Source organism: Gracilibacillus alcaliphilus (genome assembly GCF_016909015.1).
GTDB lineage: Bacteria > Bacillota > Bacilli > Bacillales > Amphibacillaceae > Gracilibacillus > Gracilibacillus alcaliphilus.
This window is the reverse complement of the sequence record NZ_JAFBFA010000024.1, coordinates 1-57,671: the sequence shown is the minus strand read 5'-3', so window position 1 is coordinate 57,671 and position 57,671 is coordinate 1. Positions and strand designations below refer to the sequence as shown.

Genomic DNA, 57,671 nt, shown 5'->3' with positions numbered 1-57,671 from the left:
CAAACCAAGTAATAATAAAGATAATGGCATATTAGCAACGGAAATCACACTAGATATATCTATTACTTTGGCCGGTAAAGAAAAGCCTGATATGTTTATGATACTAACAAAAAAATAGGTAAGCAGCGGGACAGATTTTGATAATTTCAGTAAAATAGACCGTGCCTCTAATGTGCCAGATCCTCCGGCATAATATCCTGCAATTATGTAAGTTAAGCCAAACACGATAAAGGCATTTCCTACATCAAACATACCAAAGTATTTTAATCCCTCGAAGCCAAACATTCCTTCCACTAATGGGTAGGCAAACAGTCCAATATTTAAGCCCGGAACCATCATACCAAAGGTTCCTTTTACATCTCGTGAGTGTTTTCTAAAGACAAATAAGGCGAGGAGCGCACAGATTAGTCCATAAACAAAGGCAATCACGATTAAATAAAATAACGACGGTGCAAAGGTAACATCATTAAAGGTTACAATAATTAAACATGGTAAGGTTAAATTAAAGACAATTCTGGCAATTGCTTCCCCATCTTTTTCTTTCAGCAATTGCACCCTTTTTAACAAATATCCAATCATGATAATCACGATGGAGATAAGAAACTGTTCATTAAATCCACTCATTCTGCAAATCCCCTTATTTTCTGTACATACTCTACTACTATAACATAATTGACAGGCTATTTACCCATCTGAATTCTTTGACATAAAAGGGTTCAGGCTGTACCATTAATAGAGGATGTTAAAAGTAGTACAACATGACCTATCCTATCATATAATAATAATTTTATCAGCGGGGTTTTTTTATAGCATATAGAGGGAGTATAAAAAGTGGACATGTATCGCTCCTAAAATAAGCTCCGCATTCAACGAGCTTGCGCTCAGACTCCTCGGAAAAGAAAACGGGGTCTTCCCACTTAAACCTTGCTGTTGCTTAGAAGCGTGATAAAGTGAGACCTGTCGGGGAATTAGCGGTCGTTATCCCTGACTTATACTTCTTTGAAACCTCACAAAACTTTGAGATGGGGCCTTACGGATGGTTGTACCGTGATAAATAATGATAAAAGGGGGATTAGTTTTCTCGATATAGCTCGAGAAACTAGTGTTTATGACAGAGACTTGGTATTTTTTAGACACCCATAAACAGACTCCTGCCTATAATATGGCAGTAGATGAATGCTTACTCCAGTGGCATAGTGAAGGCAAGATACCGCCTGTTCTGCGTTTCTATGAATGGCTGCCTGCAGGACTTTCCATTGGATATTTTCAAAAAACCAAAAATAAAATAGATCTTGAAGCAGTCAAAAAAAATGGCTTCCAACTCGTTCGCAGATTAACAGGCGGCCGTGCCGTACTGCATGATCAGGAACTTACATACAGCATCATTGTCTCGGAACAACATCCACGCATGCCGAAATCAGTAAAAGAAGCCTACCTTGTTTTATCACAAGGGCTGCTCGAAGGATTCCGCAACCTAGGCATCGCTGCTGACTTTGCTATCCCAGAAGACAAGCTGGCAACTACACAGTCTGCCGTTTGCTTTGAAGAACCTTCTTGGTATGAATTAGTTGTTGATAATAAGAAGGCAGCAGGCAGTGCACAGACTCGGAAACAAGGGGTGATTTTGCAACACGGCTCTATTCCCTTATCTGTTGACAATGATACCTTGTATGATCTGTTTGTATATCGCAACGAGCAAGTCAAACAGCGAGCTCGTGCAGCATATGACGATAAAGCCATCGATATTGATAAGGCAGCAGGGCGAAACGTATCATTAGAAGAAACGAAGCAAGCGTTTAAAGCCGGTTTTGAGCAAGGTTTGGCTATTCAGCTAGAGACATTTAAGCTTTCCGATGAACAAGAACAAGCAGTCAATGAACTTATGCATAGCAAATACTTAACAGATGAATGGAATTATTCCAGATAGGAGTCGATAATATGTCAAAACAAGAAGAACACTTACGCAAACCGGAATGGCTGAAAATTAAAATAAACACAAATAAATCTTATAACCGCTTAAAGCATTTAATGCGCGATAAGCGATTAAATACTGTTTGTGAAGAGGCGAAATGTCCAAATATTCATGAATGCTGGAGTGAACGGCAGACAGCTACCTTTATGATCCTTGGAGATACCTGTACCAGAGGGTGCCGCTTCTGCGCAGTCAAAACAGGCCTCCCGAATGAACTCGATTGGGGTGAACCTAAGCGTGTGGCAGAATCTGTTGAAATTATGGGATTAAAACACGTGGTCGTTACTGCGGTAGCACGTGACGATTTAAAAGATGGCGGTGCTGCTGTTTTTGCTGAGACTGTGCGTCAAATTCGTGAACGAGTGCCTGGCTGTACCATCGAAATTCTGCCTTCTGATATGAAGGGAGATTATGAAAGCTTACATACACTAATGGACAGTGCTCCCGATATTTTCAACCACAATATCGAGACCGTTCGGAGACTGACCAAAAGAGTTCGCGCCATTGCCATGTATGACCGTTCCCTAGAATTATTAAGAAGAGTAAAAGAAATTGCACCAAACACGCCGACAAAATCCAGTATTATGGTTGGGCTTGGAGAAACAAAAGAAGAAATTATCGAAGCAATGGATGACCTTCGTGCCAACAATGTAGATATTATGACAATCGGTCAGTATCTGCAGCCAACGAAGAAACACCTAAAAGTGGAACGTTATTACCATCCGGATGAATTTAATGAATTGAAACAAATTGCCCTAACTAAAGGATTCACACATTGTGAGGCAGGTCCTCTTGTCCGTTCTTCTTATCATGCAGATGAGCAAGTGAATCAATCAGCCGCTCAACGCCGCATTAAGTATATGAAGGGTTATGAAGAAACAAGCGGAAAAGAACTTGGTAACTATACATTTTAAGCAAGGAGTAAACCAATGAATAAATACCAAACACTTTTTTTAGACATTGATGGAACAACGCTTCGCAGCGATCACACCATTGAGCCCTCAACAAAAGAAGCGGTTAAACAGGCACAGGCGGCTGGAATAGAAGTTTTTCTTGCGACAGGGAGACCTATTCACGAGATTCAAGATATTGCCAAATCATTAAATATTAACTCTTTTATCGGCTATAACGGAGCACTTGCGATTCATGACGGTCATACAATCGTAGATGAACCAATATCAACAGAAGTGATTGATTTTTATTTACAAGTAGCGAAGGAAAACAATGATGAGCTCGTTTTTTATACGAGTCAACAAAACCTGATGACGGATGCAAACAAACCATATATGAAAGAATTTATCGATTATTTTCAGCTATATAATTTTGCAACATATCACGAAAGTTATCGAAAGCAAATTCTCGGAATTACAATTGTCAACTTACGTCCTGAAGAAATCAGCAAATATGATATCGATGGACATGATATTTATTTCTCTAAAATAAATATTGACGAAATTAAACATGGATATGATGTGATTCGAGAAAGCGTAAATAAAGGTGAAGCAGTCAAAAAAGTATTGAGCTACTTAAAGCTGCCGACAGAAGGCGCGGTTGCCTTTGGTGATGGTATGAACGATAAAGATATGCTTTCAATAGTCGGAGAAGGTTTTGCGATGGGAAATGCGGATAAGGATTTACTCCCCTATGCCAATCGCCAAACTACTTCAGTAGAAGAATCCGGTATTTATAACGGTCTTAAACAACTCGGCATAGTTAAGTAAATATACAGGACAAAAGAATGGCATTTACCAATAAGTGGTTATGTCATTCTTTTTTTAAAGAGGGAGTATATAATTATGCAGTAATTCATTCATATACAAGAAGCCTTGTCCAGCTCCAAGCACCAAACTTTAGAGATTTCGCGTCACGCCTATGATCAGCCAACACCGCTGCAGCTGACCATTGCAAACACTCTGCGAACGAGTATTGTAACAGACGCTAATTTCTGATAAGTTTGTTAACCACTGTTGTCTCAACCAAACAAGCCTAGCGCCCATTTTTAGATATTATGGGCATTTACCTTAACTTTCGGTCAAATCCAACATACATTGTATAGTGACAAAACACAAGGAGGTTTGATCAGTATGAGTTATTACGGTGGTTGCTACAACCCATGTGGCGGTTATGGCAATGGTTACGGTGGTGGCTATGGCGGCGGTTACGGCGGCGGCTTTGCCTTAATCGTTGTACTTTTCATCTTGTTAATTATTGTTGGAGCTTCTTTCTACTGCTAATTCCTGCTATTTAAAAAACTAATTTTCAACTGATAACAGAGGTTGCCTTCTTCCTTCGAAGCCACCTCTAACCAACGAAAGTCCTTTCTGTGCTGAACAACAGTTTAAAATCCTCCCCCATTGCTGAACTGCATACGTTCGTTGCATGCAGTTCAGCTTTAGTGGGGATAATTATCTATAAACGTTTTTGATTCGTAATAGCTACATAATAGACCTTGCCCGTGTTCCCATCTTTCTGTGCCTCAAAACTAACGTTTATACTTGTTTTATCTTTTAATAACCCAGCTGGAATCAGATAGCATGACTGCAACAACTCAGCTTGATCCCCAGCTTCTAATTTCACAGCGGCAAGAAGATGTTGATCTACTTTAACTTCAAATAAAACCTTGCCTACTTGATCCTCTGTCTCTGCTGCACTATATGTTACCTCCAGATACATCGTCTCTTCTGGTTTCACTCGCAAACTATAACAGAAAAAGCCCTGTCTTGCTGCTGCACGCCAACTGCTGTGTCTCGACTTATGATAGCCAGTATAGGAATTCTTTGTTTCCAAATGATGCTCGATTTCAGGCTGCTGTTCACCTGGCACCACCTCATCTATGATCGACAAACGGTCTAACTCTTGCTGTCTTTTCCGGCGGCTAAGTTTCTCTAATTGTTCCTGTGACAGCCTATTCCAATAAATCGTATATCGTTCGTGATGGATCGCATAAAAAGGCTTAAGCATGATCGCTGCTTCGGTACTAAGGACATTAGCGTCTATTTCAAACAACAGCTTTTGTTGATCTATACAACGAACCCATTGTTCCAGTGACTGTTCTGTCGTAATTACCGGTACTTCAATCAGCGGATGATTATTTAATGCCAAATGATCTTCCAAGATATCTGTTTCTGGGTAATTCTCTTGTCCTAATGCCCCTGCCAACACCAGCGGGCCATACATAATAACTTGTTTATGAGGATCATCTTTCGCATGGTATAGGTGTAATCCTATCGGCAGCTCCACCGATATAGTATCCCCCTTTTGAAAATCACCTGTCAATACGATATAGCCTTTTTCTTCTCTTGTTTGGACAGGCTCACCATTTAAGTGAATCTTTGTCTCTTTCGTTAACCAATACGGCTTTCTAATAGCTATTTCATCCAAGTCACCCGACTGTTCGATGGTTATATTAGTATAGGACTGATAGGGAAAATCTGTCGCTTGCTGTATAACCGTTTGTCCTCCGTCAAACGAAGCCTTTGATGCGATAAATAAATGGACATATAAGCAATTCCCCAGCTTCTCCATTATTCTCCGGTTGTATCTAGCTGGATTTTCCATACCTGTACCTGTACAGCACCAGAATGAGTTGTCAGGTGAATGATATACCTTAAAATGACCTGGTTCAGAGGATACAAAATAGGTTTTCATTCCCGTATCAGGATCATCTGAAGCCAGTATATGATTATATAAGGCTCGCTCATAGAAATCGTAATAGTGACTCGAGTGATCCCAGTCAAACAATACCTCTGTCAGTTTCAACATATTGTAGGTGTTACAAGTCTCTGTGGTAAGCACACCTAACTCTTCTTCATTTTCTATTCCAAAATGTTCACGGATACTGTTTCCGCCAATAGCATAACTGCGATAACGGACGACTTGTTCCCAGAAAAATGTCGCCATTGTTTTATATTTTTGCTTACCTGTAATATTGTATAATTTTGCCGCTCCAATTACCTTAGGTATTTGTGTATTGGCATGTCTTCCTTCTAATTGATCTTCTTGATCTGCAAGAGGTTCTAACACAGCTTGATGGCAAAACCGCTCTGCCAAATGTAAATAACGCGGATCATTTGTCAGCAGATAAAGATCGGCAAAAACCTCATTCATACCGCCATGTTCGCAGATTAACATACGCTGCATCTGTTTTTCTGTTAATTGGTTTAAGCCTTGATACGCCCATTCTGCCAATTTGAGCACAATTTCTAACGCCAGATTCAGCTGCATAGACTGGTAGACATCGATTAACCCGGCATAGATTTTGTGAATAGAATACCAAGGTACCCATGAATTTCCCAAACTAAAATTACTTACCTCAAAATCTCCTGTAAATACTTGATCAAAACAGTCTCTTGAAAAACCACTCACATATCCTGTTGAATCCATCTCTTGCACTTTCGCCAATTCATTTAGTGCATACTGTACCTTTTCCAGTAATTGTTGATCATGGATCACTTGATACATTTCTGCTGCTGCAGATAACCAGTGGCCTAATGAGTGGCCTGCTATCTGTTTCGACTCCCAGCCGCCATAGCGTTCTTTTTTTGCCTTATGTCCGGCGGCCTCATAACAAGGAGCAATCAGACGATCCACATCTAAATATAGTAAATACTCCTTCCCTCTTTGCTGTGATTGTCTAAATATTCCTTCGTGTAAATGAATCATATCTACGACCTCTCCCTCTTTTTTTATCTTTTATTATAGTATCTAAAATCTATAACTCCTTGTACATCCACAAGATAATAGAATTCATATCTTTTTTTCTTATTTTGTTATAATAGGTTAATCACAGATGAAAAAAGGAGGATCACCATGAAACATACCATTGCATTCACTTCCGACAGCTACCCGCTAGTACAGGAAATTGGCGTGATGGAGGATATCGAAGGCAGATTAAAACATCCTGACCGACTGCTGCCAGAATTAAATGTGTTTGTTTATGTAGTTGATGGTCAAATCCAAGTCAACGAAGAAAACCATTCCTATACGATAAGAAAAGGTGGTTATCTCTATTTGCAAAAAAATGTTCATCATTGGGGAGAACAATTTTATCACCCTGGTTCCAAGTGGTATTATATCCATTTCTACACAAGGCCGACAGAGCTTCCTGTCCAAGAATACTCTACCCTTGGTAAAACTTCCATTATTCAAAAAGAAGAATACAATATGAAGCTCACGATGCCTAAACTGGGAACAGCAGGAAATCCAAGTTATATCATGACCCGACTGCAGCAGCTGGTTGACTTATTTCAATCCGCACATCCAATGCGGCCGATATTATCCAGCATGCAGGCACACCAAATATTTGTGGAATTATACCAAGAGAGGGCTGCCTCCATTGCGAATCAAAAAACAAACCGTATCGTTTCCAAGATGATTCAGCTAATCGATAATACGACAGACCGTAAATTAACGAGTCAGGAGATTTCCGATGCTTTAGGGATGAACTATACATATTTATCTATGTTATTTAAACAACAGACCGGCAAAAACGTGATACAATATCAAAATGAGCGCATTATTGAAAAGGCAATCGAATTATTCCAAAAAGAAAATTACAATGTATCGGAAGTAAGTGAGAAACTTGACTTTGCCAACCCTTATTACTTCAGCAGAGTATTCAAAAAAGTTACCGGTATGTCACCATCTTTGTATATCAAACAGATATATCGAGCGTAGCTCAGTTTTTCAGACTGGATATCCATGCAACAAAATCGATTTAAATCAGATTCATGATTGTGAAAAGCCCCAAACAAGATGTATACTAGGTATAGCATCACCGCTTTACAGCTATCAGCTGGGGCTTACGGATGGTTGACACCGTGGTAAAGTGAGACTTCCATTTGGGGAGGGTTTTTCCACAGATGGTTAGCGAAACTTATTCAAGTGCTTACTACTTTTCCCGCTTCACTGATTCATTAGCTGAAAGCGGACTTAGAAGCAATTAGGAAAGTTACTATTTTTGGAGGTATAGCTTACTATGAAAAAAAAATTACACCTATTATTCGGAGGTAAATCTGCCGAACATAATGTATCCCTACAAACGGCCAAGGCGGTTATTAATGCAGTGGATAAAGATCAATATGATATTCAGCCTATTTTTATTAACGGCACAGGAGAGTGGATGTCAGGGGCTAAGATTGAAGGAGCAGTTACAGATATTAAGTTATTAACGGAAATCGCAGATCAGCCAGCTGACTCCCCTTTTGCTTTAACCAAAGCAGACAGCCAAGATGTACAGCAAGTGGTGTTCCCTTTACTGCATGGACCCAATGGTGAAGATGGTACCGTACAAGGCCTATTAGAAATACTTAATCTACCTTATGTAGGAAACGGTGTATTAGCTTCTTCAACCGGGATGGATAAGATTGCGATGAAGGCCCTTTTTGCACAGGCAGAACTTCCACAAGTTAAATACGTTGGTTTCCTAAAAAAAGAATGGGAAGAAAAGAAAGATGCACTAACCGGACAAATAGAAGCAGCATTCGGCTATCCTTGTTTTGTGAAACCGGCAAACTTAGGTTCAAGTGTAGGGATCAACAAATGTAAAGATCGCTCTGAATTGGATAAAGCAGTTGCAGAGGCACTCCAATTTGACCGAAAAGTTATTGTGGAAGAAGGCGTGACTGCTCGCGAAATCGAAATGGGTGTAATTGGAAATGATGAATTAGAATGCTCTGTTGCAGGAGAAATTGTTCCAAAAACAGAATTCTATGATTACCAATCTAAATACGAAGACGGAGATACTGCACTGATTATTCCGGCAGATATTGACGAACATATCTACAGAGAGATGAAAGAAATGGCTATTCAAGCCTACCGTACTCTTGATTGTGCTGGATTGGCCCGGATGGATTTCTTCCTAACAGAAGATGGGAGAATTTTAATTAATGAAGTAAATACGATGCCAGGTTTCACTCCTGTAAGTATGTTCCCATTGTTATGGAAGCACAGTGGTTTAGACTATCCGGCATTAATTAATAAACTAGTTGAGTTAGCTTTAGAGAAACACGAAGAGAAAATGAACATTCGTTACACGATGGATTGATTGGAGAGTAGCTACACATGATCAAAAGAACATTAGCACAAATTGCTGATATGGCAAATGCAGAACTATCCTCTCCAACATGGAATGAAGTCGTAATGGAGGGAGCTTCCATAGATACCCGTACACTAGAGAAAAGACAGTTATTCATTCCATTAGTTGGAGAGAATGTGGATGGTCATCGCTTTGTCAACCAAGCCTATCAAAAAGGAGCTGCTGCTTCCTTTTGGCAGAGAGATGTCCCCAATCCACCAGAGGATATACCATTACTATTTGTTGATGACGTATTACAAGCTATGCAAGACTTAGCAAAGCGTTATCGTGAACAAATAGGGGTAAAGATTATCGGGATTACAGGAAGCAATGGTAAAACGTCAACTAAGGATATCGTTGCTCAAGTCGTAAGCGGACAATTTAAAGTACAGAAAACGCTAGGAAACTATAATAGTCAGCAAGGTCTGCCCTTATCTCTATTCACTCTGAAAGAAGATACTGAGGTCATGGTATTAGAGATGGGAATGAGTGATGTCGGACAAATCGAAATTCTATCTTCTATCGCTGCTCCGGATATCGCTATTATTACTAATATCGGCGAATCTCATATGGAAACCTTAGGATCCAGAGAACGCATAGCAGAAGCTAAATTCGAAATTACCACTGGCTTAAAAAAAGATGGATTGTTTATTTATGATGGAGATGAGCCATTGTTGCAGGATAAAGTAAAAGATCCGAACATCTCCTTCACCTGTAAATCCTTTGGAAAAACAAAAACCTCTGATATCTATCCCCTTGCCATTGAACTAAAAGGGGATGGGACAGAATTTATGGTAAATTCTTATCCTGATACAAGTTTATTCTTACCTGTCCTAGGTATTCACAACGTCAAAAATGCCATGGCTGCCATCTTAGCCGCCCAGCATCTAGGTATGGAACAAAAGGTGATTAAAAAACAACTAGCCAATTTACAATTAACGGCTATGCGCATGGAAACGATTCAAGGTCAAAATCAATCATTGATTATTAATGACGCCTATAATGCTAGTCCTACCTCCATGAGGGCGGCTATCTCGCTTGTGCATTCTCTCAAAGGGTATGAAAAAAAGATACTTATTCTAGGAGATATGCTAGAATTAGGCGTAGCTGAGGCCGAACTTCATCAGGAAATAGGACATTTCATTGCAGAGCAAGAGATAGATTATGTATTTACTTATGGCACATTAGGCCGGGAGATAGCCAAAGGCATGAAAGCAAGCAAATCTAATATAGAAGTACAGTCATACGATTCAAAAACAGACATTATCGAAGTCGTGAGACCGCTGCTGGACAGACAAACGGTAGTCTTACTCAAGGCTTCTCGAGGCATGAAACTTGAAGACTTGCTGGAAGACTTAAGCCAATAATGTAAGGCACATTATAAGCCCATTTGTCTAGATAAAGAAAGGTTCTGAGCCCTTAAGCAGCCAGAACCTTTTTATATTGACAATTCTTAGTTATCTTTTATTCAGGAATGATTGTTTCGCCTTTCCATGCAAGCATGCCGCCATCGACATTGGTAGCTTGATAACCTTTTGCTTCTAAATATTGGGTCGCTCTCAAACTTCTAGCCCCAGATCGACAAATAATGTAATAATGAGTTTCGGCATCTAGTTCATCTAAACGCTCTGGCACATCGCCAAGTTTGATGTGTTGTGCATTTGGTATCATACCTTGTTCTACTTCATCATCTTCTCTTACATCAATGATACGTACTTCCTCGCCATTGGATAGTTTATCCGCTAAATCTGCAGTATATATCTCTTTCACTGTCATGCATGACCCTCCTAACAATCTTTGCTCACTCATAGTATAGCAATTTTCCATGAATTTTGTCATATATTTTTGAAATTTTATAAAAAGTGACGAAAATTAGTGAAAACTGACTAAACTTTTTCTATTCTTTCCCTTCTGTCATAAAAAGAAGCTGCAGCTTATCATTCTGCAGCTTCTTCATTATACTGACAGATTATACAATTTTAAACTTCTCCATTTCTTTGACTAAATTGTCTGAGGACTGTTCTAATTGTACGGCACTTCTTGCTATTTCTTCCATTGATTGATTGGTTTCCTCCGCAGAAGCAGCTGTTTCTTCTACGGCTGCTGCCGATTGCTCACTTACTGCGGCAATCTCGTCAACTGATTTACCCATTTCTATGCTGTTTTGTTGGACAGATTCTAACTCTTGAATCATATGAGATACTTGATCGACCATTGTCGTGATAGATGCGTTAATATGGACAAAGCTTTCGCCAGTACGTGAAATCTGATGTGTACCTTTTTCCACCTCATTAAAGCCTGTCTCTAATGAGCGGGCAACCTCACTTGACTCTGTTTGAATATTGCCAACTAAAGTTGTGATTTCTGTTACCGAATTGGTTACCTGTTCAGCCAGTTTTCTAACCTCATCTGCTACGACAGCAAAACCTTGGCCTGCTTCGCCTGCCCGTGCAGCTTCAATCGCTGCATTAAGGGCAAGTAAATTTGTTTGTTCCGCAATTTCTTTAATCACGACCACGATCTTATCAATCTCTTCTGTCCGCTTATCCAAGCCGGATACCTTTTGATAAGATTCATGAACCATTTGATAGATTACCTTCATTTGTTCGATCGTCTGGTTCAATTCTTGTTCCCCTTGTTTGCTTAACTTCATTACTTCTTGCGACTGGGTTCCGATAACTTCTCCATCCTGAGTTACTTCTTTTACCCTCAAATTATATTGTTCCACAGATGTGGCCAAGTCTGAGGCATGATTAGCCTGTGACTCGGTGCCTGACGCTAGTTCTTCCATCGTGGCAGCAATTTGTTCCGCACTTTCTCTCACTTGGTCAGAGGCTTGATTTAATACAGTTCCTTGCTGCATCACCTGCCCTGTTGCCATCATAATTTGATTAACCATTTGGTATAAATTGTGTTTCATTTGATTTAATGAAAGAGCAAGGTCAGCAAATTCATCTTTGCCTTTCACTTTGACTTTTTCACCTGACAAGTCGCCAGCTGCTAATCGGTTTAATTCCTCAATAATTTGCCTCACATTAAAATTTAATCCACGTACAAAGAAGATAATAATCACAAGACCAATAACTGTCGCAACAACTGTTGTTATAAGTGTTGTGATCAAGATATCTTGACGCATTTTTTGCGCAAGCAAGTTCATATCAAAGTCAGCTGCTATCACACCGATTATCTCGTCACCATTATCAATTGTTCTGGATAAAGATATAACAGTGTTGCCAGTCAATGAATCTATGTAAGGCTGTGACCATGTAACAGTCTCTGGTGCCTCCATTGCAGTATTATACCAGCTCGCATCTTCTGGATCAAAGTTCGATAAATCAGCCGATTGTGTATCACCAAAATATATAGCCCCATCTGTTGTCGCTATATATAAAGCGGTGATAAATGGATCATCCTTGTATTGCTCAAGCAGAAATTCTTCATAGAAACTCGTTAAGGCAGGATCATTTACTGCTGGCAAGGTAGGATACGTGTTTGTATTTCCGGTCTCCCCAGTCACCTGCTCAAAATTGATCTCCTCTAATTGTGAGATATCTGTCAAATATTTCTCATATTCTTCAAATACCTTTTGATATTTGGGCGACATTTCGACAATATCATCTTTCTGAATAATTGCCTTCTCTAACACAGCGGTTTTTTGATACGCAAAAAAACCAACGAGTATGATTGGAATAATTAATAAGACTAACATAATAATAGGTAATTTATACCTTATTTTAGACATTTTTTTCATGATGTTCTCCTTTTTTTCGCAATAAAATGACAAATAGATCATATCATATTTCATAAAAGTGTACAATAAAATTTTTATTAAGCCTTTATTAGTAGTTCTAAATAATTAGTTAAAGGATTAATTTTATCAAAAGTAGTATAACAAGTTCTAGTCTATGTTTTTCTATAGTATAAAAAAGTTGACTGGAATAAAATCATATCTTCCTTCCAGTCAACAGATTACTTTCCTGATTTAATTAGATCGAAATTAAAATACATAATTTCATCATTCATATACTATTTAACCTCATAATCCTCAATGAAAGTCGGGGTTTCTCTCTTCCATTCATTTGCGCGCCAATCATAGTCACTTACGCCCAATAGATTGACCATATGTGCCTTCTATCTTTTTCAAACCATATGCAGCAACATCTAAAGCACTCTTTCCTCTATAATTTTTAGTAAATAGTTCAAGTGATAAATAACCATTGTAACCTATTTGAGTAAGCAGCTTTGAGAATTCTTCTGTGTGAAAAATGCCATCACCAGGAAATAAACGGTCTTGATCAGTTATTTCTTCTCTTGTAGGTAACGATGGGTAATCATTCACGTGTACAATTCCGATAGAATTAGCATTTAGGTATTTCAAATCATCCAAACTACTTCCACCTGTGTACATATGGAAAGGGTCTATTAATATTTTAACATCATGTGCACCGCTTTCTAGTACAACATACATAGCTTCGCTCAGTTTCGATAGTTTTTTGGCTTTACCCCAAAATTCTAAGTAAGGTTCAATTCCTATACCACGTGCAAGCTCTGTTAACTGTGAAAAATGATGTGCCATCGTTGGAAGAGATACTTCCTTTACATTTCCAAAGGGTGGAGCTGCAATGGCCTGACAGCCTAATTCAACAAGTAATTGCATTTCTTGTTCAGCTTGGATGAATGCTTGTTTACGAATCGTTTCATCTTCGTCTGACCATTTAAAAAAGGCAATTGCATTGACGAATGATATTCCTGTATCATCGATATATTTTTTTAGTTCCTTTACCGTCCCTCCCTTCTGAATATAGTCCTCAATATCCTTTACCCACAATTCAATTCCGTCATAACCTGCTTTTTGGGCTATGTAAATTTGCTCTTTAATAGTAAGGTCAAATGGCTTTAGTGTTGATGTATTTAAGGCGATTTTATAAGAACACATATCACTCATCCTTTCTAAATTCATTAAATTTGACTTCCGATAAACTTCAAATCATTCATGACTTCTTATTTTCATTTAGTGAAATTCCCTTCGTTATTTTATCTATCCTACAGACACCTTCTCATCTTTAGGTTGAATAAGTATTTTTCCTTTCCATTTTTTACTTCTCCAACGAAAAAATAGAACCAATCCTCTCACCCATTCATCAATAATAAAAGCGGCAAAAATTCCGAATAACCCATATTCCATATGAATCCCCAAAAAATAAGTAAGAGGTACACTAAACAGCCACATAATTAAAACAGAAGAGTTCATAGCAAAGCGCGCATCGCCTGCAGCTTGAAGTGATCTTTCTAAAATGACATTAAAATTTCTTGCTGGCTCTAAGCCAAACCCAAGAAGGAGTAAAATAGAAGCGACCTTGATAATCTCAGGAGATGTCGTAAAAAGTTTAATGAGTGGTTCACGAAACAAACTCAGAAGTAAAACTGCTGCTAACGTGATAAATATACTCCTAAGCAAAGTTTGGAGCACTCTCTTATAAGCTTTCTTTTGCTCTCCGCCTCCCACTAAATGCCCGACAATAATCTGCATCCCCCTAGCCAGAGAAAGCCCCATTATCATCACAATAAGCATTAAATTCTTTGTATAGATATATGTTGTCAGCATCATGGCACCAAGCGATGAGATAAAAACTGTTATAACAAGTTGATTAGCATTGTAGGATAAAGAAACTGCAGCAGATGGAACTCCAATTTTTAGTATGTTAAAGACATGACTACGTTGCCAAAAGACTATATTTCTTAGTTCCATATGAGCACCTGCACCTTTTCGAAGGATCGGCAAAATAACAATTAGTCCTGCCATTTGACTAACAACAGTTACAATAGCTACTCCCGTTACACCAAGCTTTGGAAATCCAAACGGACCGAATATGACCAGATAATTCCCAATAATATTACATAGATTCATTCCAAGTGTTACCAACATCGTTCGTTTGGTATCACCATATGATTGGATAATCGCTACTGTTACGGTGAACAGTGCCTGTAAAACCAGTGCTCCGCCAGTGATATATAAATAGGTTTGAGCCATCTCATACAATTCGGCATCGAGATTAAAAATTCCTAAAAGAGGTTTATTGAATATGATAACAATGCTGCTTACGAATAGTCCAAATAATAAATTGAGTCCAAGAGCTGTTCCGATAATCCTTCCCGTTTTCTTTGTCCTCTTAGCTCCAAGGTACTGGGAAACAACTACTGCAGAACCCATCGCAACAAATTGGAAAGTTATGACGGCAAACATAATAATTTGATTTGCAACACCCACAGCTGCTACCGCTTCATCCGAAACTTTACTTAACATAAATATATCTGTTGTTCGCAACAGCATTTGTAGTGCCATTTCAATAAAAATGGGCCAAGTTATTGTATATAAAGACAGGTTTGCTGTATTTATTTTCTCCATGGTATGTGCTCTCCTATAGTTCTTAAATCCATGCGTTCTAATATATTTTTTAAATTTTTTACCCTACTATATAAAGAGACTGCTGAGAAATACTTAGGAGTACTCAACAGTCTCAACTTATTATTAATTACAGTGGTTACTTAGAAATCTAAGTCTCCATGTATTCGTTTCCGACTAAACAAATGATTAATTCTTAATCTCCAACGGTTGGACATTTCCTAATTTCAAATCAGGACTATTAAGAGTAGGCGACACCCAGTTTACAGCATTACAAATGACCTTCTGAATGTCTTTATGGTAATATGTTGGATATGTTTCATGACCTGGCCGGAAGTAGAAAATTCTCCCCTTTCCACGCTTATAGGTACATCCACTCCGGAATACTTCTCCTCCAGTAAACCAGCTAATAAAGAGAAGTTCTTCTGGCTGAGGTATATCAAATCGTTCTCCATACATCTCTTCCTTCTCCAGTTCAATGACTTCTGGAATTCCCTCCGTAATTGGGTGGCCAGCTTCGATCACCCACAGCCTTTCTTTATCATCAGCTTCACGCCATTTTAATTGCCCTGTTCTCGTTCCCATTAGAACTTTAAAGATTTTGGAATTATGTGCTGAATGTAAAGGGATAAATCCCATTCCATCTAGAACTCTTTCTTTCACTTTTTCAACAATCTGATCATTAACCTCCTCATGTGCCATATGTCCCCACCAGATGAGTACATCGGTATGATCTAAGATTTCATCTGTTAATCCATGTTCAGGGTCATCGAGAGTTGCTGTTCGCACCGTAAATTCTCCTTTTAAAAACGCTGCAAGTGCATTGTGTATCCCTTCAGGATAAACTTTTTGTACTTCAGGGTTTATTTTTTCATGTCTATTTTCATTCCATATTGTTATATTTATCATCTTTATCCCTCCACTTTTTAATATAAAAACATACTAGACATTGATTCGTTGTTCGCCTATGTCATTATTTCTACTAACACTTCTCTTTTATGTTCAGCTGATAGAATTACCGCATCGATTACTTGTTGAACAGAATACCCATCTTTAAAATTAGGAATGCTCGTTAAAGATACTCTTCCACTCGCTTTATTTTCTAAAATCAAATCTGTCCATTTCCATATTTCATTTCGATTGGTTAAGCGCCACGGCCTAAAGTTAGCTTCATTTGGCTCATTCGAGTCTGCCCATTTTGTTGCACACTCCAAAGGATAGTCTTTCCATGACTCTCTTCCATGAGCATATTTTAACTGTATTCCTAATCCACTCGAGAATAACTGTATTGCTCCCTTACTTCCGCTAAATGACAATTCAATTGTTTGATTTCTGTTTCCTTGAGGAGTAATCCAACTTGTGTAAAACGAACCATGTATACCGGAAGGAAAGATCCCATGAAAAGAAACGGAATCTGCTGATTGATCATGACTTTCCATTTCATGTATCGTTTTTAATTTCCCTTCATGTAAGAAAGACAATGATGATGTTACCCGACTCACTTCTTCACCTAATACATATTGAACAAGATCAATTAAGTGAGATCCTAAATCAGCAAGAACCCCGCCGATCCCTCCTTTAGATTTTGTTCCTCTCCATCCAGGAGGACCGGATAGTCCATATGCTCCTGTGTACTGAAAGTTTCCTTCATATAGCTCCCCAATAAATTCATCCTTCAAAAGTTCTTTCAGCTTTTTTACTGCAGGATTTTCGCGGTAGGTGAAATTTACGCCGTGAACAATCTCATTTTCTTCAGCAGCTTCAAGCATGGAACGGGCCTCCTCGTGATTCATTGCTAGTGGTTTTTCACAGATCACATGAATACCACGTTTACATGCCTCGATTGCAATTTCATGGTGTGAATGATTAGGCGTAACGATACAAATGCCATCCAGATGTTCTCTATCGATCATTTCATCATAAGAATCGTAGGTTGAGAGAACATCATATTTTTGTGCTAGTTTCACAGCATTTACACCACTCGGACTACAAATGGCTTGTAACTGAACCGCTGGATGCATTTTTAATATAGGTAAATACCATAGATCTGCAAATGAACCTGCTCCTACTATCCCAATATTTACTTTACTTGCTTTCATAAAATCCTCCTCTGACCTGACATAGAACTATTATTCAACTTTTACAGTTTGACCAGTTTCCGCAGACTGAATGATTCGCTCAAGCACTTTTTGATTTTGATAGCCATCATTAAAAGTTGGCATTCCTTCTTGTGGATTATTTGTAACTAAATCAGCAAAATCCTGCAGTTGCTGCCTTTTATAATTTTCAGGCACTTTATTTGTTTTAAAAACAGGTTTATGATCTGTTTCATCTTTAATACAAATGTCAATTTCATTTGGACGTTCACAATTGACATGAATCGTACCATAATCACCGTAAATTGTTACTTCATGCTGGTTTCCTGATCCTACTGCATTTCTTGTTGTGACAAAGTTTCCAATGACATTGTTTTCAAGTACTGCTTGAAAACAAGTATAATCATCAACATCAACTTCCTTCATTTCCCCACTGTTTGGATCTCTTCGTTTCTGGACAAATGTTTCCATTAGCGCTGATACGGATTGAAATTCACCAACAAAGAATCTAGCACTATCGATCATATGGGCACCTAAATCTCCTAGTGCCCCAGTACCTGTAACTGCTTTATTAAAACGCCAAGCATACGGTACTTCAAATAGAGGTGCACCAAATGATTGCAGATAACGAACATCCATATGGCGAACGGCACCAATTTTATTTTCATCTATTAGCTGCTTTGCATAACGAAATGATGGTATATAACGATAGGAGAATCCAACCATACATGGAATTGGCTGTTTTTCATATAAAGCAGCCAATTCCTCGGCTTCTGCAAAATTTAATGTAAATGGCTTCTCAGCCATAATTGCTTTTTGATACTGAATACATAATTCTAATACCTTGGCATGGATATGATTAGGGACGATGGAAATGACAACATCAACATCGGGATCTGCAATTAAAGCTTCCATATCATTAAAGCGCTTTTCTGCTCTAACCCCTTCTTCTTCTCCAATTTTATTCAAAAGATCTTCATTCACATCACAAAGAGCACCCAATTGTAGTTGTTCTAATTCAGAAATCATTCGGCGATGAGCATTTGCCATCCCCCCAAGTCCGATTAACCCAACAGTTATAACCCCATTTTTAATCATGTTTTTTCCTCCTTATTTCTTTTTCATGTAGAGCATATTCCAATATTCAAGTGAAGGGATTTCCAGAAGCACATAGTCTCCATTTTCATCTGTTCCTGTCTCCACAGGAAGTTCGATACTGCGGTTCTGATTCCTATCTGGTGAGGCAAGCCATACAGATTCAATTTCGTCATTGAAATAATATTTAACCTCATAATCCTCAATGACAGTCGGGGTTTCTTTCTTCCCTTCATTTGCACGCCAATCATTGTCACTTACGCCCAGTAGATTGATCATATGAACGATTTCATAATCTTCATCTTCTTTGGCATACGTCCAAATGCTGTCCGGATCTCCATTGGCCGAATGATTATAGTCTGCTATATCAATTACGTTCTCTATATTTTCCTGCCCGTCTCTTAGCAGATTCTCATAAATAACAATAAAATCATATAATTGATCGATTCTTACTTGAAGCTCTTCATCCATAAACAGATGTTGAGCGGGAAAATATTCATTACTTAACATATTGTTCCCATCTCCCAGTTCCATACGTGACCCACCTGCAGCATATGTGGTAACATCGGTTAACATGACAGCTGCCGTATTAAAGGCAGATCCAGAGTTTAATTCTCCATAGTCATAGCTCATATAGGCAGGAATCACTAAGGACTTACCACCGCTTTGTTCTCTGGAAACATCAATTACTTTTTTCAATGAATAATAATCATCATACAGCTCCCCATCGAGATCTCGATCCCATGGCCAGATTTCTGTATAAAGTACATCCACATCACTGACATTAACATTTTCTATTCCTTGTGCACCAACTGGATTAAAGACTAGATATTTATCTTCCGGCATCGCTGCTTTCGCTCGATTTAAAAACTCGGTATACGTATCTTTCACATATAAGGTACGTCCATCCTCTGTTTGCATTTCGCCCCATTCACCGACGGTATCAGCATGCCAGCCATCGAAATCAAACATCTCAAACACTTCATTTGTTCGAGAAAATATATAATCCTGCCATTCTTTATTACTCATATCAAAAAAGTATAAGTAAGATGTGGCAGACATACTAAATTGAAAATGACCTGTTCCCCTATCATTATCATCTGCATAGTAAAGAGCCCATTCCTGCTTAACGCCATCTTCCTCATAACCATCTACTACGGCATAGGCCATATTGTATGGCAGATTTACCATATTAGCTTCCTGAGCATCCTGAATATAATTACGAATCGATTCAGCAAAGATCGGTCTACCTGACCAGTCAAGCCATGACTCTTGCTCCCTGTCTTCTGGAATCGGTTGATGATGTTTATATTTCCAATCATAATACTCCAATGCATTGATATTTCTATTTTTTAGGATGTCAATCTTTTCTTTTGTATTAACGCCTTCTGTAAAATCCCATACATACCCATAACGCGGAAATTTTGTCCAAGTTGACGATACATCAACAGCTGTTGTCTTTGTGTCTATTGTTTCAAGTTGATTATCTACTAATTCTATATCCAGGAGATACCCTTTAAAATCCTCCTCAGGAGACTGCCACTCCATCTGAACTACTTTCTCTTCGTTTGGCTCCAAATCAAAGGTATTAGTTGTCTCACTTTCCAATGGTGTCTCTAAATGCGATGGATGTAACTGTACCGTTAGATCCTGCATAATTTTTTCCTCGTGGTTTTTCACTTTTATTTCCAGATTAACCACAGAGCCTGGATCATACATGGCTTTATCTGTTTGAACCAATTCAATTTGAATTTTTTTCATGTCTTCCCTGCTTTCTTTTTCAGAACTACATCCTAATAAGACAATAGATCCGATTAGGAAACAGCCTATACATAAAGTAAAACGTTTGATTTTGTTGTGTAACATCATTACCTCCATTATTCATATTTTTCAAACAAGTTTCGCATCATGAATGAACTAATATAAGCAATTAAAGCAAAGCCGATAAAGGTATAGAGATACAAACATAACACTAAGAAGTAGGACGAAAACAGTGCCAAAATAGCAGGCCCCAGTACAAGACAGCTAATTAATAAGGTCGGATATGGGTTAGCCAAGCTTAATTTTAAGACGTTCCCACATGCCTCTTTTATCGTGCATGTATACCTAGCCATATACGGAAAAAGGAATACGAAATAAACAGCACCAACAACAGAGAACAGGATTAATCCCATTAAAATAATCACAGACAAATGTCCTGTATACAGCGGTAATAAGATATAGTTCAACGCTAAGGTAGTACCGACAATAACTAACGTTCCCCATACGATGGTACTTTGTTTAAAATTGGCTTTAAACGCCTGCCAAAACCCATGCACAATACTTCCTTCTTCTCCTCTGGCCATCTTTAATGTGACGGTATAGAGGGCACTAATAGCTGCCCCAATCGTCAGCAGCGGAACACTGCACAGAATAAATAATATATTCAATAAGGCTAGTTCCACCCCTCTCATTAAAAAGCGGTAGACAGGCCCATCTAATCCTAGTATGCTTGCCACTCTGAACACCTCCTTGCTATTACTCTTTTACTGATCCTACAACAATACCTGTTACAAAATATTTTTGCAGAAAAGGATAAATGACCAATAACGGAATTGTAGAAACAACGATTTTAGCAGCGTTTAAGTTGCGATTAGAGACTTCTGCAATATTTTGTAGAGCGTCACTATTGGCACCTGACCTTACCAACTCCGCGATATCAATCGTAAGCGATTGAATATAGGTCATAATTGGGTAATTGCTGACCTGAGTCATATAAATCAGCCCTGTCATAAAGTCATTCCAGCCACCTACAATACTAAATAAAGCTACGGTTGCCAAAGCTGGTAAAGAAACCGGTATATACACCCTGATCAAAATTTGCAGCGGACTGGCTCCATCAATAATAGCTGCTTCTTCCAGCGATTTCGGTACCCCGACAAAAAAGTTCATAATCAAAATCACACTAAAAATCGGCACAGCTCCCGGCAAGACTAATACCCAAATCGTATCTAATAGATTGAGACTGCGAATCACAATAAAAGTTGGAATTAAACCGCCATTAAATAACATCGCAAAAATAATAATATTCATATAAACATTCCTACTCTTAAACTTTTGCTTTGTTTTAGATAATGGATAAGCCATTAACACAATCAAGATCAGGTTAAGGGCAAGCGCTAAGACCACACGCTGAACAGATATAGCGAAAGAACGCCAGAACTGAGCATCCTCCATAATCATTTCGTAAGCCCTTGTCGAGAAGTTGATCGGCTTCAGTCCAACTAAATTGGCTGCCACTGCCTCCCCGCTGCTAAAGGATATGGCAACGATATTCCACAAGGGTAATAGACATACTAACCCCAAAGAAATAACGATAAAATAGATGATAAATTTCCCGAGTTTCCCGGAAAGTGTATTTCCTTCTACCATCCTGAATCCCCTCCTAGAATAATTTTCTGTCTGTATATTTCTTGGCTATATTGTTGGCAGACAGGATGAGGATCAAGCCGATCACTGATTTAAACAAACCGACAGCTGCCCCAAAACTATAATCACGTCCAATCAATCCCACCCGATAGACATAAGTATCAATCGTATCCCCGGTTTCATAAACAACGGGCGAATAAAGGTTATACACCTGATCAAAACCGCCGTCTAAAACACTTGGCAGGCTTAAAATAGCCAATAGTAAAATGATTGGCAGCATCCCCGGCAAAGTGATATGCCAAACACGCTTCCACCAATTGGCTCCATCCATACTTGCCGCTTCATGCAGCCCTGGATCAACCGAGGCAATCGCCGCTAAATAAATAACCGAATTAAAGCCGAATTCCTTCCAGACATCGGAACCGATTAACAATGGCTGAAACCATGTATTACTTCCGAGGAAATTGATTTTATCTAGTCCTATAGAACTCATAATCTGATTAACGGTTCCATCTAGATTAAATAAATTGACAACAACCGTTGCCAAAACAACCCATGACAAAAAGTGTGGTAAATATACAATCGTCTGAACTGATTTTTTAAGAAATTTTAACCGAATTTCATTTAATAAAATCGCAAATACAATTGCCAATAATGAACCAAAAATAATTTTCCCTAATGCAATTACAATAGTATTACGAAACACCTTTCCTATATCAGGAAGGCTGAACATATACTTAAAATGATCCAATCCGACAAACTCTGAACCAAAAAAACCTCTTGCTGGTACGAAATCTTGAAAAGCCATAATAATGCCAAACATTGGCGTGAAATTAAAAATAAGCAGAAATATCATACCGGGAATTAACATAGCATGATATGTGATTTTTTCCTTTTTTACATCTTTCTTGCGTTCTCGTATCTGCTGATTATTTGCCTCCACCTTGCATACCTCCCAATCAGAAGGGCTGATAAATCAGCCCTTCTTTTACTGCCTATTCTTGTTTAGCCAATTCCTCTTCCACTTCTGCGACCTCGTCATCTCCACCTTGGCTGTGCCATTTCTCTACGAAGGTATCAAAATAATCTACCGGCTCTGCCCCAGTTATTATCTTAATAAAGTCTTCTTCTTCCATTTTTAATAAATTGGCTCCTTTTTGCTCCATCGTTGGTGTCGTACCAACATAAGCAGGCTCTATCCAATTAAATCGATCTTCCTCTGCCAATTTATTCATTAAGCCCCAGCCCAGCATCCGTGAATGGTAGGTAGACCAGTTGGCTGTTGTTGCATTCTCAGGATCTTCTAGATACTCTAAAACAGACGTCGTATTGGATCTTAATCCTGCTGAAATAATATCATCCACAGACATCTCTCCATCTATGACTGACTTCACATCTTGGTAATTTACTATTGAACTGTCAGAACGATAAACTTCAATATTCATAGGTCTGGCAGTACCATCTACCCCTAGCTGATTATATTCAGCGATTTCAGGATACTTGGTCTCCATATCGGGTTCATTGCCTAATTCACCATAGAACAGGTTCAACATTTGTATGGCCAATTCCGGATGCTCATACCCTTTCCGAATTACAACAAAAGAGCCAGTTGGATCCTCTCTAAATACATTAACCATGCCATTCTCATCACCTAATGCATATGCTGCAAATTCTGCCTCTCCATCCATTTCCCGAACGGTTGATAACCCCCAGTCCGGCAAATGCCAAGGTCCTGTTGTAATACCTGCCTGACCATTGGTAAGCAAAGTTAAAATATCATCAAACGACCTTGTGCCAAATTGCGGATCAAGGATACCCTGCTCAAACCAGTCATGTAATACAGCCAGTCCTTCTTTGGTTCCTTCTGATGTCGAACCATATGTTACACTTCCATCTTCTTCAACTAAATGTTTTCGCGGGTGGCCGTCAAACACGGCAGCAATCGAATTCATCGTAAATGCTGATCCTCCATAGTCCCCTGCATTCAAATAAGGTGCCATTGGTATACCTACTGGATTGCCAGAATCACCAGGATCATTTTCGACAAAGGCTGAGGCAACTTCTGCTAACTCATCTAATGTAATGACACCATCCTCATCTGCATCTAGCTCTATATTCAATTCCTTGAGCCAGTCCGACCGAACCCAGACAATTTGTGGTGCATTAGCTCCATTTGTGGACGGAATGGCCATTAAACGGTCATCAAAAGTTGCATCAGTTAATGGTTTATTATCATAAGTATTGTAAATTTCTCTAATGTGATCGCTTGCATTTTCCTCATATACATCTGTCAAATCTTCCACTAAATCATTATCGACTAAATCTTGTAACTCATCGCGAGAACCTACAACCATCATATCTGGTAAATCACCAGCAGAAATCGCTAAAGCAACCTGTCTTTCATAGTCCTCACCTTCTGCTTCAAAAGCATTACGAATTTCCACATCTAATTTTTCTTCTACTAAACGTGTATAGGCATTATCTTCATACGTATCACCTTCAGGAAATTTAGGATTTGCCGAGGTCATGCGTCCAATATTGATAATTGTCTTCCCATCTTCTGTGGTTGTTTCTCCATCATCTGAGGAGCTCTGTACACAACCTGCTAGAAGCCCGAATAATATAAATAATAAAAATAGCAGACTATATTTCTTAAATGAATTCGCTATCATTTTCTTTCCTCCTAATGTTTTCTTTCTCCAAATCATGGCCATTGATTGCAGATAAGTTTATTTTAATCGATAGATAAACAATCTAAAATATAAAATAATCCACTTTCATATAACTTTTTCCGGAATATTTATTAGCTGTTTCTTACATATAACACGCTTCTTACCAAGAAAAAAGCCACAAGCCAAAACTTGTGGACTCCCAACGCTAAATTTGTTCTAGTACCCTGTTGCTTACGAATCATCTTCACACATAACCGGTATAGTCAGCGTTACCTTGGTACAGCTGTTTAGCTCACTTTGATAGTTTAAACCATAGTCAGATCCATAGTAGAGCTGAATGCGGTCATGTACATTTTTGACGCCATAACCTTTTGTTTTTTTCGTAAGAATTGTCGCTAAAGTCGCAGGATCTATCCCCTTGCCATTATCGATTATCTCAAATTTTAATCGACCGTCTGCCTGTTTGGCTTTCAATTCTAGGATTCCTTTTCCTTCTGTCAATTTATGATCAATTCCATGCACAATTGCATTTTCTATTAAAGGCTGCAAAAGCAGGTTTAACATCGAATAATCGAAGATCTCTTGATCGATATCATAGATTACGTCAAAAGAATTGGAATGCATTAACCGTTGAATATCAATATAAGATTTTACGTTGTCTATCTCATTTTTCACCTTGATCGTACTCTTTCCTTTATTCAATGTCGTTCGATAAAAGGTCGATAAGTGCTGTGCCATCTGACTGATTTCCTCTTGATCAGCCATAATTGCTTTACTGTTTATGAGAGACAGACTATTATAAAAAAAATGCGGATTAATTTGTGCTTGCAGCGCCTTCATTTCATATTTTTGTTCTGCAATCTTGCTCTTATACACTTGATTAATCATATGATTTAACTGATAGACCATCTGGCCGAATTGGTGAATAAGGCTCCCAATCTCATCAGTCCCTTTATTGTGAATGGTTACTGATAGATCCCCTTTTTCGACTTGTCCCATATTCTTCGACAGCTTCTCTAATGGTCGCACCACTACTCTTGCTAATAAGAAAATAGACAAAACCATCACCACTACGGCAAGCAGAATAGCCAGAATCACTGTCAGCCTCATTGGAAACGTTGCAGAAGAAATATTAGACATAGGCCGATACAAGTAAGCTGTCCACTGATACGCAGATAATGCAGCCTGTTCACTGACAAATTGCCTGTCGAAGTCACCAGCGATTAACTCTCTAATCTGTTCTGTATTGGAAAAAGGCTCGTATAATGCCTCATTGGCAAAATTGGTATGAATATATATTGGATTATCTTCGCTATCCAAAATAATAAGGCCATAATCTCCCTCAAATAAATCTGTGAATGGAGCAAAAAATTGCTCCTTGTCAATGTTCATTTCGATAACATTATGAAATGGCCTGCTGCTGCTATCAAAAATGCGATACAGCACCTTCAGAAACTCCTCTTCAGCAGGCACCAGCATATTAACTTCCTTCGATTCCACCATTCCACTAAACCAATCACGATCCTCAATATCTGTCAGCGGCCGTAAGAATTGACCGTAAGGGTGCATCTGGTTATCCGTATAAATTGTCAATGACTGAATATCCGATTGTAAAGATAAAGTAGTAAATAACTGTGGATGAAGCGTATCGGTATAAAACTGATACATTTCAAAGTTATTATTGTAATCAGCGGTAAGCCCTGTCCTGATTTCGGCATTCCAAGCTATTTGATTAATAAAATTAAAGTAATTATCAATCTTATAATCTGCCGTCTGTATCGATTGATTCAGCGTTTCTGCCAGATTTTCCTTTTCACGTGTAATAAGAAACTCTTGCACTTGATAATACCAAATACTGCCTAGCATCATCATAGGCAGTCCACTGGCAATCACACAGATGAAAAGTATCTTTTTTCTAAATTTTAAGTTAATAAACCATTGCTTTAATCTGCTCATTTCCCTCGCTTCATCCTTTATCTTGGTTCATTTCTCGATATTTCTTGGGACTCATCCCATAATGCTCCCGAAAATTCTTGATAAAATAGGAAACACTGTTATATCCCACTGCTTTGCTAATGTCATTCACCTTCCTATTCGTATCACGCAGCAGTTCTTTCGTCTTTGTCATGCGAACATTTTTGATATACTTATTAATCCCATAGCCTGTTTCCTGCCTGAATTTATCACTTAAATAACCAGGAGACAGAAAAGCTTTCTCGGCTAAAATATCTAAACTTAAATCTTCCGAAATATGATCAGCAATATATTGTTGAACCACACGAATATTATCTTTGGATGAGTTTTTTTCCTCTTTTATTTTTTGTGCTGCCTTATGGTGTACTTGCCATATCAATTGTTGAACATCCTCAAAATGCGGCAAGGTATATACCTTTTCAATTTCCTTGTTGATTTTGCCGTCACTATACTCCGGTACTATTTTAGACAATAGTTGAAGCACCCTTGAGAATAAAAAGCGGAGATAGATATGGGAAGTACTGCCTTGCTGCTCATATTTTTGAATCAATCGCTGAACTGCCTCTGTTAGTTTGTCTTCCTCCATTTGCTGGATGGACTGTTCTATGTCTTGTATCAGCTGTTCATCTTCTGCCCCTAATTCATGGCTAGCTACCGTTGGCGAATCCACAGGATAAATATAGGTATGAGGATGGAAGAAGCGATCGTCAAGATATCTGTCCAGCTTGTTATATATGCTAAGGATATCCTCCCCTGTTTTTATCTCTTCACTTACCGAGAAGAAGCAGCCGATTCGATATACTTGATGTAATTGCTGCCAAATATCACTGGCTAATTGACGATAAGCAATTAATCGGTTGCAGTCATCCTTAAAGAGTAAGATGACTTGACTCGGATTCAAATTGATCAGGTCGTACCTGGAATTAGAAATGACCTTACTTATTTTCTCATCCAGCCTGATATTTTCTTCCTCTGATAGTGTATCCCAGAAAGACTGATCAGAATGAATAAGGATCATGCGGTTATAGTCATCCAAGAAAGAAAAATCCACATAGGCATAATCCTTTTCCAATACTTCTATTGGTGTTTGATTTAATACCTGATACAAGATATGTTTCTTCATAAAATCTTTATTGGCCTCTTTCTCTTCCAGTTCTTGTTCATACACCTTGATATGTTCTAATACTTTTTCGATTGTTTCTTTGAACTCGCCTGGTTTGACTGGTTTTAAAATATAGTTGTCAGCTCTTAATGTTAACGCTTTCTTTACATAAGTAAAATCATCATGACCGCTAAAGAAAACAATCTCTACATGTGAAGATAACGCCCTGACTCTAGCTGCTAATTCCATTCCATCAACAAAAGGCATTTTTACATCCGTAATTAGTACATCGATAGACTCCCCTTCTAATAATTCGAGAGCAGATTTTCCGTTGTCTGCCTCCATTATGTCAAAAGGAAATTGATATTTATTTAACAGAAACCGAATGACATTTCTTTCGTCTTTTTCATCATCTACAATTAAAATTCGATACATCGTTATCCCCCTTGATTACTTATCCATTAGATATGCAACTTATCCAGCCATTTAACACCCGTCCCCTCCTATAGAAGCAAGGTTACGGGCGTATGGGACTTGTATTTCCTTCCTGCCCAATCGTTAGCAAACCCTTAAGGTGTCGGATTCTATAACCTTTTCGATCATTCTTAAACGAAAGGTTAAAAGTTTTCTAGATAATTACACCATAATCAAGAAGGACTATTTCACAATTAAAACCGGACATTGTACCCGTTTGGCAACCTTGTGACTAACACTCCCTAGAATCATGGTCTGAAATTGGTTAAGCCCCCTGCTGCCAATTATCACAATGTCATATTCATGCTGATTGGCAAAACGAACAATTTCAGGGCCAGGGTCACCGTGAATGATATGCATTTGATAAGCCAGCTGATTTTCCTCTAAGATGTCAACAACTGGTGCAAGCTTTTGTTCTCTTTCTTGTTTAATCATATGGCTGTCCACATTATGCAGCACTTCCTCTTTGGATGTTTTATCATCAATAGCAAAGATTATGTCAATCTTACCGTTCGCTATTTTGGCGATTTGGACAGCATGAGAAGCTGCACGAATGGAATGATCAGACCCATCTGCAGCCAACAATACCTTTTTATACATTCGTTCCACCCCTTTTCATTCAGGTTATTCACCTGGTGTGTTGATTTACCTCATTCGCTGCTGTAATTGTTTACTTTCTTCGTTCAATCCTATATAGCTTACTTTAACATGATTTCGTGCAAATTTCGATTCCATTTTGTCCAGCGCTCCGATGGCAGAATCATCCCATAAATGAGCATGGCTTAAATCAATCACGACCTCATCTAATGGCTCATTCCAATCAAACTTATCTAGCAAATCATCTGCCGAGGCAAAAAAGATTTGTCCTTCGATCTGATATATTTTTCTTCTTTGATTATTTTCGAAACGAGTGGATACCCTGACTTTTGATATCTTGGCTGCAAAGAAGACAGCGCTCAATAGAACACCTATCAGCACACCTAATGATAAATTATGCGTAACTAAAACCGTTCCAACTGTTGTTAGCATCACAAGGGCATCTGTTTTTGGTACACGGTGCAGATTGGTGACTGAGGTCCAATCAAATGTACTGATCGCCACCATAATCATCACACCTACCAATGCCGCCATTGGAATTTGCACCACAATATCACCGAGTACAAAAATAAGAACAATAAGAAATACACCTGCTACCAGTGTAGAGAGCCTGCCGCGGCCGCCAGATTTTACATTAATAATTGATTGACCAATCATGGCGCAGCCTGCCATTCCGCCAAAAAAGCCTGTAACAATATTGGCAATTCCCTGCCCGCGGCTTTCTCTATTCTTGTCACTTTCCGTATCTGTCATATCATCCAGCACATTTGCTGTTAACAGTGATTCCAATAAACCAACAATGGCCAATGATAAAGAATAAGGAAAAATAATCGCCAGTGTCTCCCAAGTCAAAGGAATATCCGGAAATAAGAATACCGGCAGTTCAGAACTCAGATTGCCCATATCCCCTACTGATTTCATATCCACACCCAAAGCAATCACCACAATCGTCATTGTTACAATGGCAACCAATGTAGACGGTACTGCCTTGGTAAATCGCGGCAGAATATAGATAATTGCCAGTGTCAGACCGACGATAAGGTACATCAGCCAGCCTTGTCCTTGAAAATGGATAAGCTGGGCTGTAAAAATAAGGATACCTAAGGCATTCACAAAACCGCTCATTACCGATCTTGGAACAAACTTCATCAACGCCGCCAGTTTACATACTCCAAAAATAATTTGAATGATTCCTGTCAAAATCGTGGCAGCTAATAAATACTGCAAACCATGTTCAGCCACCAGAGTAATCATTAATAACGACATCGCCCCTGTCGCAGCGGAAATCATTGCAGGTCGTCCGCCCACAAACGCAATAACAACCGCCATGCTAAAGGAAGCGTACAAGCCAACCATTGGATCTACACCTGCAATAATCGAGAAGGCTATTGCCTCCGGAATCAAAGCTAATGCCACGACAATTCCCGCTAATACATCCCCTTTGATATTACCAAACCAGTCTTGTTTTATACTTGCTATGTTCATCTTGCACCTCTGTTTCTTATGTATTCATCCTCTTACTTCTCACCATCAATAGAAATTCCTATCAGCAGCGGTTTGTGTCCCTAACTGATAGACAAATAAGGAGACTGGCCTTTACCAGTCCCCTTCAACGCTGTTTTTAACCATCTATTTATATTAGCATAAACAGGTGCATAAATGAATAGTCTATCCATGTGTCTAGTCGTCTACTTATCGAAAAGACTATAGTTTCACAACAAAATCGATTAAATATCCTTGATCAATAGGAATCTAACGCTTTACAGAGAAATCGTTACTATCTAATATAGTGACACTCCCCTCTTCTTCCCATTTCTCAATAATATATTTCTTCTCTCTCAAATATTAATACGATAATTAAAATCAATATATATTTTGTTTTTTGCACTACAAATTGGGCAGTATATCCAATTGATTTTTTTCAATGATATAACCGCCTCCTTTCCTGTCTACCTCCTCATATAGATACATTTTATACATGCAAAGTTGCAAAATGTATTTTCATCGCATTTATTTTACATAAAAAAGGTGACAATCAACATTAGTAAATTCATGGAAATATGAGTAAACATATGGGCAAGCATGGCAAGTTCTAGATTGTGCTTCCAATAAATCCAACCAAAGAACAAGCCGGCAAAACCATTCAAGAAGATCATTCGAAACCAGATTAATCCGGTCATTTCTGTCACACTTGCAGTTCCGCTATAGTGACCTAATCCAAATAATAATGTGCTAACGAATATGGCAAGGATAAAGACCCAGCTCGAAGGTTTTGCTGATTTTCGATCAAATAGTTTCCAAAAAATAAAAACCAACAAGCTCATAAACCCAAAACGCATTAATAGTTCCTCCACAATCCCTCCGTAGAGTATAGCTGCTATAAATTCTAATGCATGATAAGGTTGTAATAGTTCTGTTATACCATCTGGTAAGAACGGTAATAAAAGATAATCGATTCCTCTTATAACAACTCCTGCAATCAAACCGAGTATGATAGCTAGTTTAATACCTGTTATCCACTCTGACTTTGACTTTTCTCTAGTATTCGGGTGAATAATCACAGATTTTAAACCAACTTTATGAGCAGTGAAAAATCCTATAACAAGAGCAATTATTATTAAGATATAATTGGGAATTAAAGAGAGCAAGGCTAACATTTCAGGAGATCCTGAAATCCCCATCATTTCCCTCCTTTGCTCTAATTCGGTCGGATTTGTCGATAGTGTCGATTGTGCCAGAAGATATAAGGGAAACATTGCAATGCTCCCAATCAAAAAATAAATGAATAGTCCTTTAATACTTTTTTGCTTTGTCATAAGCAGCCCCCTATATTTTGGAAGTCATTAAATGATGTATCTTTGTTTCTTTTATCCTATTACAGAAGAACATATATTAGGCGAGGTCCATTTATCTCTGCAAAAACTTCCATTTTTTCCTCACCTATCTACTTAGCAATATTGGAATACCAGCAGCTATTACAATAATTCCGATTAAAATGATCCAAGCAAGCGGATTTGCTAAATTTATTGTCCAGCCCACTCCAAAACGTTTTTCTAAGAACAAGGAGGGATCGTCTCGATTAAAATAAAATTGACCAAGTTTCCAATAGTGATCGTCCTCACGATTTACCACTGTACCGTCTGTTTGATTTACCACTGTATTATCTGTCGTTCTTACATGTTTCACACGACTTCCGCCCTGCCCAGTTGTAATGGCAAGTACAATCGCACCAATAATCATGATTGCAGAAATCATTAACGAAATCACAATCACAAGAGTTGTTAAAATCGAATAAATAAATGATAGCTGGATGACACTAAAAAGAACGGTAAGCAAGATTCCACTAGCAATTAGGAAAAACGACCATCTTCTGCGAAAAATAATGTTTTGTTCTATCGACCCATCAGGATTTTGAGCATTCAGCTGTTGTTTGGATCTTCCAATCATCCAATTAATAAACATGAATAAAGCAATCATATAGATTTGTGTCATCGGCATGATCAAAACAGATCGATATGACCTTTCTGTCCAATTGGTAATCTTGCCAGAGAAATCATATTGCATTGGAACCCGTTCAGGAATTCTCCCATACTGTGTAAAAGTAATAAATAGTGTGACAGCTACTATAGCAAAAGCGATTAAAAACCAGTAATTAGAATGAATTAATTTTTGTTGATAAAAATTGGTTTGCAGTACAACTTTTTGTTGTCTTTGTTTATTCCATTTCTCCTTCTGTTTGAGTTGCTTCATTTGTTTATGAAACGCCAAATAGATTAAAAATGAAATAATCAAAAAACCAATTGTGGTTGTTGATAATACAATCCCCATTGCTTCTTCATCGTTCGGAGCATATTTTCCTACGATAAAATAAAAAATAAATAACGTAACCAAACTAAAAATAGTCATAGACGAAGCATATTGTTTTCGCATTTTCTTTAGTTTTTCATCTTCATAGACATCAGAGGGAATGGAAACTCCAAAACTCTCTGTCCGTCGTGTCCAATACGGCATACCAATCAAAATAATAAAAACAGGTATGAATAAAATAATTGAAATCCAAATGATCTGATCCATCGGTTAGCTTTCCTCCTTATGAACATATGAAGTAAAAATCTCTTCACAAAGCTCCATAAAATCTTTTTTATTTACATCTCGACAAATGGCTTCTGCAATAAGAGGGTGCAATATTTCTTTCATTTCTTTCTGAAAAGATACATCTGCCTTTGGAACTCCGTCTGGATTAACCACAACCCCTTTTTGACGATGATTTAAAATAAATCCTTTTTGTTCTAACTCTTTATACGCTTTGTTCACCGTATGCAAATTGATTCCTATATCTGCTGCTAATGAACGAACAGATGGTAATCGTTCACCTGGAACAATCTCTTGCTTTGCAATACCCGCAATAATGCGATCGGTAAGCTGTGTATAAATTGGTGTTTTAGACTCAAAGTCTAGATGAATAATCAAAGGAATCCACACTCCTCTCTACACAATATATGTTATACTTGTAATATAACATATATTACTCATATATCAAAGTTTTTTTTCATTGTATTAGGAATCATTATTATTAAGTTCATTTAATCAAAAGCTTTTGTGTTTCATTGGCAAACGACCAACCGCGCTTCACTGCATCACGTAAGATAAATTCTAGATGGCTGTTAACGCTTCGAAATTCGTCCTTTACCAAAAAAATCACTTACCATAAATTTTTATGATTATTTGGATAAAATAAGGGTATATTCCATACCGTACATTTTTTTGTGTGTACAAGAAAGGGGGACGTATGTCTTTTTATCAAAGGGCATAGAAAAATATGAGAGAAAATAATCAAAAAGTTGGAAAGACAGGCATTGTATTTATTATTTCTGCTGTATTAGTGGCAATGTTTGTTCTATGGGGTGTCTTATCCCCAAGTTCTTTAAATAAGGCAGCTCAATCCGGGCTTAATTGGATGATCACCAATTTTGGCTGGTTTTATATGTTAATTACGGCACTGTTTGTCTTCTTTGCGATTGCGATCGCCTTGAGCCCTTATGGCAAAATTCGTTTAGGAAAGCCCGATGACAGGCCTGAATATTCATGGTTCTCATGGATCGGGATGTTGTTTGCAGCTGGTATTGGCGTAGGGTTTGTATTCTGGGGAGTGGCTGAGCCTATGCTTTACTATCTGGATCCCCCAGAAGGCTTTGAACCAGAAACACATGAAGCTGCTGTTGCTGGTTTACGTTATGGCTCTTATCACTGGGCAATGCACCCTTGGGCTATTTTTGGGATCGTCGGAATGACTTTGGCTTATGTACAATTCCGCAAAGACCGGCCGGCGCTGATTAGTTCAGCTTTCTACCCTATACTAGGTAATAGAGTGGATGGCTGGGCAGGAAAAACAATTGATACATTAGCAGTAATTGCCACATGTACTGGAGTAGCTACTACTTTCGGGTTAAGTGCTATGCAGATATCTGGCGGACTTTCCCATATTTCCCCTATTCCTAATAATCCTTGGACGCAATTGATCATTATCAGTATTATTACGGTATTGTTTATGATTTCAGCTGCACGCGGAATCGACAAAGGGATAAAGGTATTAAGTAATATTAATCTGATTGTGGCGGCTTGCCTTTTGCTGTTTGTCATTATTGTAGGACCAACACTATTTATTGCAGAGAGTTTTGTTACTACCTTAGGCGGCTATATAGCCAATGTCATTCCAATGGCATTGACATTGACACCTTTCTCTGACAGTGAATGGTTAGGAACCAATACTATTTTCTTCTGGGCATGGCATATTGCTTGGGCACCTTTTATGGGATTATTTATCGCCCGAATTTCCAAAGGACGTACGATCCGAGAATTTATGGCTGGTGTATTAGTAGTTCCTTCCTTGCTGGCGGTTATTTGGTTTACCACTTTTGGCGGGACGGGTTTAAATATTGAATTATTCGGCAATGGCGGTATCGCCCAGCTTGTTAATTCAGAGGTAGAACTTGCTTTATTTACTGTACTCGCTGAATTACCACTGAGTATGATTACCAATATACTGGCGATTATTTTAATCTGTATCTTCTTTGTGACATCTGCAGATTCTGCAGCTTATGTACTAGGCTCTATGACTTCTAAGGGTGACCTAGAGCCAAAGATGTCAATTAAACTTATTTGGGGATTTTTAATTGCGGGTACAGCGAGTGTCCTTTTGTTTAGCGGAGGAGGAGGCTTAGATGCCTTACAAACAGCTTCTTTAATTGCAGCACTTCCATTTGCCATTATTATGATCTTGATGATTGTTGCCGTCGTCATCACGTTAAGTAAAGATTGGAAATTAGATCAGCGACTCTATCGACGGAGACGTGAAGAAAAGGTGAAAAATTCCTTTAAGGATGAATTTGTGAAAGATTTCAAGGGCGAATTTACCGAAGAATTTAAAGATGAATTCAACGAAAACCTTAAAGATGAACTTGCCGAAGATGTGAAGGATGAAGTATCTGAGGGAATAAAAAGCGAAGTCAAAGATGAGTTCTCTAAGGAATGGAAAGATGAACTATCTGAAGAATTCAAGAATGAATTGACTGAAGACCTCAAGGATGAATTCAACGAAAATTTACGTGAAGACTTCAAAGATGATCTATATCAGGAAATGAAAGATGAACTTTATGAAAACTTTAAGGATGAAATTTATGATGAAATGAAAGAAGAATTATATGATGATTTTAAAGACAAGATTTATAATGAACTAAAAGAACAAATCATCGAAGACATAACGGACGATAACGATAAACCTTCTTCTAACCAATCAAAATAAGTCCTAACCTTGTTTCACTTTAACAATAGGCCTCTATTCTTTCCGAATAGCTGACTTATCAGAACACCTCACTCAGGCAAATTCCTTTCTTGACTATACTATTTATGGCAAAATAGGAATGTAACTTAAGTGAGGTGTTTCCCTATGCAAATTGAAATTTGGTCTGACTTTGTATGTCCCTTTTGTTATATTGGGACGAGACGTTTGGAACAAGCTATTGAACGATTTCCAAAGGAACTAGATATTACTATAACCTATAAAAGCTTTGAACTAGATCCTCAGGCTCCGAATTATGACGGAAAGAGTATCTATGAATCATTAGCTGAAAAATATAACATGTCGATCAATCAAGCGAAACAAACCACCCAACAAATTAAGGAACAAGCTGCTGCAGTTGGACTGAAATTTGAATTCGACACAATGAAACAAGGTAATACCTTTCATGCTCATCGTTTAAGTAAATACGCTGCTTCGATTAATAAAGGTAAAGAATATGTGGAGGCAGTGCTATATCATTACTTCACATTATCTAAAGATGTTAGTGATAAACAGACATTGATTGCTATTACCCAAGAGCTTGGATTTAACCAACAGGATGTAAAACAAATAATAGATCAGCAAGAAAGCTATGCAGAAGCAGTTCGGCAAGACCAAGCCGAAGCACAGTCACTGGGCATTACTGGTGTGCCTTTTTTTGTGATTAATCATAAATATGCCATTTCAGGGGCTCAATCTGTTGAAACCTTTATGCAGGCCATCGAGAAAGTGGCGGAAGCTGAACAGCAAACACTTAAGCCGCTTGATGCAAAACCAGGTGCCTTTTGTGATGGTGATTCTTGCAACTAAAATAATATTGTTCTGAATTTTATCCAAAAGAAATAAGGCTTTGTGTGAAAATTTGTCGAAAAAGAATGGGAGGAAGATCCATAGATGGGTCAACCTCCTATTTTTTCGCTATCCAGTCTCGTCTATACCCTTCTCCTGCTCACTTTCCTCTATTCTTCTGAACCTGATAATTTCAATTTTGAATGAACAGTAATTTCCTTCCTATCAATTGGATATTTAGAACTATTTTTATTTTTCAGTTGTAAAGTCTTATGTACCATAATATAATGAAATAGAACTATTTTTAGGTATTTTGGGTTATTTATATGAAAACATAGGAGGATAAAACTAGTACAATGAAAAAAAGAATACACTCTTTACTGCAGCAATCCAAACAAAAATTCGATCATCTTAGACAAAAATGGAGAGGCGGTATCAAACGAACTAAAAGGAAATCTGCTGTAACGCTAAATTCAAGCGTTTCCAAAAGCCGCTCTCTAAGTACAAAAATTCTCGTAAGCATCTTATCTACGGTGCTGGTAAGTGTTATAGCCGTTGGAGTCGCTTCCTACTTTATTTCCAACAATATTATTAAAGATAAGGTAACAGAAGCTCAGGAACAAACAATCATTCAATCTGGAGACAAACTTGATTATGTCATGCAGCAATACAAAGATCGTGTAACCGAAATATTGATGACAGATAATTTCAGCAGCACACTGACACAAATGAATACGTTTGATGATACCAATAATTTTGAGTATTATTCCTTGAAGTCAACAATTGATGACGCTCTCACTCAGATTACTATGATTGATAGCAATGTTAACCTCTACTTATTAAATATAGATAAGGAACAGTTAATCTCTGCAACGGAAACTGCTACAGAAGACGATATTTTTTCTTCTGACTGGTATCAAAATACGCCTGATATGGAGCAGGGAACCGTATGGTTTGGAGGAATGGAACAAGGGATTTCTAATCGCAAGGATGAACCAACGGTTGCCTTTGGCCAAAATTTAAAGGTTGGGGGCGGCAGTTATATCTTAATCGTCGAGATGCAGACAGATGTATTTGCCCATGCCTTTAAAGATATCAGTTTTGGTGATAATGGCCGCATTAGTATAGTCGATCAGAATAATGAAATCGTTTTTTCTTTTAATTCAGAAGAAATTACCAAGCCTTTTCCTTATCAAATTCCACATGATACAGAAGCAAATACAATGGAATCACAAGGACAACTCGTATTCTTCAAGCCGTCAGAAACAACCGAATGGTATGTCGTAGCTGATGTTTCCGAAGCCGAATTAACGAAGGATACTGCATTTATTTTTTACATAACGGTCGGTATTGTTATCTTATCTTTTCTTATTTCCATATTTATTGCGAAAAAAATTGTCAACAATATCGCAAAACCAATTATTAATATGTCTAATCTAATGGCATTAGCAAAAGACGGCGATTTAGCAGTACGATCTGATGAGTCGAAACGAAAAGATGAAATTGGGGAACTTTCAGCCAGCTTTAATATTATGCTGCAAAATATAGCGGTAATGATGGAACAGACAAAGACATCTGCCAATAAAGTATGGAAGGCAGCCACCGAATTGACATCGATTTCTACTACCCAATCACAAGCTGCAAAAGAAGTGGCACTTGCTTCTGAAGAAATTGCCAGCGGTGCCACAGGTCTAACAGATGAAGCAGAACGTGGCAATACCCTTGCAGCCAGCATTGATGAAGAAACCAAAAAAGTTTATCAAAATAACCTAGATATGGAGAAGCAGGCAATCGAAGTATTAGAGCATAGCCATGAAGGGCTAGAGAAACTGGATGCATTAGTGGTGCAAACGAAAGACAGTGAAAGCATGACTGGACAATTAGCTCGTAAAGTGGATACATTAAAGGAAAGTACGGAACATATCTATCAAGTAGTCGAAATGCTGACCGGCATTGCCCAGCAAACCAATCTCTTATCCTTAAATGCGGCTATTGAAGCAGCACGTGCCGGGGAAGCAGGTAAAGGTTTTGCTGTTGTTGCGGATGAAATCCGAAAGCTTTCCACGCAATCGAAAGACTCCATTGACAAAGTAGAAGAAATTACAACAGGGATTGTCAATGAAATTAATGACACCTTGCTTGTGCTGGAGGAAGCCACACCTCGCTTTATTGCACAAGTCACCCAAGCAGAAGATACACAAGCTATTTTAAATGATGTAGGGGAGAATATGGGAACCTTTGCTGGAAAAATCCAGCAGGTTACAACTTCTGTTGAACAACTAAGAGATTCCCAAGAAATACTAACGGCTACGATTCATCAAGTAAGTGCAACAGCAGAAGAATCGTCTGCTATTAGTGAAGAAGTATCTGCTACAACCGAAGAACAGTTACGAGTAAGCGAATCCTTAGTTACTACTTCGGATGAACTGAAACACTTATCAGAAGAATTACAAGAAATGATGAAACAATTTAAGTTGTAACCATACTAAACAAGACTCCCAATTTAGTACTACTTCTATCAGAATTCGTTTTTTGATAAGGTTTAGTGACTATCCGGGTGTTAGCGGCCGTAAAATCTGCTATTCTATCTGAGACAGCCGATTTTGCGGATCGTTTACACTACAGCTAAAGGATGGGAGTCTTTCTATATGTTATATTTTTCATTATTGATGAGTCATCTCTCCATCTGTGATCTGATACACTTTATCACAATCATCAATTAAACGAGTATCATGTGTTACTACAATCGTTGCTGTTTGTTTTTCTTTTGTAATTCCCTTGATCATATCCATTACTTCAAAGGCACGATCTGAATCAAGCGAAGCGGTCGGTTCATCGGCCAATATAACGCTTGGATTCGTATATAACGCCTTGGCAATTGCTACTCGCTGTCGTTCTCCGCCTGATAAATCTTTAGGAAAATGCCCCAGCAAATGTTCAATCCCTAATGATTGATATAGCTGCTGTGCCTCCTCTTGCTTCATATTGTCTTTCTTCACCTTATCTAATAACTGCATCTGCTGCTGGATATTCAGAAAAGGAACCAAATTGGAGGCTTGTAATACAAAGCCTACTTCCTTTAATCGTAATTTAGCTCGTTTTTTTTCTTTTAAGCGGGTCATTGGTGCACCATTAATCACTACTTCCCCTTCTGTCGGGGTTTGTAATCCTCCGGCAATTGTCAGGAAGGTGCTCTTTCCCGATCCGGATGGGCCAATAATAGCAATTAGTTCCCCTTTTTCCGCCCTAAAATTCGTTTGTTTCATCGCCTCTACTTGGGTTCGACCTGCGCCAAACGTTTTCCGCACCTTGTTTAATTCTAAAATAGCCATGCTGCTTCAGCCTCCTATTGCCTTTAATGGATCAATGCGTACAATCGTCTGTACCGAAATAAATGCCCCCATCATCGACACCGCCATTAAAATAACTCCATAGATCAGCATCTCAATATATTGGAAAGCTATCGGAACACTAGTTGGCAAAAAAATACTCGTTATCATCGTTAAGATAAATCCAATGAGCACACCTGCTAAAGAAAGCAGAAATGTCTGAGCAATAACTGAGCACGCAAGATAAGACGAGGAAACTCCTTGCGCTTTCATCACACCAAACATACTTACTTTTTGAATAGTCAAGACATAGAGGAATATAGCCAAAACAACAGCAGATATCACAAACAGAAAGTAAATCATCAAGGTTAAAGTGAGGTTTTGTTCGGTATAGCCGGGCAAATTTTCGATAAATGTGTTTGTGCTGACCACTTGCAATTCATCATCTACCTGAATCTGATCTAAGTGATCACCCCGGATAACGAAGGCATTGACAGCTTCACTTTCTCCTCCTGTTCCTTCTCCATATCGTAAGAGATCTAATGTATCAAAACCGGTGAACAAAACCGGTGCTGCATGAAAGCGGGCCTTATCAGTAAAACCTACAATTTGCACTGTTTCCTCTGTGGAAGATAGCGTCAGCTCATCTCCAAGAGCAAATCCTTCCTCCTTCAGGGTATCATCTGCAATCACTTCGCCTAGTTCTGTAAACACTTCCCCTTCGGTAACATTTGGCATGATAAAGGATTCATCATTTACTGCAAAAATAAAGACGTTTGCCTTTTGATCACCATTATTAGCAATGGCACTTAGCTGGGCTAAGGCTGTATAATCTGCCGCTCCTTCCCCAGCAAAATCATCCTCTGCCAGCAGCGATTGCGGCAAACGCAGATCCGATTCTTCTGTTAAAATTATTCCATCAGCTTCCCACTTATCCACCGCTTCGCGATTTAGCTGTTCCAGTCCATTGGCCAGCCCTGATAAAAAAAAGACCAAATAGGAAACAAGCATCAATACACCTATCACTAATATAAAACGCAGCTTGTTATTTTTTATTTCATTCCAAGCTAAAAACATCGCTCCACTTCCTTTATTTAATTACCTCTTATAATCTGCCTGCAGCCTCAAAATAGCAAAGCATTTCTCTCCATTATTATACGATATCCTAACCTTATTCAGCCTCCCAAAACTTTATGCCATGAAGAATATAGCCCAGTGGCCTTTCATTCCTAACCATCTATCCTTTTCCCTAGTTTTTATGCAAAATAATAGAAGACCTTTTCCAATAGTTTGATAAAACATCATAAAAAAACCTTATGATTAGAGGCCATAATCTCTAATCATAAGGGGATTCTATAAGCCAATAGACTCCCAACTTGCTGGTCTTCTGCAGCAAAGTTCTATTCTAAATCGGTTGTTAATGAGAGAACTATGTTTATCAGAATGGTTGTTCCAATCTGGCAAAGGCTGTACAAATAGAGCTTGACTAAGTATGTTTACCAAAGCAAATCTTCGTTGGCATCCAGATACATCGGCGAAATATCCATAAATAGATAGTAATGCTCATCTAATGGATAAGAGAACGTTCGAATCCGCTCACCAGTATCAATATCATTATATAGATCAGATAAGATACCGATCTGTTCCTGTTTCATGCGGATAACATTTTCAATAAAATAGGGACGCCAACTCCAGTTCTTCCCTTTGGCCGATGTGTCCCAGCTCCAGTCTGTTTTCTCATGAACCACGTTGACCGTCTGCTGGAATCCATCTTCATCTGTGACATACATTCTAAAAAAGATATCTCCCATGGTCTTTGCCAGGCTGTCTATTTGCTCATCCAGGGGCTTATTCTTCTTTATCTCTTTCCAGTTGTCACTTACTTGCTCATTCAGTCGATGAGTAAGTTTAAACTTCGCCTGTACTTTATTCCGCTCAATTTCAATAAATTGCTGAATATCGTGGCGGAAACGGTCTTTTAACATTCCTTTCTCTAAAAAGACAGGACTTACCTCTGAAAGCAAATCCCCTTGGTAGTATCTGCCATTATGCCTCCATGCATAATGAAACTGATAGTTAGAGGTAATCCCATTAAAAAGTAGTTCAGCACCAAGTTTATGGGCTAGCATCGATAAATAATGGATCATTCCATTAAAATTGGTGGATGTGGACTCACTTTGAAGTGCCTCTAAATCCACCTTTAATATATCGGGTTCTAACAGCATAATTTCTTCTACATTACTGATTCCTGTACCTAATTCATCAATGACCACTTTCACGCCAAAAGTCTGCAGATACTTCAGTGTATGGGATAGTGAATCTGTATTATTAGACGCTTCATGTCCCATAATCTCAATGACTATCTTAGACAAATCTAAGCCTTTTTCCTGATATTCCAACAGTTGATTTAAGAGACGGTCATCCGTATCCGCTGCAAAATAATTAGCGCCCACATTCAAAAAAAGATGTTGATCCATTTGCTGTTCCAAATAATAATCTATGGCCAGCCTTTGAATCTGTAAATCTATCTCTATCTTAAAATCATCTGGGACACTTAAATCGTGGAAAAAAGAACCGAGACTGACCAATTGACCACGATCTTGCAGCTTACCTAATACCTCATATCCAAGAATTTCATGACTATCCGCACTAAAAATTGCCTGAAAGTGCGGTTCTATCCTATCTCCATGCATCACTATATCTAATGGATCCATTTGACTCCCCCTTTTAACAAAAAATGGTAGATGATATTTTCTGCATTGTGTTTTACTTCTTTTTTACAGTATAACGAATCCGTAATGTACCATGTTCTAATTCCTCAACCGATTTCAATTGAAAAGCTGTCTCTTTAATGCTGGAATACGATTCTTTTGTGACAAAGAAACGGCGGCCATCTGAGTCGCCATTTGCAATAGGAGCTAAAATGACACTAACTTCATCGACTAGTCCATTTTGAATAAAAGACCAATTAATGGTTCCACCGCCCCCAACCATCATGCGCTTGATCTTAAAAAGGTGATAGAATTTATCCAGCATTATTTCATAATCAATTTGATCTTTTCCAGCAATAATATAGGATACTTTTTTTCTTTCTGAGAAAATCTTTATAAACATTGGCTGCTTGTTCCGTTAATACTTCTACATTGTGAGAAGGCACCCCGCCATAGCCAAAGGTATCTCCTTCAAAGGCTAATTCTCCCCGTGGATCTATCGATAAATAATACATAGGCGCATTGGAGTCAGCCACCTAATTCCCTTCAGGAACAAGTGGGGCGTTTTCGTCTAACTCTGGTGACTTATAATGAGTAATCACGTCTTCTGTGGTTGTCTTTCCATTTAATACTTTGATTATTGATTACATCAATTACATTGTACTATAGTGGCAATTACGAATCGATTATTTCACACTGGAATTAGACTTTATCGAATAGAAAGTACGAATGTTCACTTTACCGGTTAATTTTCATTTAACACAAGCTTTCATTCGGCAAATTCCTGTCAGTTCAATCATAATCTAAGTTACTTTCATCTTTTAACGGGGTTCTTTCCATAAGAAGTCTCTGATTTTTTGAACAGACAAACAACAGAGCTAAAACTGCTCCAATAAAAGCCACAATCCCAGACCAGAAGAATGCCTGCTGGAGGGGATTTATATTAATAAACATAATTGGTTATACAAGCATTAAATTCCACAAAGAAATATGCAGTACATTTCTTTATGGAATCTGTTTATTCCTATTAGCGCTAACTTCTATAAGTGCGTGTTCAATAAGTTCGATACAAAGGATCATCATCGGTTAATTTCGCAACGTCGTGTTGCAACAGCACGTCGTGTGCGTCGAAAGTTCAAGGCGGCGTAGCTTTGAGCAGATGGTCTTGCACGCAGAAAAAGCGACCTTCTTTTTCAAGGAGATGGTCTTGCACGCAGAAAAAGCGACCTTCTTTTTCAAGGAGATGGTCTTGCACGCAGAAAAAGTGACTTTCTTTTTCAAGGAAACTATCTTGCACGTAGGAAAAGCGATCTTCTTTTTCAAAGAACGGAGCGTATGCTTTTAATACGTGAGTAGTGGACTTGCACAGGATGTGTTGACTTCTGCGTTGGGTGACCTTTAGCAGAAGTTCCACTACCGCCAGCTCCGATATTCGATGCGACATTTTTATTGGACTTTTTGCACAACCTCTAATAGCTCTTTAATTTCCTCTTTATTTTGCTCAAATCCTGTCATGCTTTTCACTTTCTTCTTTAAACCTAACATAGAGGATTGAGAAAAAACGATGCCGGGAACCATTCGGTTTCCTGTTATCTTCTTTAACTCTTTCTCTTTCCCAGGCTGTTTTGCTAGGTCATATTGTTTATGCGGGATTTGATGTTCTTCTAAGAATTTTTTCAAGTCCTGGCAATCGGAGCAAGTCGGTCTTGTATAGATTTCCAGTTGATACATGGACATCTCTCAACTCACCTCCTTCCACTATTTATTCACTGACTTCTATGATAAATGAGTAGGTGTATACCGCATCAGCAAATTGAAATTCTGCCCATATTTTATACATTCCCGGCTTTGGAAAATGAGCATGAAAGCTGGTTGTATTGTCTGCATCCGGATGAACATGAATATACTGCTCTACTCCTTCATCAACAATGACTACATGACCTAAAGCCCCAAGGTGATGTTCAGGTTTTTCTCCGTGCATATCAAAAACTAAAGGGACTGCTTCACCAGCCACTGCTTTAACATCCTCTAAAGTAACCGTCTTTCCGTCCACTTCTTTGGTCCAATGATCGTCATGATTCAAGTCAGCTTTATCTGTTTTCTTTGCTCCAACCTGAACAGTGTTAGGAGCTACTTGATACGCCTTATCCTTCGGTGTAGTATCTACAAAAGCTTGATAGGTGCCATCATTTAAAGGCTGATTAATGGTATAGAGACCATCTTGTTCCTTCTCAGGGTGTAAATGATAATACGCCTCTAAATCATTAGAAACCATAATAAAATGCATTTCTTTTTCATGTGCTAAAACAAGTTCCGGTGCTGTACCTTTCTTACCTTCTAATGCAATGGCTATTTTTCCATCATGATAGGTTACACCTACTTTTATCTCTGATTCCACTGCGTGCTCATGATGATGGTGATCGTGATGTCTCATTGTTTATCCCTCCATTTGAATTTCTGAATTACTATGCTGATCATGCTGTTCTAACTCGCCACTTTGAAAAGGATTATTTCCAGTAATCAAACTATAACCTGCAAAAACCACAACTACATAAAGAATACCTGAGACAACCCATTTTTTAATCGACATATCTTACTGGCCTCCTTTTAGCTTCAAGCGTTGTAATCGTAATGCGTTTAATACTACGGACACGGAACTGAAGGCCATCGCCGCTCCAGCAATCCACGGAGCAAGCAATCCAACTGCTGCAATTGGGATGGAAGCAGTGTTATAGAAGAAGGCAAAGAACAGGTTTTGCTTTATATTACGCATTGTTTTTTCACTAATTTGAACACTGTCTGCCACACTGTTCAAATCGCCGCGCATAAGAGTAATATCTGCTGCTTCAATCGCTACATCTGTTCCTGTACCAATCGCCATTCCAATATCTGCTACAGCTAATGCTGGTGCGTCATTAACGCCGTCACCCACCATCGCTACTTTCTTGCCTTCTAATTGAAGGTTTTTAATCTCATCTGCTTTTTGCTCTGGAACCACTTCTGCAATCACACGGTCAATTCCGACCTGTTTTCCGATGGCATTGGCAGTCCGCTGATTATCACCCGTCAACATAATGACTTCTAAGCCTTGCTCATGCATTCTCTGAATAGCTGCTTTGGAAGTCTCTTTTACTGTATCTGCTACTGCAATGACGCCAGCTAATTGATTTTCCAAACCAATTAACATGGCAGTTTTTCCATCTGATTCAAGCTTAGCCATATTATCTTCTACAAAAGAGACATCAATATTTTCTCTCTTCATTAGTTTCCTTGTACCGACAAAAATCATTTTTCCATCTACAGAAGCTTGGATACCATATCCAGGTATTGCCTCAAAAGAATCTGTTTCTGTCATTTGCACACCCTTTGCTTTTGCACCTCTTACAATCGCTTCTGCAAGTGGGTGTTCAGAATTATTTTCAGCAGAAGCTACTAAAGCAAGTACTTCTTCTTCTGAAAAACCTTGCTCTGGGAGAACATCTGTTAATTCAGGTTCTCCTTTGGTTACCGTTCCTGTTTTATCTAAAACAATCGTGTTCAGATTACGTGTATTTTCTAAATACTCTCCACCTTTAAACAAAACTCCTAATTCTGCTGCTCGGCCTGATCCAGCCATAACCGATGTCGGTGTTGCTAAACCAAGTGCACAAGGGCAGGCAATAACCAATACCGTAATCGCAGGGACTAAGGCAGAGCGTAAATCACCAGGTGCTACAAAGAAATACCATACAAGAGAAGTCACAATCGCAATTCCTACAACAATCGGAACAAAGATCCCAGATACACGGTCAGCAACACGCTGAATATCGGCTTTACTTCCCTGTGCTTCCTCGACCACCTTCACAATTTGAGAAAGAGCTGTATCCTTACCGACCTTCGTAGCTTCAATCGTTAATAATCCATTTTTATTAATTGTTGAACCAATAGCTACATCGCCTGTTTTCTTATCAACAGGGATGCTTTCGCCAGTAATCATCGATTCATCCACTGCTGATTCACCTTTAATGATTTGACCATCTACAGGAATTTTTTCGCCAGGACGTACCATAACGGTATCTCCAACAATGACTTCCTCTATTGCAATTTCTTGTTCCTCTCCATTTCGTATCACACGGGCGGTTTTCGCCTGCATGCCAAGCAGCTTCTGTATCGCCTGACCTGTTCTTCCTTTGGCACGAACTTCAAATAGCTTCCCAAGAAGAATTAACGTGATAATAACGGCCGCAGCTTCAAAATAAAGTTCCGGCATACCTGCTTGACCTTGTACTTGCCACTCGTAACCAAGGAAAACACTGTAGAAGAAAGCAACCGATGTACCTAATGCGACAAGGACATCCATATTAGCACTGCCATTTTTCAAGGCTTTGTAAGCAGATTTATAAAATTGCGCACCCACGATAAATTGTACAGGTGCAGCTAATGCTAATTGTACCCAAGGATTCATTAACATATCCGGGGAATAGATAAACGATGTAAACTCAAAGTGTGTCACCATCGTCCACAATAACGGTAAGGTTAAAATGGCAGAAAAGATAAATTTCCCTGTTTGATGTTGTATTTCTTCCTCTTTATTATTTGCTGTTTCTTCTTTTGATGCTTGTATTTTTAGACTATATCCTAACTTCTTTACTGCTTCGATCATATCGTTGACAGTAACTTGGCCTTGATCGTAATCTACTGCTACGTTTTCTAAAGCAAAGTTAACAGAAGCACTAGAAACACCTTCCATTTTATTTAATCGTTTTTCAATTTTATTGGCACATGCTGCACATGTCATACCCGAAATATCAAATATTTGTTTATCGTGTGCAACATGATAACCTAATTTCTCAATTTTATCTTCAAAATCCTGTACACTTGTTTTTTCAGGATCATAAACTACCTTTGTTTTTTCAATTGTAAAGTTGACATTTGCATTTTCCACGCCTTCTATCTTACTGAGGCCTTTTTCAATTCTATTGGCACATGCCGCACATGTCATCCCTTGAATTTGTAAGCTTACTTCCTTTTGCGCTCCCATTACTTTTCACCTCACAACATACCCATACAGGGTATTTGAATTATTAAAAGAGAGATCGTGCTGCTGAAGCACGACCGCTCATTTTAAGCAACATCATAACCTTGTTCTTCAATCACTTCTGTAATTACTTTTACATTTATTTTGTCTGAATGGAAGGTTACATCTACTTTTCCATCTGCTAAATGTACTTTGACAGATTCAACTCCATCTAATTTTCCTACATTGCCCTCGATTGAATTAACGCAATGTCCACAAGACATTCCTTGCACATGAAGTGTTATATGTTCCATGTCAATTACCTCCTACATTTTTAATTCACCTTTATATTACCATACCCCAGGTAGGTATTGTCAAGTGAAAAATTTTTATTTTATTATTTTTGAGATGGTTGTCATAAACTCTGTGACAATTTCTGGATTTTTATTCTCTAATCTTTCAATCACACATGTGTTGAATGGCTTTCCAGAGGCAATCGTGAAACAGAATGCAATGCAGGTTGTGCCGCTGATATTTGTGTTAAAATATCATCACAATATACATTTCGGTCAATCATTCGTTTAACACCTTTAACCTGTCCTTCAATCCGGCTCATCCGATTCATTACATTTCGTTGAAGCTCATCTGATATATGTGTGATGGACTGTTCTCCTTCTTCCGCGCAACACACGTTCTTCTGCTCGATTGGTTTCATTTGTTCAGCTGTCTTACCCATATCTATTCTCCTCTCTTATCCATGGATTCGTTCAAATTCATTGGTTCTTAATCACACTATACTATACCCCTATAAGGTATGTAAAATTCGTTTCATAATATGTTTATATACACCAGATAGTATCTGAAAAATACTGCCTTCTATTCATTTTTTAGATAATATCCAACATAAAAAATCCAAAAACTCCAACACTACATTGAAGTTTTCAGACCTTTAGTTCTTCATTCTATAAATACATGTTCAAAAAGTCCGGTAAAAAGGAACATCATCGGTTAAGTTCGCAACATCGTGTTGCAACACCGATACTAGCACGCGTGTGCGTCGAAAGTTCAAGGCGACGCAGCTTTGAGCAAACGATCTTGCACGCAGAAAAAGCGACCTTCTTTTTCAAGGAGATGGTCTTGCACGCCGGAAAAATGATTTTCTTTTCCAAGGAACAGAACGTATGCTTTTTAATACGTGAGTAGCGCAAAAGCAAGTCAACGAAGAAATTCGCCGCGTCATTTTTATTGGGCTTTTTGAACAACCTCTAAAAAAATCAAGAAGTTCAATCAAGTTAACTATGGCAAGCATGATGTATCATTTGTTCCAAAATCTGCATCACATGTTCATCATCATGGGAATAGTAAAGCGTTGTTCCTGCACGACGATATTTTACCAGCCGTAAATTCTTTAAAAAGCGTAATTGATGAGAAACCGTTGATTGCCGGATATCCAATGTTTCTGCAATCTCATTTACAGAGCATTCTTTTTTAAAAAGTAAATGAAGAATTCTGACTCTAGTTGGATCGCCCAGTGCTTTGAATGTTTGTGTGACGATAAATAATGTTTCCTCATCAATTTCCTCTGAAGGAAGTTTATCTACTTCAAATTCTTCCAATGTTTTCTCTACCTCCCTCATGTATATTTATCTAACTTTATATGAATACGTTATCATATACACATTTATCTTGCAACAAAATATAGGACTGATTATGATATTAAGCTAGATAACTAATTAATTATACAGATGATATAATTACCAACTTCATTTGTCAAACATGTTCATGGAGATGCTCTTATATTAACACTTGATTTTATGCAATTTTATCATTAAGCTAAAAATACTTGTAATATCTGTTAACGAAAAAAGTTGATTATTTATTGATGACATAATCCAGTTTTCTTTAAATTTAATTCCCTCTCACCCTTACCAATTAATGTATAAACTCAAGAGCACATTAAATATCTGACAGGGAAAGATATACTAAAGCCTAGGGATCAGTCGAAATACTATTCAAGCAAGGAGAAGTGCGATGAAAAAGATAACGGAGCTGACAACATTAAACATGGTAGAAGATTTTCTTGATAAAAATGAGTTAAGTTTTCTATATGTATCCACACCGAATTGTAGTACCTGTCATGCTATATTACCCAAATTAAGAGAGTTATTAGACGATTACCCCCTCATTTCTTTAGGTCATATTGAGATTACTGAAGTAAAGGAAATTGCAGAGAAATTTTCCATCTTTACAGCACCTATCATGATTTTAATGATAAAGGATAAAGAGTATATTCGGGAAGATCGTTTTGTTCGCTTTGAGTTACTCAAGGATAAATTAGATCGGATTTATGATATGTATACTCACTAGATTTACCACCTCTAGCTTTGATAATTGATTCATATGTTTCTAATAATTTTTCATTTAGTTTGTTACTTGAACTCAAAAAACGCCATTTGTCGGTGATTACCGCTCAAATGAAGTGTATGATTATAAATATACTTGTTTAACTTTTCATTTTTTAAAGCCTAATATCCTGGATCGCTCGAACAAAGAGTGAATAACTTCAATAATTATTTGTAACGTCCAGTTTACCTTTACTCTTCTCCTTCTTTATTCGGTGTAAGTGTCAAGCCTAATAACTTTCGTTCCTTATTGGCATCTTTATAGAAGACGTATATAAAAATGTGGTTAAGTAATCCCCAGTCGCACTTGTAACCATATTAAGGATAAGTAACTTCGGCCCCAGAATTAATACAGCAGCAAGTAATAAACCTGCTAATGGGTCCATCTACAGCATTCCCCAAAACAGGCCGCAATGTCCTAGAAATTAACCCAACCTCACTTTCCTAAACTGTGAATAGGCTAAGGCAAGTGCTACAATGCCATATACATTAAACTCTGGTTTATCCTTTGACTTACCCAGCTTGAGTGTTCCAATCGGACTAATACCCAAAAATATAAAGAAAAAAAATCACAGTAAAAATCGTCAGATAGTACCAGCCGAAAGTTTCTGTAATCTTGCGCCAATAGCACCAGCAGTTTGGCCAAATTACTCTGGAAACACGGCGCCTAAAAGAACTAGTGCTCCGACGATTATTGACGCATAAGTAAATAAGAAAATTTCTTGTTGTTTCGATTCATGGAAAAATTCCATACTCCTTGTTCCTAATTGACGAACATGTTTTCCATTTTAACATACCCATAATACGGCACAAGTAACACTGCCGAAATATATTTTACGGGCTGCTTTGGATAATGTTGTTTACCTTTGCTTGATAAAACTTAGATAGCTTGTTTAGAAAAAGCAAAAAAAGAAAGAGTAGCGATATTGCAGCCGCTGCGCTGGCATTAATGTTATATTTTATCTCTTGTTTATGATGGAAAACGAAAGCAAACACTAATTTCAAGCTGTGAACCTACCAAGTTTAGAAAGAAGCATTCCTATTGGTTAAGAACACAAATTTATCCAATTGCTCTTGTTTTTAGATTCCTTATCGCCACATCTTATATCAGTGCAATTTGCTAGTATGAAGAATAATATTAATAAAAGAAGCATCATGCCTAATCCGTAAAAGCGCTGAAAAGGATGCTTTTAATTTCTCGCCAATCGGTTACTTGTTTACATGCCTGTATTATGATAGATTTAGAACAACAAGTCAGTAATTAATGGAAAAATCGCTGAAACATAAACATAGCAGATATGTTTTCAGCTGTAACGCAGCAACATAGATAATAAACAATCAGGAGTGAACTTTTTGAATAAGAAAGAAACTAAAAGTATGTTAACTAAAAAAAAGATTACCGAAGCAGCAAAACAGTTGTTTATTCAGAAGGGATATGCCTCCACATCGATGGAGAACATTTCCGAAGCTACAGGAATAAGTAAGGGAAATATATACTATCATTTTGACAGCAAAGAAGGACTCTTTATCCATGTACTAGATGAATGGGAACAGGAATGGATGGAACAATGGGAAGACCAAAAAAAGCAATATTCCACTACTGCCGAACAATTGCACGCTATTGCCAAACATTTTGTTATCAATGATTACAACCACCCCTTAACTAATGTTGCGGATGAATTTTTCAGTCATGAAAAATCAAATTCCTTAATACAGAATCAGCTCTATAAAACTATTAACACTCGCATATCTTATAGCCAAAAGCTGTTATCAGAAGGGATGCAGTCAGGCGAATTAAAGCCCGACGACTCGCTCTTATTAGCCAAAATCTTCGATACCTTATTATATGGATTGAATAATACGTGCAGGGATTTAAACATGAAAGAAACACTTGATCTTTATGCAAAAGCAATCGACAGTTTTCTATACGGTATCGCGTCTGCTGATTCGCTTCATACAAGCGGCCATCCAAGCGAAAGCTAGCTGATATAAACAAGCGGTATGTAAGATTGCAGAACTATGTTAGCATAAATGCTGCTTCCTTGCTGTAAAAGCCCAGATCCATAGCAAGAGGCAATTCAACGTAAAAAAGACTAACTATATTGACTGGCCAAAAACTCTATGATAATATTTTAGAACGAACGTTCAGTAAAAATGATTTGGAGAACTATGTTTAGTACTTACAAGGCGGGGTATCAGAGATAGAATCGAAATGTAACAGGATATTTACAAAAGGGAGGTTATAAGATGCCAATTAAGATTCCAAAAGAACTACCTGCGAAGCAAATTTTAGAACAGGAAAACATCTTTGTGATGGATGAAGAAAGAGCTGAGGCACAGGAAATACGTCCCTTAAGCATTCTTATCCTCAATTTAATGCCAGAAAAACAAAAAACAGAAACACAATTATTGCGATATCTAGGAAATACTCCATTACAAGTCCGGATTTCTTTTTTACGAATGGCTTCTCGTGAATCTAAGCATACAAGTAAGCATCATCTAGATACATTTTACAAAACATTTGAGCAAGTGCGTGATAAAACATTTGATGGAATGATTATTACAGGCTCTCCTGTTGAACACCTTTCATTTACAGATGTAGATTATTGGGAAGAGCTGCAGACGATTATGGATTGGACTAATCATCATGTAACATCTACCCTCCATATTTGCTGGGGAGCACAGGCAGCACTTTATCATCATTATGGCATTGATAAACAGGTACTTTCGAAAAAATGTTTTGGAATTTTTGAACATCAAGTGCTTACACCAAATGAACGCTTAGTGAGAGGCTTTGATGAGCTATTTTTGGCTCCACATTCTCGCTATACCGATATTGCTTTGGAGGAAATCGTCAATCATCCGAAATTGCAAATCATAGCCGTTTCAGAAAAAGCCGGAGTATTCTTGCTTGCTTCAAAAGATGGAAAACATATTATGGCAACAGGGCACTTAGAATATACAGCAGATACACTAAAAGAGGAATATGAAAGAGATCATGCTCGTGGTGTGAAGACAGCCATTCCAGAAAATTATTATCCAAATGACGATCCTAACAAGCAACCAAAGCATCTATGGAAAAGTCACTGCAGTCTCCTCTTCTCTAATTGGTTAAATTATTATGTGTATCAAGAAACACCTTATATATGGGGAGATGAATTAGAAACAAAACAGAAATAGGAATAGAGAGAAAAAAATTTATAGCCACCTTATTTAGTTAACGTGCTATTTATTTTTTTGAATTATTTTAGAACGAACGTTCAGTCTAATATTAAGAAGGAGTGATTATCTATTATCCACAAAACAGAGGTACTTGAATTAGCTTTGTGTATCCGATAGAAACATTACTTGGAGATACTTTACTATTGTTTCGATATTTAGATGGGAATTGTGAATTATTTTTTTTATGATATGGAGAAACAACTTGTATCTATTTTGTTTAGCCCTGATGAGACCATAAAATTGGCTCAGCTCATCCATCCAGAGGAATCACTGTAGATATATCCTAGTTATGTATCGATAAACATAACAGCTGACCAAAAATAATAATAAAGGAAGTGAAGAAAATGCCAGACTCAGATTCGGGTCCCAATTTTGTTCCTATTCTAAGTTAAGGATATACGTTTTTGTCTTTAGAACAAGGGGAAAAACGTATATCCTTAACTGCCTAAAGAATGTGGAATCTATTTTATGATACTATTCCGCTTTTTTGTAATCTATATAAGAATAGACAGTTAAAGGAGACAAGATGACAATAAAAACAAGAAATCATACATTAATATGTTTGGAAGATAGGACTTACAGCCGTCGTGTTCTATTAAGAGGTGCCCTAATGGCAAAAAGAAATGGGTACACATTTGAAGTGCTATTCTTTTATTCTCCAGCTAATAGATACACTATGCTTCATTTGTTAAATATTGCGGAGAGCAGAAAGTTAAGTAAAAGTTTAGGTGCCCTAACATTCACTCTGAAGAGAACGAAAAATGAGCAGCATGCAATCAAACAACTAGTAACCTTGGCACAAAGCAAGCAAGTGAAAGAAATAATGATGTCTGGAGCACAGCAAAAAGATATGTTAGCACTGCCTTTCTGGAAAAGGATTTTCTGCTTTGATAAATACAATTATATTTTAAAAAATGTACCAAATATCGTGCTAGTTCTAATTAACCACCGCCTGTACAATCCTTTTGAAAATGGAATGTATAAAAATGGAAGAGAAGCGTATTTAGTGAAACAGGGTAACGGAAAGGTTCCATATATCCTCAGTCATAAATCCACTAGAAAAAAAGATATTTCTGGTCTTTTCTTTCAGTTGGAAAATACAGATAAATATAATGGTATTTTTGTTTTTATTCGTAATGGAAAGGTGAAGTATATCCATGTCTATCATGGCAGAACGACTATAAGGTGATAAAAACAACAAGTGTGGACTGGAGGGGGTCTCATGGTCAGACAAACATCTTCACATAAACAAGGATCTGAACGAATGTTGGAAGAGACGAAAGAAAAATTAATGGAAATGAGTAAAAAACGTGGTGTACTGGATAATGAAGAAGTAGCTAACGTTTTACTTCATTTTGGTATAGAACTTGAACAAATAGATGATTTTTATACCTTTTTGAAAGAGCAAGGTATTGATGTGGCGGTTGAGACTGAGAATGATACCAATATAAAGCAAACAGCGGATGAAGAGGAAATCCATCTAGCGGATCATCATACCCCTTTAGGGATTAACATCAATGACCCTGTCCATATGTATTTAAGAGAAATTGGCAAAGTGAATTTACTATCTACGGCAGAAGAAGTAGAAGTAGCTTCTCGTATCGAAACGGGCGACATGGAGGCAAAAAGAAAATTAGTGGAGGCAAACCTTCGTCTCGTAGTTAGTATCGCCAAACATTACACAGGACGAGGTATGCCTTTCTTGGATTTAATTCAAGAAGGAAATATGGGATTGTTCAGAGCTGTTGAAAAATTTGACTACCGAAAAGGCTTTAAATTCAGTACCTATGCAACATGGTGGATCAGACAGGCAATTACCCGGGCGATTGCTGATCAGGCACGAACGATTCGCATTCCAGTGCATATGGTTGAAACGATTAATAAATTAACTCGTGTTCAACGTTTATTTTTACAGGACTTAGGACGTGAACCAACACCAGAAGAAATTGGAAGAGAAATGGAATTAGATCCAGATAAAGTACGTGAAATACTAAAAATCGCTCAAGAGCCGCTCTCTTTAGAAACACCTGTTGGTGAGGAAGAAAGTTCACATTTAGGGGATTTTATCGAGGATCAGGAGGCCAGGTCACCTGCTGATCACACAGCTCATGAACTGTTAAAAGAACAGTTAGAAGACATACTGGATACCCTCACCGACCGAGAAGAAATTATTCTCCGTTTCCGGTTTGGCTTGGATGATGGCAGAATTAGAACGCTGGAAGAGCTTGGTCATTTATTTGATGTAACTAGAGAACGTATTCGTCAAATTGAAGCAAGAGCATTACGTAAACTACGCCAACCACACCGCAGTAAACAACTAAAGGATTTTCTTGATTAACGTAACTTCCATATCAAGACAAGAACCCGACTATATAGTCGGGTTCTTATTTATTCCTCGCGAAAATGAGCTTGAAGGGCATTCCATTCTTCTGGTGATAAGGTAACCCCTTTTCCCATTTTCTCATGATCTGGCGACCAATCGCGGATATCATATTTCGGTTCCCGATCGTTCCAGCTGATCAGATTGACTTCCTTTTTCCAGCCGGAACTCGTTTCGGATAGCACTGCTACATGTTTAATAATTTCATATTTTATCCCTGCCATACTGCTCCTCCTTTAATTCGACTGTTCCATTTCAAATACTTGCTGCACATCTTTATCTCCACGTCCTGATAAATTAACAATAATCACATCTTGCTTGTCTAACTCTTTGGCTAGTTTACAAGCATAAGAAATCGCATGGGCACTTTCTAAGGCTGGGATAATTCCTTCCGTCTCAGAAAGCAATTTAAAAGCGGTCAAGGCCTCCTCACCAGATACTGTAACATACTCTGCACGGCCTGTCTCCTTAAGGTAACTGTGTTCCGGTCCAATTCCAGGGTAGTCTAAACCTGCCGCAATCGAGTAAGTTGGACTCGGATTACCATCTTCATCAAGCAGTGTTAAACATTTAAATCCGTGAATAACGGCTGGTACACCTTTTGTTAATGTGGGTGCTTCTGCCGGTTCCACACCAATCAACCTGACTTGTTTTTCATCGATATAGTGAGCAAATGAACCAATAGCATTACTGCCTCCACCGGCACAAGCGACTACAGCAGTTGGTAATTTCCCCTCACGCTCCAGAATTTGCTGTTTCGATTCCTCGCTAATAATCGATTGAAAGAATTTCACCATGGATGGAAACGGATGTGGTCCTACTGCAGATCCCAGCAAATAGAAAGTCGTTTGATAGTTTTCAATAAGATCCGCTAATGCTGCATCGACGGCATCTTTCAGACGACCTTGACCTGCAGCTACACTTTTCACGGTTGCTCCTAACAGTTCCATCCGAAACACATTGAGCGCCTGACGGCTAATATCATGTTTCCCCATATAGATGACACAATCTATTCCGAGCATCGCACAAACCGTTGCTGTTGCTACCCCATGCTGACCTGCCCCTGTTTCGGCAATGACCCGCTTGGCTCCCATTCGTTTCGCTAAGAGGATTTGACCAACTGCATTATTAATTTTATGGGCCCCAGTGTGGTTTAAATCTTCACGCTTTAAGTATATTTTGGCACCACCACACTTCTCTGTAAGATTTTTTGCATATGTAAGTGGATTTTCTCTTCCGACAAATTCTCGTAAAATATCCTTGTACTCTTGTAAAAAAGCCGGATCTTCTTTCGCCTTTACAAATTCATTGGCTAATAAATCCAACACTTTCTGTAAATCTTCAGGTACATAACTTCCTCCAAAAGGACCAAATAAGCCTTGCTCTGACATAGACGTCTCCCCTTTTACTTTAATAGGTTGTTTAAAAAGCCCAATAAAAATGACACGGCAAATTTCTGCGTCGGCTTGCTTTTCCGCTACTCACGTATTAAAAGCATACACTCCGTTCCTTGGAAAAGAAAATCACTTTTCCGTCGTGCAAGACCATCTCCTTGAAAAAGAAGGTCGCTTTTTCTGCGTGCAAGATCGTTTGCTCAAAGCTGCGCCGCCTTGAACTTTCGACGCGCACGACGTGCTAGTATCGGTGTTGCAACACGATGTTGCGAACTTAACCGAGGATAGTCCTTTTTATCGACCTTTTTGAACACGCACTTTAATATATTTATTTTAAGAGAATTCATTAGTATTTTCAATTTTAACTAACTGTTTGTATGTGTCAAGTTTTTCTCGACATAGTTTTCCCACCAATATTTCAGGTCTTATCAAAATGTACACTTGCCTAGACTAACGCGCTATCGCTTGTTCCCCTTGGTGGTGCGTGACGGTTCTACCGTTCCAGAACCATCACGCACCACCAAGGCTATGATTTAAAAACTTTTAACTAGCTGACCCATAGCGGATGAATGCGCCCCATACAGAGGTATTCTGCCTTGTTTAGCACCTATGGAAGCTTTGGTCGGCTGACGCAGTAGGGCAGCCACTCGGATTCCCTTTTTCACGTCTCTTTGTTTTCTTGTGCTTCGTTGCTGGTTCGCCAAATAAGCTTGTCGTAAGGTTTGATTTCGTATGCCTTGCT

50 protein-coding genes and 2 pseudogenes (1 of these 52 running past the window's edge) are annotated in these 57,671 nt (G+C 38.2%); 15 read left to right on the top strand and 37 right to left on the bottom strand.

Annotated features, from left to right (window positions below; translation table 11 throughout):
* On the bottom strand, positions 1–624 hold the 5' portion of the coding sequence (locus JOD18_RS16110; protein ID WP_204670158.1) for an AEC family transporter. The gene continues 288 nt to the left of window position 1, outside the view; only the first 624 of its 912 coding nucleotides appear in the window; its start codon is at positions 622–624; the stop codon falls past the left edge of the window.
* A 484-nt stretch (positions 625–1,108) separates the two neighbouring features.
* On the opposite strand from JOD18_RS16110, the gene JOD18_RS16105 reads away from it, so the two are divergent.
* From JOD18_RS16105 to JOD18_RS16090, 4 genes are all read left to right on the top strand, one after another.
* Positions 1,109–1,927, top strand: a complete 819-nt coding sequence (locus JOD18_RS16105) for a lipoate--protein ligase family protein (RefSeq protein WP_204670157.1) — start codon at positions 1,109–1,111, stop codon at positions 1,925–1,927.
* A gap of 11 nt (positions 1,928–1,938) precedes the next feature.
* Positions 1,939–2,886: a lipoyl synthase gene (gene lipA / locus JOD18_RS16100; RefSeq protein ID WP_204670156.1), complete on the top strand. Its 948-nt coding sequence runs from the start codon at positions 1,939–1,941 to the stop codon at positions 2,884–2,886.
* 15 nt (positions 2,887–2,901) lie between these two features.
* On the top strand, positions 2,902–3,693 hold the full coding sequence (locus JOD18_RS16095; RefSeq protein WP_204670155.1) for an HAD family hydrolase: 792 nt from the start codon (positions 2,902–2,904) through the stop codon (positions 3,691–3,693).
* 363 nt (positions 3,694–4,056) lie between these two features.
* Positions 4,057–4,206 carry a YjcZ family sporulation protein gene (locus JOD18_RS16090; protein WP_204670154.1) on the top strand — a complete coding sequence of 50 codons (150 nt, stop codon included), beginning with the start codon at positions 4,057–4,059 and terminating at the stop codon, positions 4,204–4,206.
* Positions 4,207–4,381: 175 nt separating this feature from the next.
* On the opposite strand, the gene JOD18_RS16085 is transcribed toward JOD18_RS16090, so the two are convergent.
* Complete coding sequence (locus JOD18_RS16085) at positions 4,382–6,634, bottom strand: glycoside hydrolase family 127 protein (RefSeq protein WP_204670153.1); 2,253 nt, start codon at positions 6,632–6,634, stop codon at positions 4,382–4,384.
* A gap of 147 nt (positions 6,635–6,781) precedes the next feature.
* On the opposite strand from JOD18_RS16085, the gene JOD18_RS16080 reads away from it, so the two are divergent.
* The 3 genes from JOD18_RS16080 (at position 6,782) to JOD18_RS16070 (ending at position 10,414) form a co-directional block, all read left to right on the top strand.
* Positions 6,782–7,648 carry an AraC family transcriptional regulator gene (locus JOD18_RS16080; RefSeq protein WP_204670152.1) on the top strand — a complete coding sequence of 289 codons (867 nt, stop codon included), beginning with the start codon at positions 6,782–6,784 and terminating at the stop codon, positions 7,646–7,648.
* A gap of 301 nt (positions 7,649–7,949) precedes the next feature.
* A complete protein-coding gene (locus JOD18_RS16075; RefSeq protein WP_204670151.1) occupies positions 7,950–9,017 on the top strand; it encodes a D-alanine--D-alanine ligase in 1,068 nt (355 codons plus the stop codon).
* Between the two features lie 17 nt (positions 9,018–9,034).
* A complete protein-coding gene (locus JOD18_RS16070; RefSeq protein WP_204670150.1) occupies positions 9,035–10,414 on the top strand; it encodes a UDP-N-acetylmuramoyl-tripeptide--D-alanyl-D-alanine ligase in 1,380 nt (459 codons plus the stop codon).
* A 97-nt stretch (positions 10,415–10,511) separates the two neighbouring features.
* On the opposite strand, the gene JOD18_RS16065 is transcribed toward JOD18_RS16070, so the two are convergent.
* The 19 genes from JOD18_RS16065 to JOD18_RS15975 form a co-directional block, all read right to left on the bottom strand.
* Positions 10,512–10,823, bottom strand: coding sequence for a rhodanese-like domain-containing protein (locus JOD18_RS16065; RefSeq protein ID WP_204670149.1), 312 nt, complete (start codon positions 10,821–10,823; stop codon positions 10,512–10,514).
* Positions 10,824–11,016: 193 nt separating this feature from the next.
* On the bottom strand, positions 11,017–12,798 hold the full coding sequence (locus JOD18_RS16060) for a methyl-accepting chemotaxis protein (RefSeq protein ID WP_204670148.1): 1,782 nt from the start codon (positions 12,796–12,798) through the stop codon (positions 11,017–11,019).
* 345 nt (positions 12,799–13,143) lie between these two features.
* A complete protein-coding gene (locus JOD18_RS16055; protein ID WP_204670147.1) occupies positions 13,144–14,007 on the bottom strand; it encodes a sugar phosphate isomerase/epimerase family protein in 864 nt (287 codons plus the stop codon).
* Between the two features lie 78 nt (positions 14,008–14,085).
* Positions 14,086–15,453 (bottom strand): MATE family efflux transporter, encoded by a 1,368-nt coding sequence (locus JOD18_RS16050; RefSeq protein WP_204670146.1) that lies wholly within the window; start codon positions 15,451–15,453, stop codon positions 14,086–14,088.
* A 186-nt stretch (positions 15,454–15,639) separates the two neighbouring features.
* Positions 15,640–16,359, bottom strand: a complete 720-nt coding sequence (locus JOD18_RS16045) for a ThuA domain-containing protein (protein WP_204670145.1) — start codon at positions 16,357–16,359, stop codon at positions 15,640–15,642.
* Between the two features lie 56 nt (positions 16,360–16,415).
* Positions 16,416–17,549, bottom strand: coding sequence for a Gfo/Idh/MocA family protein (locus tag JOD18_RS16040; protein ID WP_204670144.1), 1,134 nt, complete (start codon positions 17,547–17,549; stop codon positions 16,416–16,418).
* Between the two features lie 30 nt (positions 17,550–17,579).
* Positions 17,580–18,644 carry a Gfo/Idh/MocA family protein gene (locus JOD18_RS16035; protein WP_204670143.1) on the bottom strand — a complete coding sequence of 355 codons (1,065 nt, stop codon included), beginning with the start codon at positions 18,642–18,644 and terminating at the stop codon, positions 17,580–17,582.
* Positions 18,645–18,656: 12 nt separating this feature from the next.
* Complete coding sequence (locus JOD18_RS16030) at positions 18,657–20,402, bottom strand: glycoside hydrolase family 66 protein (protein ID WP_204670142.1); 1,746 nt, start codon at positions 20,400–20,402, stop codon at positions 18,657–18,659.
* A 116-nt stretch (positions 20,403–20,518) separates the two neighbouring features.
* Positions 20,519–21,139, bottom strand: coding sequence for a DUF624 domain-containing protein (locus JOD18_RS16025; protein WP_204670141.1), 621 nt, complete (start codon positions 21,137–21,139; stop codon positions 20,519–20,521).
* 19 nt (positions 21,140–21,158) lie between these two features.
* The gene (locus JOD18_RS16020; RefSeq protein ID WP_204670140.1) at positions 21,159–22,052 is read right to left on the bottom strand and encodes a carbohydrate ABC transporter permease; all 894 of its coding nucleotides are present in this window, start codon (positions 22,050–22,052) and stop codon (positions 21,159–21,161) included.
* A gap of 13 nt (positions 22,053–22,065) precedes the next feature.
* Positions 22,066–22,920, bottom strand: a complete 855-nt coding sequence (locus tag JOD18_RS16015; protein ID WP_204670180.1) for an ABC transporter permease — start codon at positions 22,918–22,920, stop codon at positions 22,066–22,068.
* A gap of 124 nt (positions 22,921–23,044) precedes the next feature.
* Entirely contained in the window at positions 23,045–24,721 is a 1,677-nt protein-coding gene (locus tag JOD18_RS16010) for an extracellular solute-binding protein (RefSeq protein ID WP_204670139.1), read from the bottom strand.
* Between the two features lie 231 nt (positions 24,722–24,952).
* Positions 24,953–26,677, bottom strand: a complete 1,725-nt coding sequence (locus JOD18_RS16005) for a sensor histidine kinase (RefSeq protein ID WP_204670138.1) — start codon at positions 26,675–26,677, stop codon at positions 24,953–24,955.
* A 10-nt stretch (positions 26,678–26,687) separates the two neighbouring features.
* Positions 26,688–28,232, bottom strand: coding sequence for a response regulator transcription factor (locus JOD18_RS16000; RefSeq protein ID WP_204670137.1), 1,545 nt, complete (start codon positions 28,230–28,232; stop codon positions 26,688–26,690).
* Positions 28,233–28,454: 222 nt separating this feature from the next.
* Entirely contained in the window at positions 28,455–28,871 is a 417-nt protein-coding gene (locus JOD18_RS15995; RefSeq protein ID WP_204670136.1) for a universal stress protein, read from the bottom strand.
* Positions 28,872–28,916: 45 nt separating this feature from the next.
* Entirely contained in the window at positions 28,917–30,353 is a 1,437-nt protein-coding gene (locus JOD18_RS15990) for a SulP family inorganic anion transporter (RefSeq protein ID WP_204670135.1), read from the bottom strand.
* 530 nt (positions 30,354–30,883) lie between these two features.
* The gene (locus tag JOD18_RS15985) at positions 30,884–31,684 is read right to left on the bottom strand and encodes a CPBP family intramembrane glutamic endopeptidase (RefSeq protein ID WP_204670134.1); all 801 of its coding nucleotides are present in this window, start codon (positions 31,682–31,684) and stop codon (positions 30,884–30,886) included.
* 124 nt (positions 31,685–31,808) lie between these two features.
* Positions 31,809–32,942: a DUF1648 domain-containing protein gene (locus JOD18_RS15980; RefSeq protein WP_204670133.1), complete on the bottom strand. Its 1,134-nt coding sequence runs from the start codon at positions 32,940–32,942 to the stop codon at positions 31,809–31,811.
* Between the two features lie 3 nt (positions 32,943–32,945).
* Positions 32,946–33,338 carry a GntR family transcriptional regulator gene (locus tag JOD18_RS15975; RefSeq protein WP_204670132.1) on the bottom strand — a complete coding sequence of 131 codons (393 nt, stop codon included), beginning with the start codon at positions 33,336–33,338 and terminating at the stop codon, positions 32,946–32,948.
* A gap of 349 nt (positions 33,339–33,687) precedes the next feature.
* Between JOD18_RS15975 and JOD18_RS15970 the strand changes: the two genes are divergently transcribed.
* The 3 genes from JOD18_RS15970 (at position 33,688) to JOD18_RS15960 (ending at position 38,975) form a co-directional block, all read left to right on the top strand.
* Positions 33,688–35,670, top strand: a complete 1,983-nt coding sequence (locus JOD18_RS15970; RefSeq protein ID WP_204670131.1) for a BCCT family transporter — start codon at positions 33,688–33,690, stop codon at positions 35,668–35,670.
* A gap of 144 nt (positions 35,671–35,814) precedes the next feature.
* Positions 35,815–36,516 carry a DsbA family oxidoreductase gene (locus tag JOD18_RS15965; protein ID WP_204670130.1) on the top strand — a complete coding sequence of 234 codons (702 nt, stop codon included), beginning with the start codon at positions 35,815–35,817 and terminating at the stop codon, positions 36,514–36,516.
* A gap of 335 nt (positions 36,517–36,851) precedes the next feature.
* Positions 36,852–38,975 carry a methyl-accepting chemotaxis protein gene (locus tag JOD18_RS15960; RefSeq protein WP_204670129.1) on the top strand — a complete coding sequence of 708 codons (2,124 nt, stop codon included), beginning with the start codon at positions 36,852–36,854 and terminating at the stop codon, positions 38,973–38,975.
* 183 nt (positions 38,976–39,158) lie between these two features.
* On the opposite strand, the gene JOD18_RS15955 is transcribed toward JOD18_RS15960, so the two are convergent.
* The 12 genes from JOD18_RS15955 to JOD18_RS15900 form a co-directional block, all read right to left on the bottom strand.
* Entirely contained in the window at positions 39,159–39,827 is a 669-nt protein-coding gene (locus JOD18_RS15955) for an ABC transporter ATP-binding protein (RefSeq protein WP_204670128.1), read from the bottom strand.
* Positions 39,828–39,833: 6 nt separating this feature from the next.
* On the bottom strand, positions 39,834–40,901 hold the full coding sequence (locus JOD18_RS15950) for an ABC transporter permease (RefSeq protein WP_204670127.1): 1,068 nt from the start codon (positions 40,899–40,901) through the stop codon (positions 39,834–39,836).
* A gap of 419 nt (positions 40,902–41,320) precedes the next feature.
* On the bottom strand, positions 41,321–42,538 hold the full coding sequence (locus tag JOD18_RS15945; RefSeq protein WP_204670126.1) for an EAL domain-containing protein: 1,218 nt from the start codon (positions 42,536–42,538) through the stop codon (positions 41,321–41,323).
* A gap of 52 nt (positions 42,539–42,590) precedes the next feature.
* Complete coding sequence (locus tag JOD18_RS15940) at positions 42,591–42,938, bottom strand: dihydrofolate reductase family protein (protein ID WP_204670125.1); 348 nt, start codon at positions 42,936–42,938, stop codon at positions 42,591–42,593.
* Between the two features lie 732 nt (positions 42,939–43,670).
* The gene (locus JOD18_RS15935; protein ID WP_204670124.1) at positions 43,671–43,949 is read right to left on the bottom strand and encodes a hypothetical protein; all 279 of its coding nucleotides are present in this window, start codon (positions 43,947–43,949) and stop codon (positions 43,671–43,673) included.
* 32 nt (positions 43,950–43,981) lie between these two features.
* Positions 43,982–44,272 carry a glutaredoxin family protein gene (locus tag JOD18_RS15930; RefSeq protein ID WP_204670123.1) on the bottom strand — a complete coding sequence of 97 codons (291 nt, stop codon included), beginning with the start codon at positions 44,270–44,272 and terminating at the stop codon, positions 43,982–43,984.
* A 25-nt stretch (positions 44,273–44,297) separates the two neighbouring features.
* Positions 44,298–44,969 carry a hypothetical protein gene (locus JOD18_RS15925; protein WP_204670122.1) on the bottom strand — a complete coding sequence of 224 codons (672 nt, stop codon included), beginning with the start codon at positions 44,967–44,969 and terminating at the stop codon, positions 44,298–44,300.
* Between the two features lie 3 nt (positions 44,970–44,972).
* A complete protein-coding gene (locus JOD18_RS15920; RefSeq protein WP_204670121.1) occupies positions 44,973–45,125 on the bottom strand; it encodes a hypothetical protein in 153 nt (50 codons plus the stop codon).
* 3 nt (positions 45,126–45,128) lie between these two features.
* Entirely contained in the window at positions 45,129–47,555 is a 2,427-nt protein-coding gene (locus tag JOD18_RS15915) for a heavy metal translocating P-type ATPase (RefSeq protein ID WP_204670120.1), read from the bottom strand.
* An 83-nt stretch (positions 47,556–47,638) separates the two neighbouring features.
* A complete protein-coding gene (gene copZ, locus JOD18_RS15910) occupies positions 47,639–47,845 on the bottom strand; it encodes a copper chaperone CopZ (protein WP_204670119.1) in 207 nt (68 codons plus the stop codon).
* A gap of 149 nt (positions 47,846–47,994) precedes the next feature.
* Complete coding sequence (locus JOD18_RS15905) at positions 47,995–48,267, bottom strand: metal-sensitive transcriptional regulator (protein WP_204670118.1); 273 nt, start codon at positions 48,265–48,267, stop codon at positions 47,995–47,997.
* Positions 48,268–48,823: 556 nt separating this feature from the next.
* Positions 48,824–49,147, bottom strand: coding sequence for an ArsR/SmtB family transcription factor (locus JOD18_RS15900; RefSeq protein WP_239588173.1), 324 nt, complete (start codon positions 49,145–49,147; stop codon positions 48,824–48,826).
* A gap of 415 nt (positions 49,148–49,562) precedes the next feature.
* Between JOD18_RS15900 and JOD18_RS15895 the strand changes: the two genes are divergently transcribed.
* Positions 49,563–49,898 carry a thioredoxin family protein gene (locus JOD18_RS15895; protein ID WP_204670116.1) on the top strand — a complete coding sequence of 112 codons (336 nt, stop codon included), beginning with the start codon at positions 49,563–49,565 and terminating at the stop codon, positions 49,896–49,898.
* 398 nt (positions 49,899–50,296) lie between these two features.
* Here JOD18_RS15895 and JOD18_RS25120 read toward each other — a convergent pair.
* Positions 50,297–50,499: pseudogene (locus JOD18_RS25120) on the bottom strand (BCCT family transporter); the annotation flags it as partial.
* A 787-nt stretch (positions 50,500–51,286) separates the two neighbouring features.
* Between JOD18_RS25120 and JOD18_RS15885 the strand changes: the two are divergent.
* The 4 genes from JOD18_RS15885 (at position 51,287) to rpoD (ending at position 55,493) form a co-directional block, all read left to right on the top strand.
* Positions 51,287–51,916, top strand: a complete 630-nt coding sequence (locus JOD18_RS15885) for a TetR/AcrR family transcriptional regulator (protein WP_204670115.1) — start codon at positions 51,287–51,289, stop codon at positions 51,914–51,916.
* A gap of 264 nt (positions 51,917–52,180) precedes the next feature.
* Positions 52,181–53,113, top strand: coding sequence for a homoserine O-acetyltransferase MetA (gene metA / locus JOD18_RS15880; RefSeq protein ID WP_204670114.1), 933 nt, complete (start codon positions 52,181–52,183; stop codon positions 53,111–53,113).
* Positions 53,114–53,765: 652 nt separating this feature from the next.
* Positions 53,766–54,344 carry a hypothetical protein gene (locus JOD18_RS15875; RefSeq protein ID WP_204670113.1) on the top strand — a complete coding sequence of 193 codons (579 nt, stop codon included), beginning with the start codon at positions 53,766–53,768 and terminating at the stop codon, positions 54,342–54,344.
* A 33-nt stretch (positions 54,345–54,377) separates the two neighbouring features.
* Entirely contained in the window at positions 54,378–55,493 is a 1,116-nt protein-coding gene (rpoD, locus tag JOD18_RS15870; protein WP_204670112.1) for an RNA polymerase sigma factor RpoD, read from the top strand.
* A gap of 50 nt (positions 55,494–55,543) precedes the next feature.
* Here the strand turns inward: rpoD and JOD18_RS15865 are convergent, their stop codons facing one another.
* From JOD18_RS15865 to JOD18_RS15855, 3 genes and pseudogenes are all read right to left on the bottom strand, one after another.
* Positions 55,544–55,759, bottom strand: a complete 216-nt coding sequence (locus tag JOD18_RS15865) for a YdbC family protein (RefSeq protein ID WP_204670111.1) — start codon at positions 55,757–55,759, stop codon at positions 55,544–55,546.
* A gap of 12 nt (positions 55,760–55,771) precedes the next feature.
* A complete protein-coding gene (trpB, locus tag JOD18_RS15860) occupies positions 55,772–56,926 on the bottom strand; it encodes a tryptophan synthase subunit beta (RefSeq protein ID WP_204670110.1) in 1,155 nt (384 codons plus the stop codon).
* 536 nt (positions 56,927–57,462) lie between these two features.
* Positions 57,463–57,671: pseudogene (locus JOD18_RS15855) on the bottom strand (ISLre2 family transposase); the annotation flags it as partial.

Bases quoted from the DNA above. Each gene is read 5' to 3' on its own strand.
- JOD18_RS16010 (WP_204670139.1), bottom strand. From the start codon at position 24,721: ATGATAGCGAATTCATTTAAGAAATATAGTCTGCTATTTTTATTATTT.
- JOD18_RS15865 (WP_204670111.1), bottom strand. From the start codon at position 55,759: ATGGCAGGGATAAAATATGAAATTATTAAACATGTAGCAGTGCTATCC.
- JOD18_RS16000 (WP_204670137.1), bottom strand. From the start codon at position 28,232: ATGTATCGAATTTTAATTGTAGATGATGAAAAAGACGAAAGAAATGTC.
- copZ (WP_204670119.1), bottom strand. From the start codon at position 47,845: ATGGAACATATAACACTTCATGTGCAAGGAATGTCTTGTGGACATTGC.
- JOD18_RS15955 (WP_204670128.1), bottom strand. From the start codon at position 39,827: ATGGCTATTTTAGAATTAAACAAGGTGCGGAAAACGTTTGGCGCAGGT.
- JOD18_RS15950 (WP_204670127.1), bottom strand. From the start codon at position 40,901: ATGTTTTTAGCTTGGAATGAAATAAAAAATAACAAGCTGCGTTTTATA.
- JOD18_RS15925 (WP_204670122.1), bottom strand. From the start codon at position 44,969: ATGAGACATCACGATCACCATCATCATGAGCACGCAGTGGAATCAGAG.
- JOD18_RS16045 (WP_204670145.1), bottom strand. From the start codon at position 16,359: ATGATAAATATAACAATATGGAATGAAAATAGACATGAAAAAATAAAC.
- JOD18_RS16030 (WP_204670142.1), bottom strand. From the start codon at position 20,402: ATGAAAAAAATTCAAATTGAATTGGTTCAAACAGATAAAGCCATGTAT.
- JOD18_RS16020 (WP_204670140.1), bottom strand. From the start codon at position 22,052: ATGGTAGAAGGAAATACACTTTCCGGGAAACTCGGGAAATTTATCATC.
- JOD18_RS15945 (WP_204670126.1), bottom strand. From the start codon at position 42,538: ATGGATCCATTAGATATAGTGATGCATGGAGATAGGATAGAACCGCAC.
- JOD18_RS16040 (WP_204670144.1), bottom strand. From the start codon at position 17,549: ATGAAAGCAAGTAAAGTAAATATTGGGATAGTAGGAGCAGGTTCATTT.
- JOD18_RS16080 (WP_204670152.1), top strand. From the start codon at position 6,782: ATGAAACATACCATTGCATTCACTTCCGACAGCTACCCGCTAGTACAG.
- JOD18_RS15995 (WP_204670136.1), bottom strand. From the start codon at position 28,871: ATGTATAAAAAGGTATTGTTGGCTGCAGATGGGTCTGATCATTCCATT.
- JOD18_RS15905 (WP_204670118.1), bottom strand. From the start codon at position 48,267: ATGGGTAAGACAGCTGAACAAATGAAACCAATCGAGCAGAAGAACGTG.
- JOD18_RS16085 (WP_204670153.1), bottom strand. From the start codon at position 6,634: ATGATTCATTTACACGAAGGAATATTTAGACAATCACAGCAAAGAGGG.
- JOD18_RS15915 (WP_204670120.1), bottom strand. From the start codon at position 47,555: ATGGGAGCGCAAAAGGAAGTAAGCTTACAAATTCAAGGGATGACATGT.
- JOD18_RS15960 (WP_204670129.1), top strand. From the start codon at position 36,852: ATGAAAAAAAGAATACACTCTTTACTGCAGCAATCCAAACAAAAATTC.
- lipA (WP_204670156.1), top strand. From the start codon at position 1,939: ATGTCAAAACAAGAAGAACACTTACGCAAACCGGAATGGCTGAAAATT.
- JOD18_RS15965 (WP_204670130.1), top strand. From the start codon at position 35,815: ATGCAAATTGAAATTTGGTCTGACTTTGTATGTCCCTTTTGTTATATT.
- JOD18_RS15970 (WP_204670131.1), top strand. From the start codon at position 33,688: ATGAGAGAAAATAATCAAAAAGTTGGAAAGACAGGCATTGTATTTATT.
- JOD18_RS15875 (WP_204670113.1), top strand. From the start codon at position 53,766: ATGGCAAAAAGAAATGGGTACACATTTGAAGTGCTATTCTTTTATTCT.
- JOD18_RS15980 (WP_204670133.1), bottom strand. From the start codon at position 32,942: ATGGATCAGATCATTTGGATTTCAATTATTTTATTCATACCTGTTTTT.
- JOD18_RS16070 (WP_204670150.1), top strand. From the start codon at position 9,035: ATGATCAAAAGAACATTAGCACAAATTGCTGATATGGCAAATGCAGAA.
- JOD18_RS16005 (WP_204670138.1), bottom strand. From the start codon at position 26,677: ATGAGCAGATTAAAGCAATGGTTTATTAACTTAAAATTTAGAAAAAAG.
- JOD18_RS16090 (WP_204670154.1), top strand. From the start codon at position 4,057: ATGAGTTATTACGGTGGTTGCTACAACCCATGTGGCGGTTATGGCAAT.
- JOD18_RS15930 (WP_204670123.1), bottom strand. From the start codon at position 44,272: ATGTCCATGTATCAACTGGAAATCTATACAAGACCGACTTGCTCCGAT.
- JOD18_RS16015 (WP_204670180.1), bottom strand. From the start codon at position 22,920: ATGTTAATTCCCGGTATGATATTTCTGCTTATTTTTAATTTCACGCCA.
- JOD18_RS15990 (WP_204670135.1), bottom strand. From the start codon at position 30,353: ATGAACATAGCAAGTATAAAACAAGACTGGTTTGGTAATATCAAAGGG.
- JOD18_RS15895 (WP_204670116.1), top strand. From the start codon at position 49,563: ATGAAAAAGATAACGGAGCTGACAACATTAAACATGGTAGAAGATTTT.
- JOD18_RS15920 (WP_204670121.1), bottom strand. From the start codon at position 45,125: ATGTCGATTAAAAAATGGGTTGTCTCAGGTATTCTTTATGTAGTTGTG.
- JOD18_RS16075 (WP_204670151.1), top strand. From the start codon at position 7,950: ATGAAAAAAAAATTACACCTATTATTCGGAGGTAAATCTGCCGAACAT.
- JOD18_RS16105 (WP_204670157.1), top strand. From the start codon at position 1,109: ATGACAGAGACTTGGTATTTTTTAGACACCCATAAACAGACTCCTGCC.
- metA (WP_204670114.1), top strand. From the start codon at position 52,181: ATGCCAATTAAGATTCCAAAAGAACTACCTGCGAAGCAAATTTTAGAA.
- JOD18_RS16060 (WP_204670148.1), bottom strand. From the start codon at position 12,798: ATGAAAAAAATGTCTAAAATAAGGTATAAATTACCTATTATTATGTTA.
- JOD18_RS15940 (WP_204670125.1), bottom strand. From the start codon at position 42,938: ATGTTTATAAAGATTTTCTCAGAAAGAAAAAAAGTATCCTATATTATT.
- JOD18_RS16055 (WP_204670147.1), bottom strand. From the start codon at position 14,007: ATGAATTTAGAAAGGATGAGTGATATGTGTTCTTATAAAATCGCCTTA.
- JOD18_RS15985 (WP_204670134.1), bottom strand. From the start codon at position 31,684: ATGACAAAGCAAAAAAGTATTAAAGGACTATTCATTTATTTTTTGATT.
- JOD18_RS16065 (WP_204670149.1), bottom strand. From the start codon at position 10,823: ATGACAGTGAAAGAGATATATACTGCAGATTTAGCGGATAAACTATCC.
- trpB (WP_204670110.1), bottom strand. From the start codon at position 56,926: ATGTCAGAGCAAGGCTTATTTGGTCCTTTTGGAGGAAGTTATGTACCT.
- JOD18_RS16050 (WP_204670146.1), bottom strand. From the start codon at position 15,453: ATGGAGAAAATAAATACAGCAAACCTGTCTTTATATACAATAACTTGG.
- rpoD (WP_204670112.1), top strand. From the start codon at position 54,378: ATGGTCAGACAAACATCTTCACATAAACAAGGATCTGAACGAATGTTG.
- JOD18_RS16035 (WP_204670143.1), bottom strand. From the start codon at position 18,644: ATGATTAAAAATGGGGTTATAACTGTTGGGTTAATCGGACTTGGGGGG.
- JOD18_RS16095 (WP_204670155.1), top strand. From the start codon at position 2,902: ATGAATAAATACCAAACACTTTTTTTAGACATTGATGGAACAACGCTT.